The following is a 57,671-nucleotide window of genomic DNA, read 5'->3' on the forward strand; positions in this document are numbered from 1 at the left end:
GTGATGGTCATCGACTGCTCCTTGCCCGTGCCCAGGTCCTTCGCGGACACGTGCACGATGCCGTTGGCGTCGATGTCGAAGGTGACCTCGATCTGCGGCAGCCCGCGCGGGGCCGGCGGCAGGCCGGTCAGCTCGAACATGCCGAGCNNCTTGTTGTAGGCGGCGATCTCGCGCTCGCCCTGGAACACCTGGATCTGCACCGACGGCTGGTTGTCCTCGGCCGTGGTGAAGATCTCCGAACGCTTGGTCGGGATCGTGGTGTTGCGCTCGATCAGCTTGGTCATGATGCCGCCCTTGGTCTCGATACCAAGCGACAGCGGCGTCACGTCCAGCAGCAGGACGTCCTTGACCTCACCCTTGAGCACACCGGCCTGCAGCGCGGCGCCGACGGCGACCACCTCGTCCGGGTTGACGCCCTTGTTCGGCTCCTTGCCATCGGTGAGTTCGCGGACGAGTTCGGTGACGGCCGGCATCCGGGTCGAACCGCCCACCAGCACCACCTGGTCGACATCCGCGATCGAGATGCCGGCGTCCTTGATCGCGGCGTGGAACGGCCCGCGGCAGCGCTCCAGCAGATCGACCGTCAACTGCTGGAACTGGGCGCGGGTGAGCTTTTCGTCCAAGTGCAGCGGGCCCTCCGCCGAAGCGGTGATGTAGGGCAGGTTGATCGAGGTCTCGGTCGCGCTCGACAGTTCCACCTTGGCCTTCTCCGCCGCCTCGCGCAGCCGCTGGAGGGCCATCTTGTCCTTGGACAGGTCCACGCCGTGCGCGTTCTTGAACTGCTTGACCAGGTGGTCCATGACCCGCTGATCCCAGTCGTCGCCGCCCAGATGGGTATCGCCGTGCGTCGCCTTGACCTCCACGACGCCCTCGCCGATCTCCAACAGCGACACGTCGAACGTGCCACCGCCCAGGTCGAACACCAGGATCATCTGATCGCGCACCTTGTCCAGGCCGTATGCCAGCGCCGCCGCCGTGGGCTCGTTGACGATGCGCAGCACCTGGAGTCCGGCGATCTCGCCCGCCTCCTTGGTGGCCTGCCGCTGGGCGTCGTCGAAGTACGCCGGCACCGTGACGACCGCGTCGGTGACCTTCTCGCCCAGGTACGCCTCGGCGTCGCGCTTGAGCTTCTGCAGGACCCGGGCGGCGATCTCCTGCGCCGTGTACCGCTTGCCGTCGATGTCGCCGACGTCGGGAAAGTGCCACGAGTTGTCGCCCATGTGCCGCTTCACCGATCGTGCGGTGCGCTCGACGTTGGTCACCGCCTGGCGCTTGGCCACCTCGCCGACCAGCACCTCACCGTTCTTCGCGAACGCGACCACCGACGGGGTCGTCCGCGCCCCTTCCGCGTTCGCGATGACGGTGGGTTCACCGCCTTCCAGAATCGCGACCACCGAATTGGTCGTGCCCAGATCGATACCGACCGGTCGTGCCATGACGACGCTCCTCGTCGAACGTCGAGCGCATCGGTGGCCGATCCCGCGTCCGCGTCCCGGTACCACCGGCACCGCGACCGCCCCCGAGCCACGGACCCGCCACCGAGCTCTCGTACCTAGCGGCCGTGCGGGTACTACCTCCGGAATATGACCCACATACCCCCATGTCAACCACAACCGTGACAATCACGATCTTCCTCCACCCACGGTGGCCACATCCGCACGGTGAGTTGCCGGCGATGCCCCTCATCCCCGATTCCGCCGCACCGCACCGTCCGGGCCGGCCGCGGATCACCGGGCGTGTTCAGCGGAAGGCGTTTCGGCCAACGAGTGATCACGCCGTCACCATTCGCATGCGCCGGCCGTATGCCCGCGGAGTCGTCGGAGCCGGTCGGTGGTCCGCACGCCGAGCGAAGGGTGGTGGATCGTTCCTCGGATTCGGCTCGGCACAGGGCGCTGGAGACGGTCTGCCGGTGGCTCTCGTGTTCGATCGGTTGTCGGTCCACGACCCACAACTCCCGCGATCACGACGGCGGATGCCCGCGAGCCGACCGCCACCGACCCGGCGTTCGGGCCCGCGGCCAACCTGGTGGTGGACGGCGGCCGGCCTCGACATAATGCAGGGGCAATCTATTGCACGACGGCGACCCGATGCGGGACGCGCCTTCGACCTCGCCGAGCACCACGACGCGGGACCGAAGGCACGCCCCGGGAACGGCTTTCGCGTGGGGCGAAGGCCGCGGGCCGATCGCGTGGGCCGACCCTCGGCTCCCGATCGATCGGGCATCGGTCTCATCGACCGCCGTAGGCAAGGAGCGACACCGTGGTCTTCCCCCTTCCCCGTACGCTCGCGGCCCTGCGCGTTGCCCGAGAGGCCGCCCAGACCATTCGCCGCGCCGGGCGCCCCCGGCGGATCCGGCTCAAGTCCTCCGCTGCGGACCTGGTCACCGCGACCGACCTGCGGGTGGAGAAACTGGTCCGGGCCTGGCTGGGCAGCCATTACCCGCAGGACGCGGTGGTCGGCGAAGAGGGCGGCGGGTTGGCCGAGTTGGATCTGCGCCGGCCGACCTGGTTCGTGGATCCGCTCGACGGCACCACCAACTTCGCCCACGGGCTGCCGCATTACGCGTGCGCGATCGCGTTCTGGGACGGCGAGAAACTCGCGCTGGGCGTGGTCGCCGACGCGACTCGGCGCCGGACCTACTGGGCCGAGGCCGGCCGCGGCGCCTACGAGGGCCGCAAGCGCCTGCACGTGTCCGACACCCGCGCGCTGGGCCGCAGTGTGATCGCCACCGGCTTCCCGCCGTCCCGGGCCACCGATCCGGACAACAACCTGGCCGAGTTCCTGTCCGTGGTCAACGACACCCGCGACGTGCGCCGCCTGGGCTGCGCCGGCATCGATCTGTCCTGGGTGGCGGCCGGTCGCCTGGACGCGTACTGGGAGCAGCGCTGCGGCCCGTGGGACTGGGCGCCCGGCGCGATCCTGGTGCGCGAGGCCGGCGGTCGGGCCACCACCTTCGAGGGGGCCGACTGGAAGCCCGGCGACGGCGAACTGGTGGCTTCCAACGGCGCCATCCACGACCGGCTGCTGCGCTCGTTCGCCCAGGCCAGGGCCGGCGCCGGGCTGCCCTCCCGGCCGATCGCGGCCTGACCGAAGCGTCCTCCCGGCGACACCGCGCGGGCCCGCGGCCGGTCGACGAGCACCGGTCGCGGGCCCGCCGCGCCTCAACCCTTGCGGGCCCGCTCGGCCCGGGCCAGGTCCATGCGCTCGCGCGCCACGGTCACCTCCGGCCGCGCCGACACCTCCGGCACGCCCACCTCCCACCACGCGCCTGCCTCGGTCCAGCGATCGGGCCGGGTACGCACGACCACCACGGCCGGCCCGTGAGCCGCCCGCGCCGCCGCGTACGCCTTCGCCAATGCCTCGACGGTGTCCGCGGTGAACACCTCGGCGCCCAACGCCGCGGCATGCGCGGCGAAGTCGACCCGGTGGTCCGCGGCTGCGCCCGGGCCCCGACAGTCGGTGATCATGTTGTTGAACGGCGCCGCGCCCTGCCCCTCCTGGAGTCGGGCGATCACCGCGTATCCGCCGTTGTCGCAGACCACCGCGACGAACCGGTGTCCGGACAGAACGGCCGAGTACAGCTCGGAGTTGAGCATCAGATAGGAGCCGTCGCCCAGCAGGGTGGTGACCACTCCCGTCGGCCGCGCCATCGCCGCGCCCCACGCGCCCGCGATCTCGTAGCCCATGCAGGAGAACCCGTACTCGACGTCCATCGTCGCCGCGCCGATCGGGCCGCGGGCCCGCCAGCCGCCGACCAGTTCGCCGGGCAGCCCGCCGGCGGCGGTGAGCACGTAGTCGTCGGGCCCGGCGATCGTATTGACCACGCCCACGACCTGCGCGTACGTCGGCGGCGCGGCCGGCTCCCCCACCTCGCGCAGCCGATCGACCACCCCGTCCCAGGCCCGCCGCTCACCTTCGACCCGCGCGGTCCACACCGGGTCCGCTCGCCATTCACCCAGCAGCGGCCCGAGTTCGCGCAGCGCCTCGCGGGCGTCCGCGGTCACCGGTGCGGCGTGCCGCTTGACCGCGTCGAATCGGGCCGCGTTGATCGACACCAGGCGCGCGTCGGCGGCGAACACGCTCCACGACGCGGTGGTGAAGTCCTGGAGGCGGGTGCCGACGGCCAGGATCAGGTCCGCGTCGGCGGCGAGCGCGTTGGCCGAGGCGGAGCCGGTCACCCCGATCGGTCCGGCGTGCAGCGGGTGGTCGTGCGGGAGCAGGGTGCGCCCGGCGACCGTCTCGGCGAACGGGACACCGTGCGCCCGGGCCACCCGCAACACCTCCCCCGCCGCGCCGGAATAGCGCACGCCGCCGCCGACCACCAGCAGCGGCCGCTTCGAGCCGCGCAACAGCGCTGCCGCGTCCGCGAGTTCGTCCAGGTCGGCGCGCGGTCGCAGCGGCCGGTGCAGGCGCGGCGCGAACAGGGCCAGCGGGAAGTCGTACGCCTGGGCCTGGACGTCCTGGGGCAGTGCGAGGGTGACCGGCCCGCAGTCGGCCGGGTCGGTCAGCACCCGGGCCACGTGCGGGAGGGTGGCGATCAGTTGTTCCGGGCGGGTGATCCGGTCCCAGTAGCGGCTGACCGCGCGGAAGGCGTCGTTGACGCTCGCGCTCGGGTCGTGGAAGTGCTCGACCTGTTGCAGCACCGGATCCGGGGCGCGGCTCGCGAAGGTGTCGCCGACCAGCAGGAGCAGCGGCAGCCGGTTGGCGTGCGCGACGCCCGCGGCGGTGACCATGTTCAGCGCGCCGGGCCCGATCGAGGAGGTGGCCGTGAGCACCTGGCGGCGTTGGGTGGCCCGGGCGTAGCCGACGGCGGCCAGTGCCATGCCCTGTTCGTTCTGGCCGCGCCAGACCGGCATCGCCTCGCCGGCCTCGTGCAGCGCGTCGCCCAGGCCGAGCACGTTGCCGTGACCGAAGATGGCGAACACGCCGGGGAACAGTCGTGCTCGCCGGCCGTCGAGGAGTTCGCTCTCCTGGGCCACCAGCCAGCGCACCAGGGCCTGGGCCGTGGTCAGCCGCACGGTGGCACCGGGCGTCGCGGTGGACGCCGGCTTCGGCGTGCTCATCGGGTTCCTCCATCCGGCGTCGGCAGCGGGGTCAGCGGGCACCTGGGGTCGGGTCTCTGATCGGCCCAGCTCTCCCGTACCCAGTGGTGGGCGGGGTCGTCGCAGGCGAGCATCGCCCGCTCGTCGGCGGGGCCGGCCATCACGTTGAGGTAGTAGAGGTGGTGTCCGGGGGTGGCCACGCAGGGGCCGTGGTAGCCGCGCGGGACCAGGAAGACGTCGCCGTCGCGAACGGTCACCGTCTCGTCGATCGTGCCGTCGGTGGTGTAGGTGCGGTGCAGGCCGAAGCCGGTCCGGTCGGGGGTGCGTCCGTCCCGGCCGGCCACCCGGAAGAAGTAGATCTCCTCGTTGACGCTCTCGTGCGCACTGGCCGTGTCGTGCTTGTGCGGCGGGTGGGAGGACCAGTTGCCGTCCGGGGTGAGGATCTCGCAGACGATCAGCTTGTCCGCCTCGAAGGCGTCGGGGGTCATCAGGTTGTTCGCCTGTCGGGTCGCGCGCCCGGCGCCGCGCACCTCGACCGGCACGCCGGCCGCCGGGCCGTACGCCGGGTCCAGCCGCCGGGTCGCCCGCGCCGAGGCGAGCGCGAGCTGACACCCGTGCTCGCTGGACAACCGCAGTTCGGCGTCGCGCGGCACGTACGCGAAGTCCGGCACGGCGGTGAACACACTCTCGCGGCCCGCCAGTTCGAAGCGGCGGCCCTCGGTCTGCACGGTCGCGGACCCGGCCAGCGGGATCACCGCGACCTCGTGGCCCCCGGTCGCCAGATCCCGCCGGCCGCCCGGGGGCAGGTGGATCACCCGCAGGCCGCTGTAGCGCCAGCCGGCGAGTTCGGGGGTGATCAGCAGCGGGTCCTCGGCGCCGGTGGCGGTGCCCCAGGGGTGGAACAGGGTCGGGTCGTTCACGCGATCACCTCGATCGCTCGCGGGTTCGCGGCGCGCAGCACCCGCGCCGCCGCGGCCACCGCGCCGCGCACGTCGCCGTCCGCCGGGTACAGCAGTGCGCGGCCCACCACCAGGCCACGAACGGCCGGTTGGGCCAGGGCCCGCCCCCACGAGGACAGGTCGGCCCGCGGGTCGGCCGAGGGCACGCCGCCCAGTACGACGGTAGGCAGGGTGGTGGCGCCGGCCACCCGGTCCGGCTCGTCGGTCGCGGGCAGCTTGAGCCACGTGTACGCGGAGGTGGTGCCCAGTGCCGAGGCTACGGTCACCGCGCGCACGTTGGCGGCGGTGCCCCGATCGAGGACCAGCCGCCCGGAGGCGTCGCGCCGGTAGGGCAGCGGCTCGATCATCGCCCGGATCCCGTGTTCGGCCAGTTCGCTCACCGCGCGGGCGCAGCCCTCCAGGGTGGGAATCGTGCCCGCGTCCTCGTCGACGATGCGCAGCAGCATCTTGCCGCCGTCGAGCCGGTATCGGCGGATCGCGTCCGCGTCGTAGCCGGTGAAGCGGTCGTCTATCTCCCAGGACGCGCCCGCCAGGCCGCCCCGGTTCATCGAACCGATCACCACCTTGTCCTCCAAGGCGCCCAGGAGCAGCAGTTCCTCGATCACGTCGGGGGTGCCCAGGACCCCGTCCACGTCCGGGTGTTCCAGGGCCTCGACCAGTCGGCCGAGCAGGTCGCGTCGGTCGGCCATGGCGAGCGGGTCGGTGCCCACCCCGAGCGAACCGCGCCCGGGGTGGTCGGCGGCGACCAGGAAGAGGGTGCCGTGCGCGGAGAGCAGACGCGGCCGGCGCCGGCGCTCCGCGTACGCGGCGCGTACCGCGTCGGGGCGGTTCGCCCGGGTCGCCAGCAGGTTGGTCCAGTCGCGGTCGCTGATCACGTTCGGTTCTCCAGCATCGGGTGGTTCATGAGGTTCTCGATTTCCGCATCGGTGGGCATCGCGTCGGCGCACGCGAGTCGGGCGGCGACCAGCGCCCCGGCGGCATTGGCGTATTCGGCGATGCGTACCGGGTCCCAGCCGGCGAGCAGTCCGTGCACGAGGGCCCCGCCGAAGGCGTCGCCGGCGCCGAGTCCGCACACCGGCTCGACGCGGCGGGGGGCGACCGTGGTGCTGCCTTCGGGCGTCGCCACCAGGACGCCTTCACCACCCTTCTTGACCAGGACCAGGCGCACGCCGCGATCGAGCAGTCGGCGCGCCGCCTCGTCCGGATCCGCGGTGCCGACCGCGATCGCGACCTCGGCCCGGTTGCCCACCACGACCGTGGCCTCGTCGACGAGTTCGCCGATGTACCGGGTCGCGGCGGCCGGGTCGGGCCAGAACATCGGGCGGTAGTCGAGGTCGAGCACGGTGTGCGCACGTCGGCCCCGCGTGGCGAGCATCCGCCGGTGGGTGCCGCGTGAGGGCTCGGTGCTCGCCCCGGTGCCGGTCACCCACAACACCGGCACGTCGCGGACCGCTTCCCACGGCACATCCTCGTCGGTGAGCGTGAGGTCGGGGGCCACCGGAAGCCGGTAGAACAGCAGCGGCGGGTCGTCGGGCGGGTCGAGCGCGCAGAAGACCACCGGGGTGAGCAGCCGTTCGTGCGTGGCCACCCAGGTCGGGTCGACGCCGAAGTCGGCCAGGGCGGTGCGTACATACGTGCCGAACGGGTCGGCGCCGACCTTGGTCAGCACCGCGGAGCGGCGGCCCAGCCGGGCGGCGGCCACCGCCACGTTGGTGGCGGTGCCGCCCAGCGACCTGGCGAAGGTCTCGACCCGGTCGAGCGGGACGCCGCTCTGCTGCGGATAGAGATCCACACCGACGCGCCCGACGGTGAGCACGTCGAGGGCCGGCCCCGAGTCCGGGCCGAGGGTGGGTCGAGCACCGTCGGCCCGCTCCGGCACGGGCGCCGTCATGCCTTGGCCTCGGCGTGCAACTCGTGTGCGAGTGCCTCGAGTTCGGCGCCGCCGGCCATCTGTCGGGTGAGTTCGGCCAGGGTGATCTCGGATTTGCCGAAGCAACCCTGGCTGCGGCCTCGGTTGAGCAGCAGGAAGCGGTCGCCCACCGGGTAGGCGTGGTGCGGGTTGTGGGTGATGAACACGACGCCCAGACCCCGGTCGCGGGCCCGCGCGATGTAACGGAGCACGACGCCGGCCTGCTTGACGCCGAGCGCGGCGGTCGGCTCGTCCAGAATCAGCACCTTGGCGCCGAAGTGCACGGCCCGTGCGATCGCCACACACTGGCGCTCGCCGCCGGAGAGTGTGCCCACCGGCTGTTCCACGTCGCGCAGATCGATGCCCATCTCGGACAGGGCCCGGCGCGCGGTGCCGCGCGCCTCGGCGATGTCCAGCCGGGAGAACGGGCCGCGGCCCTTGCGCGGTTCGGAGCCGAGGAAGAAGTTGCGCCACACGCTCATCAGCGGCACCACGGCCAGATCCTGGTAGACCGTGGCGATGCCCCGGTCCAGGGCCTGTCGGGGCGAGGAGAACCGCACCGGCGTGCCCTCGACGAGGTATGCGCCGCTTTCGTTGGTGTGCACGCCCGCCAGGATCTTGATGAAGGTCGACTTGCCCGCGCCGTTGTCGCCCAGGACGCACGTCACCTCGCCGGCGTCGACCGAGGTGGACACGTCGTCGAGGGCGATCACGCTGCCGAACCGTTTGCCGACGCCGCGCAGTTCGAGCAGGTGTGCGCCGGTGCCGGGACCGCTCGCCGGGGCCTTGGTCGCGCCCGTCTCCGCGGCGGCGGCGCTCTCGATGGTGCTCGGTTCCCCGGCCTGCGGCCGAGCTGGTGGATTCGTCATCGACGGGACCTCTCCGCGCGGCGCCGGAAGGAGTTGTTGACCAGGACGGCCGCCAGCAGCATCACGCCGAGGAAGAGCTGGAACCAGTCGCTGTTCCACTTCGCGTAGACGATGCCCTGCCGGGCCATGCCGAAGATCAGCGCGCCCACCGCGGCGCCGATCGCCGAGCCGTAGCCGCCGGTGAGCAGGCAACCGCCGATCACCGCGGCGATGATGTACTGGAACTCCAGGCCGATGCCCTGATTGGCCTGGACCGAGGTGTAGCGCAGGATGTTGATCGACCCGACCAGCCAGCCGGCGCCGGCCGTGGTCATGAACAACACGATCTTGGTCCGGTCCACCGGCACGCCGACGTTGCGCGCGCTGACCGGCGCGCCGCCGACGGCGTAGATCCAGTTGCCGAATCGGGTCCGTGCGAGCAGCCAGGTCGCCAGCGCGGCCAGCACCAGCCACCACAGCACCGAGACCTGGATCTCGGTGCCGGCGATGGCCATGGTCGAGGCGAAGAACCGGCCGGCCGACTCGTAGCCGTCGGTCGAGCGCATCCCGCTGACCTGCACGCTGTTCGTCACATGCCGGGTGACCCCGAGATTGAGGCCCTGGAGTGCCAGGAACGTGCCCAGCGTGATGATGAAGCTGGGCAGTCCGGTACGCACCACGAGCCAGCCGTTGAGCGCGCCGACCGCGAGTGCGAACACCAGCGACACGACGAGTGCGGGCCATACCGACCAACCGGCCCGGGTCGCCAGCATCGCCGTGATCAGCGCGGTCGAGGCGGTCATCACACCGGCGGACAGGTCGAATTCGCCGCCGATCATCAGCAGCGCCACGGCCACCGCCATGATGCCCAGGGTGGCCGAGTCGTCCAGCCAGGTCGCCGCTCCGGAGGCGGTGAAGAAGCCGTCCGCGACTATCGCGAAGAAGCACATGACCAGCACGGCGCCGATCAGCGAGCCCAGTTCCGGGCGGATCAGCAGCCGGTGCGCGAGCCGGGCGGGCGCCACCCGTTCGTCCGGCCCGGGCTCGACGGCAACGGCGCCGGCCGCAGGCGCGGGCGCGGCGCGATCCGCGCCGCCGGCCGCCTCGGTGGGCACCGAGGGCGTCGAGGAACTCGTGCTCATCTGGTCCCCCGCTGCGCGTACTCGGCCACCGCGCCGACGTTGTTCTTGTCGACGAAGCCGGGTCCGGTCAGTACGGGCTTGCCGCCGCCGACCGTGTTGGCGTTGTCCCGGTAGAGCTTGATCATCATCACCGGCAGGTAGCCCTGGAGGTATTGCTGCTGGTCCACCGCGAAGACGATCTTGCCGTTCCTGATCCCGGTGACCACATCCGGATTGAGGTCGAAGGTGGCGATCTGCGCCTTGGAGTTCGCGTCGCCCACGGCGCCCACGGCGACCGCGGCCACCTGCGGGTTGAGCGCGAGCACGGCGTCGATCGAGGAGTCCGACTGGAGCGCGCCACGAATGCGGGCCTGGATGTCGGTGGGGTTGCCGATGTCCACCTGGAGTGTCTGGGTCTGGCCGCCGAAACCGGCCTTGGCGCCGTCGCATCGCTGGTTCAGGCCGATGTTGCCCGCCTCGTGGATGACGCACAACATCTTGGTACGGCCGGCCTGCTTGAGCTTGGCGCCGGCCGCCTCGCCGGCGATCGATTCGTCCTGGCCGACATGCGCGATCGCACCGAACTCGGTGGATTTGGCCTGCCCCGAGTTGATGGTGATCACCGGAATGCCCTTGGCGGTGGCCGCTTTGATCGAATTGGCCAGCGCGTCCGGGTTGGCCATCGAGACCACGATGCCGCCCACACCCTGGGTGACCGCGTTGTCGATCAACCGGGCCTGGCCGGCCGGGTCGCCGTTGCCCTGGTACTGGACGTCCACGCCCAGCTTCTTGCCCGCGTCCTGCGCGCCGTTCTGCACGACGCTCCAGAACGCGTCCCCGGCCGAGCCGTGCGTGATCACGGCCACGGTGTTGTTCCCCTTGGCCGCGGCGGTCGGAGCGCCCTTGGGGGTGTTCTCGGCATCCGGGTCGGAACCGGATGGGCTGCTGCATGCGGCGAGGACGAGCGCGGATACGCCTAGGGCGGCGGCGAATCCCAGGGAACGTCGGGGCATCGAGTACTCCTCGTCAGGACGGTCGGAACGGTCTGGACGAACGGGACGAACGGGTCGGATCGGGAGTCGATCCACAACGGTGCGGATCCCCGTAGACGGGTGGGCGAGGGACGGTGGTACGGGTGAGCGGCGTGCGGCGGTACGGGCTCGCGGCCCGATACCGATGTCGTACCCGGCCGGGCGGCCGGCAAGGGCACCGAACCCACCGGGCGCGCACGGGCGTCGGCGTTCAGATGCCGCGCAGGTGCGCCAGACTGCGGGCGGTGTCGTGGCGGGGCAGGTTCGCGTCGTCCGGGTCGTCGGTCAGCCGGGTGTCCTGTTCCAGCACGTACCAGTCGCGGTAGCCGGCCGCCCGAAGGGTCGCCACTATCTCGGCGACCGGGACGTCGCCCTCGCCGAGCGGGCGGTAGATGCCGCGCCCGACGGCGTCGGCGTAGGTCAGCGCGCCGGATCGCACCAGCGCGGCGGTGTCGGCGTGCACGTCCTTGAGGTGCACGTGCCCGATCCGGTCGGGGTGCCGACGGACCAGGTCCAGCGGGTCGGTCCCGCCGATCAGCAGGTGACCGGTGTCCAGGCACAGCGGCAGGGTGCTGTCGTCGAGGAAACGCTCGACCTCCGTCGAGGTCTCCACGTGCGTGCCCACATGCGGGTGCAGGGTGGTTCGCAGGCCGTATCCCCCGGCGATCCGGGCGACCTCCTCGGCCGCTTCGATCAGGCATCGCCATTGCGCGCCGGAGAGTTCGGGTCGGGCGTCGTAGCCGTCCAGGCCGGTGGCGGCGGCCAGTACGAGCACCTCGCCACCGGCGGCGGCGATCAACGCGGCCGTGCGTTCGGCCGCCGCGGCCGACTGTGCGACCCGGTCCCGCTCGTGCAGCACGAGCGCGGCGAACGAGCCGACCAGGGTCAGGCCGTGCCCCGCCAACACACCCTTGAGCACGGTGGGATCGTCCGGCAGGTAGCCGGGCGGGCCCGATTCGGTGGCGGTCAGGCCGAGCTCGGCCATCTCGCCGAGCACCGTGTCCGTCGGCAGCATCGGGCCCCAACCGGGCACCTCGCACACGCCCCAGGAGATCGGCGCACCGGCGAGCCGCAGGTCCGGCGAGGACGGGACGGCCGATGTCGCGAAAGCGGCCGCGGGCGTCGGGGTGAACGGCGGGTCGGCGGCGGTCGGCGCGGCCGGGGTGCCGGGCGTCGCCCCGGGGACCGGTCCGCTCATCAGGCCACCTCCGTGGCCGGCGCCGCGCTCGCCGCGGCGAGTACGGCCGCGGGCTCGATCGCACGACCCTCGCGGCGCGACCGCTCGCAGGCGTCCGCGAGCACCAGACTGGCCAGCGAGTCGCGGACCGGGGACGGGTTGGCCATCCGCCCGGCGACCACCTCGACGAACACCCGCATCTCGTTGCCGTAGGCGCGGGCGAACCGTTCCGGGAAACCGGGGTAGGCATCGGGGCCGGCCTGCGGGCCGTCCGCCTCCAGCGAGGTCAACGGCGTCCGGGGATCCAGGCCCACCGTGAGCGACTGGGCCGAGCCCAGCACCTCGATCCGGTGGTCGTAACCCGCCGGATCGTGCCGTCCGCCGGTGAGCACCGCGTGTGCCCCGCTCCCGAAGCGCAGCACCACGACCGCGTTGTCCACGTCGTCCGCCTTCGCGAACGCCTCGTCCACCAGCACCGATCCGCTCGCGAACACCTCGACGACCGGTTCGCCGAGCAACCACGGCACCGCGTCCAGGTCGTGGATCAGCAGGTCGCGGAAGATCCCGCCGGACGCGGGCAGGTAGCCGAAGTCCGGCGGCGCGGCGTCCTGGCCGACCGCGCGGACCAGATAGGGCGTACCCATCTCGCCGGCGTCGAGACGGCGCTTCAACTCCGTCACGGCCGGGTCGAATCGGCGTTGGAAGCCGACCAGGACCGGCACGCCGCTCGCCTCCACGTCCGCGATCAGGGCGATCATCCCGGCGATGTCCGAGGCGATCGGCTTCTCGCACAGCGTCGGTACGCCGGCGGCCACGGTCCGCCGCACCATCTGCGGGTGGGTGTCGGTGGGGGTCGCCACCACGACGCCGTCGACCGTGCCGAGCAGGGCCTCCGGGTCGTCGACCGCCTCGGCGCCGAGTTCCTTCGCGAGGGCATCCGCCCGACCCGGTTGCGGGTCGAACAGGACCAGTTCGTCGACCGTCTCCAGGCTCGTGAGATTCCGCGCGTGCATCGCGCCGATCCGCCCCACGCCTGCGACTCCGATACGCATCAGGTTCATGTCTCCAGTGGGCAAGAGGACTACTGGGCTACTGGGTGATTGGGCTACTGGGTGATTGGGTGACGGGCAGGTGGGCAACGAGGCTTCGACGGCCGCCCGTTCGACTGCCGTCGTTCGGAGCGCCTCCGGATTGGAGCGCTCCAATCCGGGAACGCCCCAAGCCTGATACTCGCCATCCGAGCGTGTCAAGGGTCACTCGTAACGTTCGCTTAACGTCGCCGACACACCCGAACCGATGGGCATTACAGCCATTCGTCGGACTGTTCGGGGATCCGCGCCGCTGTGGGTTGGAGCGCTCCATTCGCTGGAGCGCGCCAAGCGTGTAATCTTCGTTCCACGGCCGTCGGCCGTCGGATCGCCGGGGCTCCGGCGTCGCCGGGGGCCGATCGTGCGGCGCGGCGCCGCGGCATCGGGTGGGGTCGGGTGGGGTCGCGGTTGTGCGGGTCGCGGGCTCGCCGGATGGTCGAACGCGTCGAATCGGTGGACGCCGAACCTCGGCGTCGGCAGGTCGTCGATCGCCGGGGCGTCGAGCGTCTCCCCCACGGCCCGACCGTCGGCTCCACGTCGGGACAGGCTCCACACCGGGAGAAAGGTGAGCATCAGTGTCCGGACCCACCCTCGAGGACGTCGCCGCCCGCGCCGGGGTTTCCCGCTCGCTCGTGTCGCTGGTGATGCGCGACTCGCCCAAGGTCAGCGAGGTGCGCCGACAGGCCGTCCTGGCCGCCGCCCGCGAGTTGGGCTACCGCCCCAACCTCAACGCCCGCACCCTGGCCACCGGCAGCAGCAGCACGCTGGGCGTGATGATTTCCGACCTGCACAACCCGTACTTCGCCGAGGTGGTCGACGGCGTCGAGGCCGCCGCGCACGCCTGCGGCATGGACATCATCCTGGGCACCGGCGGACGCCGTCCGGCGCACGAGCGTCGCAGCCTGGAACGCCTGCTCCAGTTCCACCCCGCCGGCCTGGTCCTGCTCGGCCCGGTTGTGGAGACCAGCGCGATCGAGGATGCCGCCGCCCAGGTGCCCACCGTGCTGGTGGCGCGCAGTGTACGGGCGGCCCGGGTGGACACCGTGAACGACGACGGCGCCACCGGATCGGCGCTGGCCGTCGAGCATTTGGCCGCACTCGGCCACCGCGACATCGTGCACGTGGACGGCGGCGCCGGCTCGCAGGCCGCGGTCCGCCGCCGCGGCTACGAACAGGCCATGACCCGCCTGGCGTTGAGCCGGCACCTGTCCGTCGTGCCGAGCGAGTACACCGACACCGGCGGCGCCCGTGCCGCGCGGGCACTGCTGGACCGCGGCACCCTGCCGACGGCCATCGTCGCGGCCAACGACTTCAACGCGGTCGGCATCATCGGCGAACTGTCCGCGTCCGGCGTGCGGGTGCCCGGGGACGTCTCCGTGGTCGGCTACGACAACACCCACCTGGCCGGGCTGCGGCACATCGGGCTGACCACGATCAACCAGCCGCGGGAGGAGATGGGCCGGCTGGCCACCGAAACCCTCCTCCAACGCCTGCGCGGCGAACGCACCAAAGCCGCCCGCCACCTGCTGCATCCGGAACTGGTGATCCGCACCAGCACCGCGCCTCCGAGGAAGTAGGCCACCTGTGGGGCGACCCGACTACGGCTTGCGGGCGATCCCGCCCAGCAACAGCGTGCCGGACACCGGCAGCGGGTCCGGCACCTTATCCTCCGGGCGCCACAACGGCAGGTTCACCAGGCCGGGTTCGACCAGATCCAGGCCGTCGAAGAAGCCCGCGATCTCCTCCCGGGAACGGAACCGTCCGGTGTTGTGCGCGCCGTGCAGCACCTCCTCGATCACCGCGGCCTCGGGCGTGCCATTGGCCCAGAAGTGGGTCAGGAACAGATAACTCCCCGACGGGAGCGCGTCCAGATAGGTCCGGACGATGCCGGCCGGGTCCTCGTCGTCCTCCAGGTGATGCACGATCGCAACCATCAACAGGCCCACCGGCCGGTCGAAGTCGACGAGTTCGCGCACCTCAGGGAGCGCGAGCACCGCCTTCGGGTCGCGCGCGTCGGCGGTGACCACACGGGTCCGCGAGTTCTCCGCCAACAGTGCCCGTCCGTGGGCGAGCACGATCGGGTCGATGTCGACGTAGACCACCGACGCCCCCGGGTCGTGCCGCTGGGCGACCTCGTGCGTGTTCTCCGCCGACGGTAACCCCGAACCCAGGTCGATGAACTGGTCGATCCCCTGCTCGACCAGGAACCGAACCCCCCGCGAGAGAATCGCCCGATTCGCCAACGCGCCGTCCCGCGCCCCGGGCACGGCTTTGATCAACTCCTCGGCCACCGCCCGGTCGACGGCGAAGTTGTCCTTGCCGCCGAGCGCCGCGTCGTAGACGCGCGCGATGCTCGGCACCCGCACGTCCACCCCGCGCTCGACCCACTCCACCCGGTCCTCGCCCCGTTCACGCACAGATCCCCCTCGGTCACCAAGCGGCGTCCCAAATGCCGCGCCGATCCTATCGACGGCAACTCGCAGACATACGGAACTCCTGTGCATGGAAGGGAAATCGGCCGACGCGGCACCCGGTACGACGGCACCGGCCGCCAATCCGTGACGTCCCGGAAAGCGTCCGTGAGCCCGAGAGGTCCGGCAACCACCGTGCATTCCAGGCCACTTCGCACGGCTTGACAGCCGGCACCGCAGGTCCGAAACGCCGTGCCGCGCCCGATGGCCCTACGGCGCGACCAGGGCCATCGCCTCGACCTCCAGGAGGAACTCGGGCCGCGACAGCGCGCGCACCTGTATCGCGACACTGGCCGGTTCGTGCCGAGGGTCGACGAACTCGTCCCAGGCCGCACCGATGCTCGCCAGGTATCCGATGTCGGTGGTGAAGTGGGTGAGTTTCACAACGTCGTCGAACGTCGCCCCCGCCGCCGCCAGGCATCGCCCGAGGTTCGCGAACACCTGCCGCGCCTGGGTGTCCGGGTCCCTCGGGCCGACCGGTTCGCCATGCTCGTCGATCGCCGGCTGCCCGGAGGCCACCACCAGCCGACCGGGACCGGTCACCACTTGACTGTAGCCCTGCGCGGGCACCACACCGACGGGTGAGGACATCCGCACAAGTCGTCGATTCGTCGTCATACGGTGATCCTCGCCCACCCCGAATCCATGGCACCAACGCATGTTGCGCACTGCTCCCATGCCGGCCAGGCATATCCGACGCGACACCCGCCCCGGCGGCCCGCACTCGAACGGCAGCCACCCGGATCACGCCCGAGGGCCCTTGCGGCTCATGGTCTTAATACTATTATCTGCTATTTGCCGACACGAAACCGACGGTCGTCAACCTTCTGGAATCGCCGATCGCGCGCAGAGGGTACCGGCTGCCCGAAAGACTTCCCGGAAAGGCCCGGCCGTCGGCACCAGGAAATCTTCCGGACGCCCTCCGAGGTTTATCGGGGCGCACCCCACATTGTTCGGCCCGCGACAGAATCCGCTCCATCGAAATCCCTGCTCCGGAGCCGGATCGGCAACCTCGAAGGTGAGCGGTCGGCTGCGTCCGGAACTCCTTTGGCCCACCGAAATCACCCGTATAGTCGCCGACCGAACGGCGGCGGGGCAACACATTTACCGGTCCATGGGAAAGCCTGCGCGCCGGCCGCGACACTCGCGAGAAATGCCGCTGTGGCCTGCGGAAACGTAATCGGTCGTTGATATCGACGACACGGGTTGTCTACCGTCTGCGCCAAGTGCAGACCGCACCCCCGGTTTTTCGCCGTGCAGTCACGGACGAACTCGCGACCTCGTCGCGAGGTGGAGGCATCGAAACGCTCGTCACAAGCATCCGGGCGATTCGGATGGCCGGAACGGATTCCTCGCGAATCGCCGCCGGTCGAGCCCCACAGGGGGAATTCCGAAGGGAATCCATGCTTTCTCACAGCACTTCGCACCGTGACGAATCATCCCGAGCCGGCGGCCTGCGCCGCCTGCGCGACTCGGCCGTGGTCGGTGTCGTCGCGACCTCACTCGTGGGCTTCGCCGCCCTGGCCCAGGCCCAGGCCGCGGACGACGCCACCTGGGACCGGGTCGCACGCTGCGAGAGCGGCGGCAACTGGGCTACCGACACCGGCAACGGCTACCACGGAGGACTTCAGTTCAATGAGCGCACGTGGAAGGCTCACGGCGGCAAGGGCCGGGCGCAGGACGCGCCCAAGGCGGAACAGATCCGCGTCGCCGAGAACGTACTGCGATCACAGGGGGCGGGCGCCTGGCCCGTCTGCGGACGCAAGGCCGGCCTGACCGGCGCCGGCCCCGCCCGGCGCGCCGAACGCTCCACGGCCAAACAGCCCGACCGTACCCGGAAGTCCGTCGCGTCCGCCCCGCCCGCCTCCGGCCCCCGGGAGGAGCCCGCATCCTCCACCGAACAGTCCGCGCCGCCCGCGAACACCGACGAGATCGAGGTCCGGCCCGGCGACACCCTGTCCGATATCGCCGCCACGCACCACATCCCGGGCGGCTGGCAGGCCCTCTACGCCAAGAACCTGGCGATGGTGGGCCCCGACCCCGACCTCATCCGCCCCGGCCAACGCCTGTCGCTGCGCTGACCCGGCCGCCGCGAGCGGGGAGGTCGGGACCGGCCCGATCCCCCCGTTGCGCGGCGAGCCCCCGACCTTCCCGGCCGGCTTCGCCGGTCCGGGTGCACCGGTCATGAACAGATTTCATGCCGGCGGTAGAAAACAAGACTTGGACTCATGACGATCTCCGGCGCGAAGGTGGTGACCCGGCCGCAGCGCAGCAGCGCGTTCTCGCGGTCGAACCATCCGATCCCCAGTCGCAAAGGTGTTCCGTCATGTCCGCATCCGCCTCGCTCGCCGACCGCCGCATCGTTGTCGTCGGCGCCGGCTCGCACACCGGCCGCCTCCTCGCCCGCGACGTGTCCGCCGCCGGAGCCCATGTGATCCTGGCCGGCCCCGACCCGCGCAAGCTGGAATGGACCGCCGGCGAACTCGGCGGTCCGGTCGACGTGGTCCCGGTCGACCTCACCGACGAGGACTCGATCGCCGCACTCGCCGCGAAGGTCGGCCGCTTCGACCATCTCGTGTCGACCGCGGCGCGACCCGCCAACGGCCCGCTGGCCGAGTTGGAACTCGCGGCCGTCCAGGACGCGTTCGCGGCCAAGGTGATCGGCCCGCTGCTGCTCGCCAAGCACCTGGCGCCGCAGGTCGAGCCGGACGGCTCGTTCACCTTCTTCTCCGGCGTGGCCGCGTGGCGCCCCGCGCCCGCGCGCACCGTGATGGCCACCACCAACGGCGCCTTGGCGTTCCTGGTCCAGGCCCTGGCGGTGGAGATCGCGCCGGTGCGGGTCAACGCGATCTCGCCCGGCATCGTCGACACCGGTTCGTGGGACGGTCTCGGCGCCGACAAGGACGCGTTCCTGCGCGGCGTCGCACAGCGCAACCCGGCCCGCCGGGTCGGCACGCCCGACGACCTGATCCGAGCGGTGCTGTTCGCCATCGCCAACCCGTACGTCACCGGCACCGTCCTGCACGTCGACGGCGGCGGCCGGCTCGTCTGACCCGGCCACCCGCGAGCCGCCGCCGAGCCGGCGATCGCGCCCGGACCCGCCGCCGGCCCGTCGCGCAGGGGACGCACGACGGGCCGGCGGCGGTGGGACCCACGATCGCGGCGGCGTGTACCGGAGCGCGGGGTTGGGGCCGGGCCGGCGGCGCACCGACGAGCCCGGCACCCGCTACATCGGGGTGACGTACGCCCCCGCGATACCGCCGTCGACCAGGAACTCCGCGGCGTTCACGAACGACGAGTCGTCGCTGGCCAGGAACGCGACCGCGGCCGCGAGTTCCTCGGGCTCGGCGAACCGGCCGACCGGGATGTGCACGAGCCGGCGGGCCGCCCGCTCCGGGTCCTTGGCGAACAGTTCCTTGAGCAGCGGGGTGTTCACCGGCCCCGGGCACAGCGCGTTGACCCGGATGCCCTCGCGGGCGAACTGCACGCCCAACTCCCGCGACATCGCGAGCACGCCGCCCTTGGACGCGGTGTAGGAGATCTGCGAGGTGGCCGCGCCCATCACCGCCACGAACGACGCGGTGTTGATGATCGAGCCCCTGCCCTGCCGCTGCATGTACGGCAACGCGGCCTTGCAGCACAGGAACACCGAGGTGAGGTTGACCTCCTGGACCCGGCGCCACGCGTCCAGGCCGGTGGTCAGGATCGAGTCGTCGTCGGGCGGCGAGATGCCCGCGTTGTTGAACGCGACATCGACCGACCCGTAGGTGTCGAACGCGGTCTTGAACAGGGCCTCGACCTGGTCGGCGTCGGTGACGTCGACTCGCACGAAGATCCCGCCGACCTCCTCGGCGGCGGCCTTGCCGGACGCTTCGTCGATGTCGGCGCACACCACGTTCGCGCCTTCGGAGGCCAGTCGCCGGGCGGAGGCCAGGCCGATACCGCTGCCCGCTCCGGTGACGACGGCCGTACGGCCGACCAGGCGGCGGCACACGGGGGTCTGCTCGCTCACTTAACTCTCCTCGGTGCTCGTGGACTCGGTGGTGACGGACTCGGTACTGATGAACACGTTCTTGATCTCGGTGAAGGCCGCCAGTGCGTCCGGCCCCAGCTCCCGGCCCAGCCCGGACTGGCCGAAGCCGCCGAACGGGGTCGAATAGCGCACGCTGCTGTGCGAGTTGACCGACAGGTTCCCGGCCCGCACCGCTCGCGAGACGCGCAGCGCACGACCCACGTCCCGGGTCCACAGCGACCCGGACAGCCCGTACGCGGTGGCGTTGGCCAGTCGGATCGCATCCGCCTCGTCGTCGAACGGCAGGACCACCGCGACCGGACCGAAGATCTCCTCCACCGCCGTGCGGTCCTCGGCGGACTCGGGTGTGAGGACCGTCGCCGGATACCAGAAGCCCTTGCCGGTGGGCGCCTGTCCGCGGATCGCGGCGGGCGCGTCCTGCGGTACGTAGGAGCGCACCCGCTCGCGATGCGCGGCGGAGATCAGCGGGCCCATCTGCGTGTCGGGATCCCTGGGGTCGCCGACCCTGAAGGCCCGCACCGCCGGTTCGAGCAGGTCCATGAAGCGGTGGTAGACGCCGCGCTGCACCAGGATGCGGGTGCGCGCGCAGCAGTCCTGTCCGGTGTTGTCCAGGAACGCGCCCGGCGCGGCGGCCGCGGCGGCCTCGATGTCGGCGTCGGCGAAGACGATGTTCGCACTCTTGCCGCCCAGTTCGAGGGTGACCCGCTTCACCCCGGCGGCGCACCTGGCCATGATGTCCTTGCCCACGGCGGTGGAGCCGGTGAAGACCACCTTGGCCACGCCCGGGTGTTCCACCAGGGCCCGTCCGGCGACGGGGCCGGCTCCCGGCAGCACCTGGAACAGTCCCTCGGGCAGACCCGCGGCCAGGCCCAGTTCCGCCAGGCGCAGTGCGGTCAGCGGGGTGGTCTCGGCGGGCTTGAGCAGGACCGCGTTGCCGGCCGCGAGTGCGGGCGCCAGGCCCCACGCGGCGATCGGCATCGGAAAGTTCCAGGGCGCGATCACCGCGACCACGCCGAGCGGTTCGTGGAAGGTGATGTCCAGGCCGCCGGCCACCGGGATCTGCCGGCCGCTCAGCCGCTCGACCCCGCCGGCGGCGTAGTCCAGCAGGTCGCGGACGTTGCCCGCCTCCCAGCGGGCGTTGCCGATCGGGTGGCCGGCCTCGCGCACCTCCAGCCGGGCGAGTTCCTCGAGGTGCTCGTCCACGACGACGGCGAAGCGGCGCAGGACGCGGGCCCGGTCGCCGGGGGCGCGCGCCGACCACTGCGCGGCGGCGCGGGTGGCCCGGGCCACCGCCGCGTCGACGTCGTGCGCCGAACTCGCCCGGATGGTGGCGATGATCTCCTCGGTGGCGGGGTCGAGGATGTCGTGCTCGTGCGGCCCGTCCGGGTCGGGTCGGTCGTGTTGTTCGTGCTGCTGGGACAACGCTTTGATCCTCACATGCGCTCGAAGGAGCGGAAGCGCTCCCAGTCGGTGACTGCCGTGTCGTACGCGTCCTGCTCGACCTGCGCCATGTGCAGGTAGTGGGCCACCACCTCGGCGCCGAAGGCGTGCTCGGCGATGGTCGAGGAGGCCCACAGTTCGGCGGCCTCGCGCAGCGTGCCGGGCACGTGCGGCGCGTCGCCGGTGTAGGCGTTGCCGGTGCAGGCGTCGCCGGGTTCGAGCTCGTGCTCGATCCCGTACAGGCCGGCCGCGATCATCCCGGCGACCGCGAGGTAGGGGTTCACGTCCCCGCCGGGGAGGCGGTTCTCGAAGCGGTGCGAGTGGCCGTGTCCGATCACCCGCAGCGCACAGGTGCGGTTGTCCGGCCCCCAGGCCACCGCGGTCGGCGCGAAGGAGCCGGGCCGAAAACGCTTGTACGAGTTGATGTTGGGCGCGTACAGGAGCGTGAACTCGCGCATCGCGGCGAGTTGGCCGGCCAGGAAGTGCCGCATCGTCTCGGACATCCCGTACGGACCGCTGTCGTCGGCCAGCACCGGCCAGCCGTCGCCGTCGCGCAGGGACAGGTGGATGTGGCACGAGTTGCCCTCGCGCTCGTCGTACTTGGCCATGAAGGTGAGCGACATGCCCTCCTGCGCGGCGATCTCCTTGGCTCCGGTCTTGTAGACGGTGTGCTGGTCGCAGGTGGTCAGCGCGTCGTCGTAGCGGAAGGCGATCTCGTGCTGGCCGAGGTTGCACTCGCCCTTGGCCGACTCCACGGTCATCCCGGCCGCACCCATCTCGTTGCGGATCCGGCGCAGCAGCGGTTCGACCCGGCCGGTGCCCAGCACCGAGTAGTCGACGTTGTACTGGTTGGCCGGTGTCATGCCGCGGTAGGCGCGGTCCCAGCCGGCCTCGTAGGTGTCCTTGAACAGGATGAACTCGAGTTCGGTGCCGGCGTGCGCGGTCCAGCCGTGCTCGGCGAGCCGGTCGAGTTGGCGGCGCAGGATCTGTCGGGGCGAGGCCGCGACCGGGGAGCCGTCGTGCCACAGCAGGTCCGCGTTGACCTGCGCGGTGCCCGGATGCCAGGGGGTGCGGCGCAGGGTGGCCAGGTCGGGGCGCATCACGAAGTCACCGTAGCCACGTTCCCAGGACGACATCGCGTAGCCGGCGACCGTGTTCATGTCGGTGTCCACGGCGAGCAGATAGTTGCAGCCCTCGGTGCCGTGGGCGAGCGTGTCGTCCAGGAAGAAGCGGGCGGCGAAGCGTTTGCCCTGCAGCCTGCCCTGCATGTCGGTGAAGGCCAGGACTACCGTGTCGATCTCCCCGGTGTCGACGAGTGCGCGCAGCTCGTCGACGGACAGCGGGGGCGTTCGGTCTGCCAAGGGAATGCCTCCTGTCGGTCCAACCGGAAGCCATAAGGTATGGCCACGAACCATTGATTGGGAAGAGCTGGAGGGGAGGGATCGTGGACGAGCGATCCGGGCCGGAGCCCAAGGACGGGCTGTCGCCGCTGTTGCGGCCGGTGCGTGCGGGCAACGGCTTCGAGGAGGCGTTGGAGCAGATCCTCCAGGTCGTCCGGCTGGGCCTGGTCTCCGACGGCGGCCGGCTGCCCGCCGAACGCGACCTGGCCGAGCGGCTCGGGGTCAGCCGGGTGACCCTGCGCGAGGTACTCAAGGTGCTGGCCGATCAGGGCATCGTGGAGAGCCGCCGGGGCCGTTACGGCGGCACGTTCGTGCGCGAGCGCCCGGGGCCGGTCGGCGACGGCTCGGCCGCCGAGCTGCGCCGCCGGATCGCGAAGGTGGACGTGGAGGACACGCTGCGCTTTCGCGAGGTGCTGGAGGTCGGCGCGGCCGGGCTGTGCGCGGCCCAGGGCTTGGACCAGGCGCAGGCGGCGCGGTTGCGGGCGGCACTGGCGCAGACCAGGGACGCGCCGCTGGCCGAGTACCGGCGCCGGGACACGCTGCTGCATCTGACGTTGGCCCAGTTGTGCGGCTCGCCGACGTTGGCCGGCCAATACGCGGCGGTTCGGGCCACGGTGAACGACCTGCTGGACTGCATTCCGCTGCTGGTGCGCAATCTGGAGCACTCGCAGCACCAGCACACCGCACTGGTCGAGGCGATCCTGGACGGCGATCCGGACGCGGCGGCCGAGGTGATGCGCGAGCACTGCGCCGGAACCGCGGCCCTGCTGCGCGGGTTTCTCGCCTGAGCCACCCGTCACCTCCCGCCCCGGCCGCGCGGAATCTCCGCCCGGCCGGTGCCGTTTTCCCGCCCGGGTCGCCTTGTTTTTCCGCTCGCCTCGGACCACCCGCCCGAAAGACATCCGCGCCGAAGCCTTGCGCGGTGTCGACTCGAAGAGCAAAGGTATGCGCTCGAACCAATAATTCTTCCTCACCTCCCTCCCGTCAGGAGTGGCTCGTGGTCGACGACATCCAAGCGCGCACGAAGCAGAGCGGCGGCGCGTCCGCCGGGGCGGAGGACTACCTGGAGAAGCGGGCGCTGCGCCGGGGCAGCGCGGGCTGGTTGCTGCTGACCGGCCTCGGTGTGGCCTATGTGGTCTCGGGCGACTTCTCCGGCTGGAACTTCGGCCTGGCCGAGGCCGGTTTCGGCGGTCTGGCGATCGCCGCCGCGCTGATGGGCCTGATGTACACGTGCATGGTCTTCTCGCTCGCGGAGTTGTCCTCGATCCTGCCCGCCGCCGGCGGCGGATACGGCTTCGCCCGTCGGGCGCTGGGCACCTGGGGCGGCTTCCTGACCGGCACCGCGATCCTGATCGAATACGTGCTCGCGCCCGCCGCGATCGTCATCTTCATCGGCGACTACGTCGAATCCCTCAACCTGTTCGGCCTGACCTCGTCCTGGCCGGTCTACCTCGCCTGTTTCGTCGTCTTCATCGGCATCCACCTGTGGGGTGTCGGCGAGGCGCTGCGCTTCAGCTTCGTGGTCACCGGGATCGCGGTCGCCGCACTGCTGATCTTCGCGGTCGGCGCGTTCACCGAGTTCGACGCCGGCGGGCTCAACGACATCCCGGTGGACCACGACGCGCTCGGTGCCAACTCCTGGCTCCCGTTCGGTCTGCTCGGCATCTGGTCCGCCTTCCCGTTCGGGATGTGGTTCTTCCTGGGCGTGGAGGGGGTGCCGCTGGCCGCCGAGGAGACCAAGGACCCGGCCCGCACGCTGCCCAAGGCGATGAGCCTGTCGATCGGCGTGCTGCTCCTCCTGGCCGTGCTGACCTTCCTGGCCGCGACCGGCGCGCACGGCTCGAACGCGGTCCAGGAGGCGGGCAACCCGCTGGTGACCGCGCTCCAGGGCGACGGCGAACCGACCCCGCTGAGCCGCTTCGTGAACTACGCCGGCCTGGCCGGACTGGTCGCGTCGTTCTTCTCGCTGATCTACGCCGGATCGCGGCAGTTGTTCGCACTGTCCCGAGCCGGCTACCTGCCCCGCTTCCTGTCCCTGACCAGCCGCCGCAAGGCCCCCTACCTCGGTCTGCTGGTGCCCGGCGCGCTCGGCTTCGCACTGGCCGCGTGGAGCGGCGACGGCGCCCGGATGCTGAACATCGCGGTGTTCGGCGCGACCATCTCCTACGCGCTGATGTCGCTGTCGCACATCGTGCTGCGCCGCCGCGAACCGGACCTGGCCCGGCCGTACCGCACCCCGGGCGGTATCGCCACCTCCTCGGTGGCCTTCGTGTTGGCCTGCTCCGCACTGGCCGCGACGTTCCTGGTGGACAAACAGGCCGCGTTCATCGCTCTGGGCGTGTACGCCGTCGCCCTGGCCTATTTCGCCCTGTACAGCCGGCATCATCTGGTGGCCAACGCGCCCGAGGAGGAATTCGCCGCACTGGCCGCGGCCGAGGCCGAACTCGACCGGGACTGACCACACACCCATCCCATCCATCGCCGCCGCGATCCCGAGCCCGCGATCTCGAGACATCCTGAGGAACCGAGCCACCCTTCATGCCCAAGCCACTGATCGGTATCAGCACCTACCACGAGGAATCCGTGCAGTGGGGGGTGTGGCAGCTGCCCGCCGCGCTGCTGCCCCTCGACTATCCGACCCATATCCAACGCGCCGGCGGGCTGGCGGTGATGTTGCCTCCGGACGCTCCGGAGGCGGCGGCCGAGACCGTGGCCCGGGTGGACGCCGTGGTGATCGCGGGCGGTCCGGACGTACGGCCCGCCCGCTACGGCGCCGAGCCGCACGCCCGGACCGGGCCTCCGAACGAGGCCCGGGACGAGTGGGAGAGTGCGTTGATCGAGGCGGCGCTGGCCTCGAACACGCCGCTCCTGGCGATCTGTCGCGGCATGCAACTGCTGAACGTGGTGTTGGGCGGCACGCTGATCCAGCACGTGCCGGACGTGGTCGGCCACGGCGGGCACACCGGCCCGTCCGGCACACTGGCCGCGCACGTCGTCGCGCCGATCCCCGGCACGCTGTTCGCCTCGCTCGGCGCCGAGCCGTACGAGGTGCCGACCTACCACCACCAGGCGGTGGACCGGCTCGGCCGCGGCCTGGTGCCGAGCGCCCGGGCCGAGGACGGCATCATCGAGGCGGTGGAACTACCCGGCGAGAACTTCGCGCTGGGAGTCCAATGGCATCCCGAAGCCGGGACCGACCGGCGGCTGGCCCACGCCCTGATCGCCGCCGCCCGCCGGCCGCGCCTGGTGCCCGCGCCTTCGGCCTGAGGACCGCGCGCGAGGGCCGCATACGCACGCCGTTGCGGCCGTCGCGCGACGATCCCACGGCACCGCTCAACAGATCCTGGGCAGTTGCTCGCCGATCGGCATGTCCAACACGCGTGTGCCGCCCAGCCCGGTGCGCGCCACCACCATCCCCGGATGCGCCGCGACACACTCCCCGATCACCACCGCCCCCGCGCCCAGCGGATGCGCACGCATCGCCGCGAGCACCGCGTCGGCGTGCTCGCGGGGCACGAACGCGACCAGCTTGCCCTCGTTGGCCACATACAGCGGATCCAGGCCCAGGATCGCGCACGCGTTGGCCACCTGGGGCGGCACCGGAACGTCGCGTTCGGCGATCGTCACGCCGACCCCGGCCGCGGCGGCGATCTCGTTGAGCGCGGCGCCCAGGCCGCCCCGGGTGGGATCCCGCAGCACGTGCAGGTCCGGCGTGACCGCCAGCATGGCCTCGACCAGCCCACCCAGCGCGGCGCAGTCGCTGCGGATCTCCACGTCGAATTCGAGGCCCTCGCGCACGCTCATCACGGCCACGCCGTGCACGCCGATGTCGCCGCTGACGATCACCACGTCGCCCGGGGCGGCGCGCTGCGGTCGGATGTCGACGCCTGCCGGGAGCAAGCCGATCCCGGCGGTGTTGAGATAGATGCCGTCCCCGTGCCCGGCCTCGACCACCTTGGTGTCGCCGGTGGCGATCTCCACGCCGGCGGCTCGGGCCGCGTCGCCGAGCGCCTGGGCGACCCGGGCGACGACCGACATCTCGACGCCCTCCTCCAGGATGAAACCGACGGACAGATATGCCGCCTTGGCGCCGCTCATGGCCAGGTCGTTCACCGTCCCGTTGACCGCGAGGTCGCCGATGCCGCCGCCGGGGAAGAACAGCGGACGGACCACGAACGAGTCGGTGGAAAAGGCCAGTCGGGCCCCGCCGAGGGTGATCACCGCGGAGTCGGCGAGACCGGCCAGCAAGGGTCCCCCGAACGCGGGTGCGAAGACGTGCTCGACGAGTTCGGCGGACAGCGCGCCGCCGCCGCCGTGCCCGGTCACGATCCGCGGATGGTCGCGCAACGGGGCCGGGCAGGTCCACCCGGAGAAGTCGGGCGCGGCGGGCGCGGCGACCGGAGCCAGGTCGATGAGCTCAGACAACGGGGGTCGCCTCCCGGGGCGCGGTGGCGGCGGCGTCGAGCCGGCGGTAGAGGTAGTAGGCGGCGCACGCGCCCTCACTGGAGACCATCGTGGCGCCGAGCGGATTGCGCGGGGTGCAGGTGGTGCCGAACGCCGCGCACTCGTTGGGCTTGAGCAGGCCCTGCAACACCTCGCCGCTGCGGCACTCGGCCGGTTCCAGGGTGGCGATCCCGGTCACGTCGAAGCGGTACTCGGCGTCGTGGTCGCGGTAGCGCGAAGACAACCGCCATCCGCTGTCCGGAATGATCCCGATGCCGCGCCAGGCCCGGTCCGTCACCTCGAACACATCGGCCAGCATGGCCTTGGCGGCGGGATTGCCCTCGACCCGGACCGCCCGCGGGTACGCGTTCTCCACGGTGTGCTCGCCACGCTCCAATTGGTGGATCGTGCGCCGGATGCCCTCCAGGATGTCCAACGGCTCGAACCCGGTGACCACGATCGGCACCCGATGGCGCTCGGCCAGGTCCGGATACTCGTCCATACCCATCACGCTGCACACGTGGCCGGCCGCCAGGAAGCCCTGCACCCGGCAGTCCGGCGACTGCATGATCGCCTCGATCGCCGGCGGCACCCGCACGTGCGACACCAACAGACTGAAGTTGCGGATGCCCAGCCGCCTGGCCTGATACACCGTCATCGCGTTGGGCGGCGCGGTGGTTTCGAAGCCGATACCGAAGAACACCACCTCGCGGTCCGGGTTGTCCCGGGCGATCGCGAGCGCGTCCAACGGCGAGTAGACCACCCGCACGTCGCCACCCTCGCTGCGCACCCGGAACAGGTCGCGGTCGGTGCCGGGCACCCGCAGCATGTCGCCGAACGAGCAGAAGATGACCCCGGGGCGCGCCGCGATCGCCAGCGCCTTGTCGATCACCTCCAGCGGGGTCACGCACACCGGACAGCCCGGCCCGTGAATCAACTCCACCCCGGAAGGCAGCAGTTGGTCGATCCCGTGTCGAATGATGGTGTGCGTCTGCCCGCCGCAGACCTCCATGATCGACCACGGCCGGGTCACCGTGGCCCGGATCTCGTCCAGCAGTCGACGACCGACCTCCGGATTCCGGAACTCCTCCAGGTACTTCACCGCCGGGCCTCCTTCGAAACGCCGTTGTGATTGGGGTCGGGGACGACCACCGGCTCCGGCCGGACGAACTCCCCGGGCGCCGCACCGGCCGCCTCCCAGGGGTCTCCGAACTCCTCCTGGAGCAGCCCCATTTCATCGAACAGAGCAAGCGTGCGCAGGGCCGACTCCTCGTCCAGCCGTTGCAGCGCGAAGCCCACGTGCACGATGGCGTACTCACCGACGCTCAGGTCGGGGACGTACTCCAGGCACACCTCCTTGACCACGCCGCCGAAGTCGACGAGACCCATCCGGGTTCCGTCCCGATCCTCGATGTGCGTCACTTTGCCGGGCACCGCCAGGCACATGGGTCTCTCCTCGTCATCCGGCAACGACCGCGGCACGCGCGTCGTCGACTCGTGGGTCTTCGGGCGAACGTTCACGGGCGGGCCGGATCATCGGGCACGGGTCGACCGGCCCCGACCAGCACCTGGCCCAGCGCCAGCCCACCGTCGTTCGGCGGCACCCGGCGATGGCGCAGCACGGTGAAGTGCCGTTCGCGCAACGCCCGCCCGCAGGCCGAGGACAGGATCGCGTTGGCGAACACGCCGCCGGTGAGCGCGACCGGCGTCGGCCCGAACCGCTCCCGCGCGTGTTCGGCCACCGCGACCACCAGGTCCACGACCGCGTGGTGAAAACGCGCCGCGAGCAGCTCCGGCTCGCTCCCGGCGCGCAGGTCGGCGATCGCCGCCGCGAACACCGGGCCGGGGTCGGCGATCAGCGGATCGTCCTCGCCGTCCCCCGGGAGCAGCCCGAACGTGTACCCCGGGACCGGTCCGGGCCGCCGAACGGCCGCGCCCTCCAACTCGATCGCCGCCTGCGCCTCGTACCCGGCCAGGTGGCAGACGCCGATCAGCGACGCGAACGCGTCGAAGAGCCGACCCATGCTGGAGGTGGGCACGCAGTTCAGGTCGCGTTCGAGCTGGCGCGCCAACACCCGGCGTTCCTCGTCCGATCCGGCTCGCACGCACGGCAGGTCGTCCGCCCACTCGATCCCGGCAGCGTGCAGGTGAGCCAGCGCCATCCGATACGGGCGGGCCACCGCCGCGTCGCCCCCGGCCAGCGGCGCGTAGCGCAGGTGCGCCACCCGCTGGAAGCCGGCGTAGTCGGCGAGCAGGAACTCCCCGCCCCAGATCGCGCCGTCGTCCCCGTAGCCGGTCCCGTCGAAGGCGACGCCCAGCACCGGCGCGGTGCCGTGCGATCCGTGTTCGGCCATCGCGGCGGCGATGTGCGCGTGATGGTGCTGGACCAGACGCACCGGCCGCCGTGCCGCGGCGCGGCGCGCCCAGCCGGTGGACCGATAGCCCGGATGGCGATCGGCGACCAGTACTTCGGGACGCACGCCGGTGACCGCGCCCAGATGCTCCACCGCGTGCTCGAACGCACGCTGCGTGGCCAGGTCGTCCATGTCGCCGACATGCCCGGACAACCACGCCTCGCGCCCCTCGGCCAGCGCGAACGTGTTCTTCAGGTCCCCGCCGACGGCGAGTGTCGCGGGCACTGCCACCGGCAGCCGGATCGACAGCGGAGCCCAGCCCCGGGAACGCCGGACGAACAGCGGTTCGCCGTCCACGACCCGCACCACCGAGTCGTCCAGCGGCACCCGGATCGCCCGGTCGTGGGTGAGCCAGCCGTCGGCGAGTGGTGCGAGCCGGGTCAACGCCTCGGCGTCATCGGTCACGATCGGCTCGCCGGCCGCATTGCCGCTGGTGAGCACGAGCAGGCGCGGCCCGGGCCGATCGTCGAGCAGCCCCAGGAGCAGGTGGTGCAGGGGCGTGTACGGCAACATGAAGCCCAGGTCGGGGCAGCGCGGGGCGATCGCCTCCGGCAGTGCGGACCGGGCCGCCCGGCGGCGCCGGAGCAGCACGATCGGTCGGGCGGCACCGGTGAGCAACTCGCGCTCCGCGTCCCCGATCGCGGCATGCGGCTCGATCTCGGCGAGGCTACGGGCCAGCAGCGCGAAGGGCTTGTCGCCGCGCCCCTTGCGCTCGCGCAGCCGCACTACCGCGTCCTCGTCGGCCGCGTCGCAGGCCAGGTGGTAGCCGCCGATGCCCTTGACCGCCAGGATCGCCCCCTCGGCGAGCATCCGGCGGGCCTCCTCCAGCGTGCCGAAGCCGATCGGCGCCCCGTCCGCGCCGACCAGGGACAGCCGGGGCCCGCAGGCGTGGCACGCGATGGGTTGTGCGTGGAAGCGTCGGTCGCTCGGATCGGTGTACTCCCGGGCGCAGTCCGCGCACATCGGGAACTCGGCCATCGTGGTGTGCGCACGGTCGTAGGGCAGTGCGGTGACGATGGTGAAGCGTGGGCCGCAGTCGGTGCACGTGATGAACGGGTGCAGGTGGCGGCGATCGGTGGGGTCCGCCAGCTCGGCCAGGCAGGGCGCGCACGTGGCGACGTCCGGTGGGATCTGGGTACGCTGCGTGGCGCCCGACTCCGGCGGTGCGGACGCCACGATCGCGAACCCGGTGTCGCCGCCGATCTCGAGTTCCTCGTGGGTGATCGACTCGACCGAGGCCAGCGCGGGCGCGTCGGTGTCGATCCGCCGGCAGAAGGCGGCCACCTCGGCCGACCGGCCCTCGATCTCCACCAGCACGCCCGCACCGGTGTTGGTGACATGGCCGGCCAGGCCCAGCTCGGTGGCCAACGTGTAGACGAACGGCCGGAAACCCACGCCCTGCACGGTGCCCCGCACGGTGATTCGACGACGCTGTGCGACGTCGGCCTGCCCCCCGGCGGTCAAGACGGCTCCCCCGCCGGCGCGGGCCACCGGTCGAACCCGTGGTCGTCCTCGTGTGTGTGAGCGGGGTCCCCGTGCCCCTGCCCGTACTCGTGCTCGTACGGGTGGGCGTGATCATGCCCGTTTCGGTGTCCGTGGTCCGGCGACCCGCCGTGCCCGTGCCCGTCCGCCGCGTGCCGCGCCATGACCGGCGTGTGCACCGCGGCGCCGTCGAGCACCGCGAGTGCACGTGCCAGCAGATCACCCACACCACGGCCGGTCCTGGCCGACGTGAACAGCACCTCGACCCCGGGGTTGACCCGCCGGACATTCGCCAGGAACGCGAGTTCGTCGAACTCGACCGCCTCGGCGAGGTCGGTCTTGGTCAACACCACCAGGTTCGCCAGGCCGAACGCGGACGGATACTTGAGCGGCTTGTCCTCCCCCTCGGTCACCGACGCGAGCGCGACCCGCAAGCTCTCGCCCAGGTCGTAGGAGGCCGGGCAGACCAGGTTGCCGACGTTCTCCACGAACAACAGCCGGGTCCGCGTCGGCAGCCAGCCGGTGAGCTGCCGGCGCAACATCGCGGCCTCCAGGTGGCACAACCCGTCGGTGAGGACCTGCTTGACCGGCGCGCCGGCCCGGGCCAGCCGCGTCGCGTCGTTGTCGGTGGCCAGGTCGGCGGTCAACGCCGCCACCGGAACGCCGCGTTCGCCGGCCAGGCGCAGTTCCGCCTCCAGCAGCGCGGTCTTACCACTGCCGGGGCTGGACAGCAGGTTGATCGCGATCACCCCGCGCGCGGTCAGCTCGGCGCGCAGGTCGCTCGCACCGCGATCGTTGTGGGCGAGTACGGCCTGCCGCAACTCGTCGACTCGGCACATGACGGATCAACCCTCCTGAATGGCCTCGGCGTATCCGACGTCCTCGACCGGGTCGGCCCAGCACACGTCGAGAATCTGCAACTCGCGTCCGCACAGCAGTTCGGCTGTCGCTCCCGCGCACTGGGGACAGCACAGGTCCGGCGGCATGCCCACCGCCCACTCCACGGCGCACGCCGCGCAGCGGGCCCGGCCGGGGACGATCTCGATCACCAACTCGGCATCGCGCAGCACCGTTTCGGCACGCGCGACCTCGAAGGCGAAGGCCAGTGCGTCGGGAACCACACCGGCTAGTTCCCCGACCCGCAGCCGTACGCTCAGCGCGGCGCGGTCGCCGATGCGCGCGGCAGCCGCCTCGACCTGTTCGACGGCGGCCATCGCAATCGACATCTCGTGCATCGGCCCTCCGCTGGTTCGCCGGTCCCGCGCTTCGACCCACCGGCTCGGCCTGCCCGAGCCCGGGGCTCCATTACAGGCGCGGCCGGCGATTTGTCCCGACACCCACGCCGTGGCCGACGCCCGGCGTACACCATTCGCCGCAACCCGGTGGGGCCGGCCGGGTATCGAGCGGGCCGGCCCACGCGGGCCGGCCTACATGGCGCGCATCCGCAGATAGCGCTGGATGTCGGCCCGATTCACGAGCACGCCCAGCCCCAACAGAAGCACTCCGCCGATCAGGACCCTTCGCATACCGGCACCTCTCCGGAATCGGAATCGCAACCGCGCACCGCGTCCACGGCGGCGGGTCGTGCATCGACCGGGTCCGGCGCGTCCGGCGTACCGGCTCGCGCGCGGACCGTTGGTTCGACCGCTCGTTCGGCCGCCTGCCCGGCCGGCCGGTCGGCCTTGCGCTCGGCCGGTTCCCGGTGCCGCAGCACCCGCAGGATCAGCGCGACCGCCTCGTCCACGGCGGCCGCCACAGGCGGGCTGAGCCCCACCCGCTCGTTCAGGTCGGCCGGTTCACAGCCGACCACAAGCACCCGGCGCGGCGGCGTGCCGCCGGTGCCCGCGCTCAGCGTGCCCAGCAGTGCGAGCACCGCGTCGGGCCCCATCCGGTGGCCGTCCAGCAGCGCCGACCCCGCTTCCACCGAGCCCGGTACGGCGGCCTCGATCAGGTACACCGTGCCCGGTTCGCCGCCGCGTGCGGTGGCGTCCACCAGGATCAACGTGTCGTAGCCTTCCAGGAGTTGGTAGGCGAGGTGCACACCGCGCACGCCGAAGTCGACCACCTCGGCGCCGGCCGGCAACTGGTGTGCGGCGATCCTGCCGACGGTCTCCACCCCGAATCCGTCATCACCGAGGAAGATGTTGCCGACCCCGGCGACGAGCACGCGCTCGACGCCGTCGGTCGGCTCGTCGCGGCCGGTCATTCGTCCTCCGGGAGGGTGAGTTCGTCGGGTCGGAAGTACAGGAACCGGCCCTGTGCACGCCGGATGTCCGCGCCTGGGTCGTCCGCCACGGTCACCGCGACGTGCACCGCGCCGTCGACGTCGTGCAGCACCGCCTCGACCACCGCGTCCCGGCCGTGTAGGAACAGGTCCTGGGCGTCGGTACGGCGCGATCCCGGCCGCAACCGCACCCGACTGCCCGCCCCAACCGAACGCCCGTCCAGCAAAACCCGATCCGAACCGGGATCGAACCCGGCGTCGCTCGCCGGATCCCACCAGGGCCGGTCGCCCCCCGACACGAACGGATCCGCCGCGTCGGGTTCGGCCAGGGTCGTCGGCGCACCCGGCCCGCTGCCCTCGCGCAGCGCCCGCACCGCGCCGTGCAGCCGGTCCCACACCTCCGGGGGCAGCGAGTCGACCAGGTCCACGGCGGCGCCCGCTCGGACGTCGGTGCCGCGCGCCTCGCGCTTCTCCCGCTCGGTCAGCGCCGACGTGCGCAGCGCGAGAATCTCGTCGATCTCGGTCGCGTCGTAGAGCGCGCCCAGGCTCTCCGGGGCCACCTGCGGGTGATCCTCCAAGATGATCGGCGAGGACAACACCACGTCGTCCCGCTCCCCGACCAGCACCGGCCAGGTCCGCAGATTGACGCACGTCGCCGCGGCGGCCCGGGCCCACTCCGGCGGATCGGTCATCGACAGGAACGACCCGGCGTCCACCCCGAGCAGCACGTGCGCCGACACCAGCGCGTAGCGCAGCGCCGCGTCCCGGTCGGCACCCGGATCCGGCGTCCAGCCGACGGTGTTCGCCACCTCGACGGTGAGTTTGAGCGTGCGGTACGGGCCGGGGATCTCGGCGGTCCGCAGCCGGATCACTCCCTCCGCCCGGGCCCGCCGGCGGACCATCCGACCGAGCACCCGGCCGTCGAGCTCGACCGCCTCGCTGTCCTCGTGCTCGTCCCGCTCGAACGGCACGACCAGCCCATCACCGGCCAAATTCGCTACTGGCACCACGAGTTCGACCCGCTCCTCGATGCCTTCGTCCCACGGCACGAGCACCCTGTCGGGCAGTTCCAACTCGTCCACCGAGGTGAATCCGCCGTCGGGACCTGCCTGTTGCACCGTGCGTCGTCGCGCATGCAGGAAGCGCAGCTCGACCGAGAGGTTCGCGCCGTCACGCGGTTCGATCAGGCACTCGGTGCGCTGGTCGTGGTGTTCGCCGCTGCCCTGCCCCCAGGCGGGCGGCACCAGGACGCCGAACTGCCAGCGCATCCGGTTCTTGGCGGCCGAGGCCCGGTACGGGTAGAGCACGTAGCCCTCGAACAGGACGGCGTCGGCGATCTGTCGAGCGGCGGCGAACCGCTCCTCGGTGGCGAGCCCGGACGGTGTCATCGCACGATCCCCTCGGTGTCGCCGCTGCGATCCGGCGCGCGGTCGCGGCCGGCCGCGACACCGAGGATGCGCTCGGACGCGGAGTCGGGTTCGGCCGCCGCCAGCAGGGCTCGCATCGTGGCCTCCCAGGAGGGCAGCGCATGCCGGGACCGGTAGGCGAGCAGCGCGTCCATGCCCTCGCGCGGCAGGCGCAGCCAGCCGCAGCCGGGGAAGTGCTGCTCGATCATCTCCTGCCACACGGCCACCGGCATGCGGCATACGGCCTCCTTGTGCCAGGGCACCGGTTCGACCCCGAAGCCGCCGGGGCCGGTGAACGCGGTCCCGGAGAAGAGCATCAGCAGCGGCACCTCGCCCTCGCCCAATGCGTGGAAGTAGCGGGAGGAGGCGATGTCCATGTCGTAGGTGCACGGCACCACCAGGTCCACCTCGGTCTCCCCGGTGAAGCCCGGCGCGGTCAACGCCACCTGGGCGAACCGGATCGGGTGCAGCGTGCTGCCCCAGCGGGATCGTTCGCCGAACAGCACGTCCAGCCGGTCGCCCTCGACCGCGCCGTAGCGGCGCCGGGCCGGCTCGATCCGCAGTTGCACGTGCAGCGCGAGTGCGTGCACCCGGGCCTGCTCGGCGGCGGTGATCCGCAGCCGGAAGACCAGGGTGGGGCCCGCCGCGTAGCCGTCCGCACGCACTCCGACGCAGGAGAAGTCCAACTCGGTCACGGCAGTTCGTCCCTTCCGGGCACCCGAGCCCGCGAGCGCACGTCGGCGAAGAACGCGGCCAGGTCGGCGCGCGCCTCGGCACCGCCGTCGAAGCCCTGCCAATGCAGTCGCATCCGGCCCACCAGCGCGTAGCAGACGTCGACCGGAACCAGGAAGCACTCGCTCGCCCCGTCGGTGCGGCGCAACAGCAGCGCCTCGACGTCGGCGTGCAGCAGTCGGGCGAGCCGACTCTCACCGAGCACCGCCTGCCACAGGTCCGGGTCCAGGTCGCTTTCGGTGGCGCCGGCCGGGCTGGGGTAGAACGCGACCAGCCGGTCCGCCGCGGCGTTGCGCAGGAAGAACGCCATCCCGACCGGAATCTGCAGGGCATCCCACGCGCCGTCGTCCAGGCTGTGGTCGGGGTCGACGAGGTAGCGCTCGGGCACGGCCCGGTGGCGACCGCCGGCCGCGCCGCGCTGCTCGAACAACAGGGCGCAGCCGCGGCACGCGCAGGCCAGGACCCGGGCCTCGGTGTCGACGAGGTGGCGATGTCCCGGGCCGACCTCCTCGGCGCACAACTCGCAGCGTTCCGGCCGCGGTCCGGCCGGGCGGCGGAATCGGCGCAGCCCGGTCGCCGGCCGCGTACTCGTCCGGGGTGGCGCGCTCACCGCGCGGCCCGAGCCGGGTCGATCCCTCGGACGCCGATCTGGAGCAGCGCGGGTTGTGCGGGCGCGGCCGGGGCCTCCTCGATCTCGACGTGCTCGATCTCGGGTGCGTAGCCGCCCAGGACACCCTCGATGGCCTCCCGCGCGCCGTCCGCGCTCGTGTTCGCGCATCCGCAGCCGCCGCTCGCGGCGGTGATCCGCAGTCGCACGCTCCGGGCGAGCTCGTCGTAGTCGAGCAGTTCGGCGCGGTGTTCCGGGTGGGCCGCGAGGCCGCGGGCGATCCGGGTCGGCACGTCGTCCGGATGCAGGTCGTGCAGGACGAGCAGGCCGGTGACCAGTTCGTCGTCGAGCACGGCGCGCCTGTCCGTGTCGGCGTCGCGCAACAGCGCGGCCAGGCGGGTCAGGCCGGCGCCGTAGAAGTCCATCAGGGCGCGTACCAGATCCTCGGCGGCGGCCTTGCCGGCCGGGTCGGCGCTCGCGGCCAGGCGGGTGAGGATCTCCTCGACCCGCAGTCCGGTCTGTTCGGCGTTCATCCGCTCAGCCCGCTCAGGCCGGTGGGCACGTGCAGCTTCTGCAGGGTCTTGCCGTCGCCGAGGTACATGTGCACGCCGCACGGCAGACAGGGATCGAAGCTGCGCACGGCCCGCATGATGTCGATGCCCTTGAAGTTCTCCGGGGAGTTCTCCTCGAAGATCGGCGTGTTCTGCACCGCGTCCTCGTAGGGCCCGGGGGTGCCCAGGGTGTCGCGGACGCTGGCGTTCCACGGAGTGGGCGGGTACGGGTGATAGTTGGCGATCTTCCCGTCCCGGATCACCATGTGGTGCGAGAGCACACCGCGCACGGCCTCGGTGAAGCCGACGCCGACCGCCTGGTCGGGCACTTCGAACTTCTCCCACGTCTTGGTCCGGCCCGAGCGCACCTCTTCGAGTGCCTTCTCGGCGAAGTACACCGCCATGGCGGCCATGTACGCCTGGAAGTAGGTGCGTGCGCGGTTGCGCTCCAGGGCGTTGCTCCACTGCGGGATCTTCCACTCGAAGGTGGTCTCCGGTTTGGTCATCGACCTGGGCAGATTGATCACCACGCTGTGCCCGGTGGCTTTGACGAAGCCGGTGTCGACCAGGCCGTTGAGCGCGGTGGACCACAGCCGGGCGAGCGGGCCGCCGCCGGTGTCCAGGGCCAGGTAGTCGGTGCCGTCGAACCAGCGCGGCGACATCACCCAGCTGTAGTTGTTCTGGAAGTCCCGCTTCTGCGGTGCGGGGATGGTGTGCTGGTTCCACGGGTGGCGCGGGTCGACCGAATTGCCCAGCGGGTCGTGCGTGACGAACTGCTCCTGGCCCTCCCAATCCTGGTAGTAGGAGCTGCCGAGCAGGATCCGGATGCCCAGGTTGATCTCGGTCAGGTCGTTGGTGATCAATTCGCCGTCCACCACGATGCCGGGGCTGACGTACATCCGCCGGCCCCAGTCGGTCATGTTGCGGTAGGTGAAGTCGCAGTGGTCGGGGTCGTTGAGCGCGCCCCAACAGCCGAGCAACACCCGCCGCCGGCCGACCTCCTCGTAGCCGGGCAGGGCCGTGTAGAAGAAGTCGAAGAGGTCGTCGTGCAGCGGCACCACACGCTTCATGAACTCGACGTAGCGCATCAGTCGGGACAGGTAGTCGGTGAACAACTGGACCGAGGCGACCGTGCCCACACCGCCCGGGTAGAGCGTGGAGGGGTGCACGTGCCGGCCCTCCATCAGGCAGAACATCTCCCGGGTGTAGCGGCTGACCGCCAGCGCCTCACGGTAGAACTCACCCTCGATCGGGTTGAGCGAGCGCATGATGTCGGCGATGGTGCGGTAGCCGTGTTCCGCGGCGTGCGGGGCCTCGGTGCGTTCGGCCAGTTCCAGCACACCGGGGTTGGTCTCGCGGACCATGCGCTCGCAGTAGTCCACCCCGACCAGGTTCTCCTGGAAGATGTTGTGGTCGAACATGTACTCGGCGGCTTCACCGAGGTTGATGATCCACTCGGCCAGGTGTGGCGGCTTGACGCCGTAGGCCATGTTCTGCGCGTAGACCGAGCAGGTGGCGTGGTTGTCGCCGCAGATACCGCAGATCCGGCTGGTGATGAAGTGCGCGTCGCGGGGGTCCTTGCCGCGCATGAACACGCTGTAGCCGCGGAAGACCGACGAGGTGCTGTAGCACTCGGCGACCCGCTTCTGCTTGAAGTCGATCTTGGTGTGGATGCCCAGACTGCCCACGATCCGGGTGATCGGATCCCAGGACATCTCGGTGAGGCCGCTGCCGTCGCCGGCCACTTTGGTCGAGGGTGCCATCGTGTGTAGTGCCCTTCTGCGGTGTGGGACGGCGGCACGCTCGGGGCCGGCCGCGAAGTCGAGGACTGGGTGCAGGCGATCCGCTCACCAGGGCGGGCGGTAGCCGGTGGTCAGCTCGCGACGCGAGTGACGCCACTTGGGTTCCTTGTCCACGGTCTGCGCGGTGATCGAGCGCAGTTTGCGGATCAGCAGGCCGTACGCGCCGCTGGCGGTCGCGGAGACCTTGCTGCCGGGCGGTTCGTCCATGAAGGGCATGAACTTGTCCGGGAAGCCGGGCATCGTGCACGCGATGCAGATCCCGCCGACGTTCGGGCAACCGCCGACGCCGTTGATCCAACCGCGCTTGGGCACGTTGCACTTGACCACCGGACCCCAGCAGCCCAGCTTCACCAGGCACAGCGGCGAGCCGTACTCGTCGGCGAACTGCCCCTGTTCGTAGTAGCCGCCGCGGTCGCAGCCCTCGTGCACGGTGGCGCCGAACAGCCAGGTCGGACGCAGTTTGTCGTCCAGCGGGATCATCGGCGCGGACCCGGCGAGTTGGTAGAGCAGGTAGGTCAGCGTCTCGGCGAAGTTGTCCGGCTGGATGGGGCACCCGGGCACGCACACGATCGGCAGGCCCGCCTTGGAGGTCCAATCCCAGCCCAGGTAGTCGGGCACGCCCATCGCGCCGGTCGGGTTGCCGGCCATCGCGTGGATGCCGCCGTAGGTGGCGCACGTGCCGATCGCCACCACGCCGGTGGCCTTGGGCGCGAGCCGGTCCAGCCATTCGCTCGTGGTGATCGGTTGGCCGGTGGCGGGGTCGTCGCCGAATCCGCACCAGTAACCCTCGGCCTTGATCGACTCGTTCGGGATGGATCCCTCGACCACCAGGACGAACGGGTCGAGTTCGCCCCGTTCGGCCTTGAAGAACCATTCGATGAAGGTGTCCGCGCCCTGGACCGGGCCGCATTCGTAATCGATCAGCGGCCAGTGCACGGCGATCGGCGGCAGTCCGGGCAGCGCGCCGGTGACGATCTCCTCGATCGACGGCTGCATCGCGGCGGTCAGGGCGACGGAGTCGCCGTCGCAGCTCAGACCGGCATTGATCCACAGGATATGGATCGGGGACGGTGGTTCGGCCGGCGTGCCGGCGCTCGGACTCTCGGCGGTGTTCTCGGGCGTGGCGCGCATGATGACGCCTCCTCGAAAGGTTACGAGTCAGACATAACGGACTCTTCGAACCTTCCTATCAGCCCACCGCGTGACGCGCCTCACATCCGGGCCATCCGGGCGAGTCTCGCCACCCCCGGTTCCGCGGCGGCGCATGGGGCCGACCCGCCGCCGCGTCACCGATCCGCGTCAGGACACCGGCGGTACGGGCGTGTCCGGGGTGGCGGTCCCGTCGGCCGACGGGCGGTAACGGGCCAGGAACATGTCCACGCCGCCGGTGATCAGCCGCTGGGTCAGATCGGCGTCGGGCACCGCGCCCGAGGAGCCGTAGGAGATGTGCGGCATCAGGACCAGGCCGGAGAGTTGGATCGCGGCCAACTGCACGTCGTCGATCTCGAGTTCGCCGCGCCCGACGAGTTCCGCGAGCGCCGTGCGGACGATCACGTGGAAGCGGTCCGGTCCCAGTTCGCGCCAGGTGCGGCCCAGATCGGGCAGCCGCGACATCGAGCCCATCACCACGTTGTGCAGGGTGAGCACCTCCGGCGTGGCATGACCCGCCACCCATGCCTCGCAGATCGCCACCAGATCGGCCCGGACGTCCGTCGAGGAGCCCAGCCGCTCCTCGATCAGGCGGGTGGACTCCGCGAGCGCCCGGTCCAGGATCTCGCCGACGATCGCCGTGAACAGGGCCTCCTTGCTGCCGAAGTGGTTGTAGACGGTCACCTTCGCGACGCCCGCCTCGGCGGCGATGGTGTCCATGCCCACCTGGTAGCCCTCGCGCAGGAAGGCTTGCGTGGCCGCCTCCAGGATCGCCTTGCGCTTGCGCGCCGCCCGGTCACCGGAAGGGATGCGCTTGGGGGTCTGCTCCGCTGCCCACACAGTCGTGTCTCCGTTCGTCGAGCGCAGTTTAACCAATTGAACCGAACCGGTTAGTTCAGCTGAACCGTGCTGTTGGGTTTCGGTCGCGCACCGCCGCACTGTTGCGTGTGCTAACTGAACTGCACTGTTGAGTTCAACTGAACTCCACTGTATGGTTCAGTTCTCGAACAAGCCACTTCCCGGAAGGGGATCAGCGCATGAAGCACGAGCAGACGAGCGAGCGGTCGGCGCGAACGGGGGCGGCATTCGCGCTGCTCGCCGCGGTGCAGGCGATCCTCAACACGTCGGTCACCATCACCTCGGCCGCCGGGCCCGACATCGCCGCCGACCTGGACCTCGGCGCGTCGGGTCTGGTCTGGGCCGGCGCCGCGTACACCCTGGCGTTCAGCGGCCTGCTGCTGCTCGGCGGCCGGGTGGCCGACCTGCGCGGGCGGCGGGCCGGCTTCCGGATCGGCACCGCGGTGTTCGCCGCCGCGTCCCTGGCCGGCGCCCTCGTACCGGGCGGGGGGTGGCTGATCGCGGCCCGACTGGCTCAGGGCGCCGGCGCCGCGCTCGCCGCACCGGCCGCCATGGCGCTGGTCGCGGACGTCTTCCCCGGCGACGCGGCCCGCCGGCGGGCGATGGCCGCGTGGGGCGGGTTGTCCGGGGTCGGCGCGGCACTGGGCATGCAACTCGGCGGCGCGACCGCGACCTGGGCGTCCTGGCGCTGGGCGTTCGTGGCGCTCGCGCTGATCGGTCTCGCCGTCGCCGTGCTCGCCGGCCGGTATCTGCCGACCGGCCCGGCCCGGGTCCCGGGCCGCGTGGACGTGCTCGGCGCAGCCCTGGTCACCGGCGGCGTCGCGGTACTGAGCCTGGGGCTGGTGGCGGTGGGCACGCACGGCTGGCTCGCCCCGGCGGTACTGCTGCCGCTGGCCGTCGGAGCGGCATTGCTGGCGGCCTTCGGCGTGGCCGAGAACCGGGTCGCGGCGCCGCTCGTACCGCTGTCCTTCCTCGCCTCCCGCCGACGCGTGGCCGCGCTCGCCACCGGAATGCTCGCGCCGATCGCCGGGTCGACGGCCGCGTTCTTGATGTCCTTGTACTTCCAGCGGGTGCTGGGGTGGTCCGCGCTGCGCTCGGCGATGGGTTTCGGCCCGTACACGCTGATGCTGATCGCGGTCAGCGCCGGCAGTGTGCCGATCGTGGCCCGGTTGGGCGTGCGGTGGACGGCCGCACTGGGTCTGGCCACGATGGCGGGCGCCTTCGTGCTGTTCTCCCGGATCAGCCCGGACGCGGCCTACCTCGGAGCACCGCTTGCCGGCATGCTCACCCTGCCCATCGGCATCGGTCTGACCGCCGCGGCGGCCGTGGTCGCCGCCACCCGCGGCGTGCCGCACACCCAGGCCGCCCTCGCCGGCGGCGCGTTCAACACCACGATGCTGCTGGGCCCCACCGTCGGCATGGCCTTGTTCGCCTCGCTCGCCGACGCGCACACCGGTGCCGGCTCCTCCCCCGAACAGGCCGCCACCGACGGCTACGCGTTCGCCTTCCGGGCTGCGGCGGCGCTGTTCGCCCTCGCCGCGCTCGCCTCGGTGAGCCTGCGGGCCCGCCGCACCCCCAGCCCCCGGCCCGTCCGGGTCTGAGCACCACCGAACCACCACCCCCACCCAGCAGAGGAGTTCACCGATCATGACCACGACGACCTGGGTCGCGGGCTTTCGCTCCGCCGTGCTCGACCCGAACGAGAGCATCCTGATCCAGCCCTCACGGGGTTTCCGCGACCAGACGGTGCGGCAGATCCTGCACCTGGACGGCGGCGGTACCGCGCTGCGGGTGCTGCTCAGCAACGAATACGGCAAGGAACCGCTCGTCATCGGCGCCGCCCGGGTGGCCGTGGGCACCGGCGACGGCACGGTCGACCGCGACACGGACACGGTGCTGCGCTTCGGCGGCGCGGCCGAGGTGACCATCCCCGTCGGCGGATTCCGCCGAAGCGACCCGGTGGAGTTGGCCGTGCCCGCCGGGACCGACCTGGCGCTGACCCTGTACCTGCCCGGGGACACCGGCCTCGCCACCTACTCCGCCACCCCGTCGCAACTCGCCTACGTGCTACCGGGCAATGCCGTCTCGGCGAACTTCGTGGGCGCGGAGGAGGCGGACAACCGCTACTTCGTCGCCGGCGTGGACGTACTGGCTCCCGAAGGCACCACGATCGCCGTGGCCTTCGGCGACTCCTGGTTCGAGGGCGGGGGCACCTCAACCGGTGCCAACCTGCGCTTCCCCAACCAGCTGAACCGACGACTGGACCGGGGTTGGGTGGTCAACCAGGGCATCGGCGGCAACCGGCTGCTGACCGACGAGGTCGGCCTGCGCGGCCTCGCCCGCTTCGACCGCGACGTGCTCACCGTGCCCGGGGCCACCCACGTGCTCTTCCACTTCGGCCTCAACGACCTGGGCCTGCCGGGCATGACCGGCGAACCCCCGGCCACGGCTGAGGATTTGATCGCCGGATTCACCACGCTGGCCGCTCGGGCCCGGGCGGCGGGGCTGATCGGCATCGGGATGACCATGGGCCCCTACGCCGGCACCATCTATCCCGGCGTCGACAGCATGCAGGGGCGGGTGATCCGCCGTCGGGTCAACGACTGGATCCGCACGGCTGCGGTCTTCGACGCGGTCGTGGACGTCGCGGCGGCGGTGCGGAATCCCGATGCGCCGGACCACATCCGGCCCGACCTGGACAGCGGCGACCACCTGCACCTGAACGACGCGGGCGCACGGGCGATGGCCGGGGCCGTGGACCTGTCGTACCTGCGACTGTGACGGCACCACCGGGCCCGGACACACTCCCAGGCACCCGACGGGCGCCCGGCCTCGCGTCCCGCGACGCGGCGGCGGGCGCCCGTCGCGTGTTTCACGGCGGCGAACACCGGGCGTGCGGCGTGCCGTTCAACACGGATACGGCGACGCCGGGCGCACCACGGCCCGGCCCGCCGGGTCCAGTGACATCGCCGCCTCCAGGAGCGCCTCCAGGTCGGGATCCGGCCACGGGCGCACCACGGCCAGCGGGGGCCGATGCCGGCCGGTGGCGATGTCCTCCAGGATGTCGGCGGCACCGATTCGCCCTCCGATCGCCCGATCGGTGGCCGGCGCGCGGCCGGTCCACGCCGCCCGGAACGAGGCGCCCAGGCTGTACACCTCCGCGGCGTCGGTGAGGCACACGTGGTGTCCGGGCCCGGTGTCCAGGAGTTGCCGGGCGATCTCGGGGGCCGTGGTCAGGTCCATTCCGCCCCGATAGGGAACCGGCAGCGGAAGCAGATCCGGGTGCTGGGTCAGATCGTGGTCGATGAACTCGATGCCGCCGCCCGGGGTGACCAGGATGTTCATCGGCTGGATGTCCCCGTGGTGCCAACCCACCGCGTGCAGCCGCGCCAGCGCCGCGAACGCCCGCCGGGCCAACGCGGGCAACCGGTCCGCGAGAGAGGGACCGGTGCGGCGTACCGACTCGCACCAGCGCCACAGGGTCTTCCCCGGACGCCATTCGACCGCCGTCCACACGCCGTCGCCGACGTGCCCGTGTGCGCCGCCGACCGGATACAGGCCCTGTTCGCGCAGGATGGTCAACGCGCGGGCCTCGTGGTGCAGCGAGGCGACCTCGGCCGGCCTCTCGGCGGTCTTGATCCGCCACCCTCCGGCCCGCCAGGCGTGGGTGTGATGCGAGGTCAGCGGGCGGGGCCGGTCGGCGATGCCGAGGGTCTCCAACGCGGCGGCGAGCAGCGGATCCATTCTCACATTCTGGCGGACGCGCAGGACACGACGGCCCTGCGCCGGGCCGGGCCCTCGGACAGGACCCGGGCGAGCCGCGCCGAGATCGGCAGGCCGGTCGCACTCTCGATCCAGCCGAACTCGCCCACGCAGTTGGTCTCCAGGTAGGTCCAGCCGGCCGAGGTGACCACGAAGTCCAGCGCGGCGTAGACCAACCCGAGGTCGCGCACGTGCTCGACGCACGCCCTCGCGATCTCCGCCGGCGGGTCGATCGCCCGGTACTCGGCCGTCTCCTGCGGAACGGCCCGCCAGTCGAGCGCACCGTCCGTCCTGATCGCGGCGGCGAACACCCGATCGTCCACGACGGTCACCCGCGCGTCGAACAGTCGGTCCTCGACCAGGGCTTGCAGGTAGTGCAGGGTGCCGGCGATGCCCGTCAGGTCGTCCGAGAGGTGGATGCGCGTGGTCGGGATGAAGGTGGTGTGCCGCTGGGTGAGCGCCTTGACCACGGCCTTGTCCCGGTGTGCGGCGATGAACGCGCGGGCCGCATGCGGATCGCTGGTGAACAGCGTGTCGGGCACCGCGAAACCGTTGCGCGCGGCGGCCGCCAATTGGGTGGGTTTGTGCAGCGAGGCGGCCACGACGGTGGGGTCGTCGATCCACACCTTCAGCGGGTGCGCGCGCAACAGGCCCAGCAGGGCTGTGGTGTTCTCGTCCGCACGCCAGCGTTCCTCGGCGGCGGCCAGTGCGTCCGGCCGGGTGGGCTTGCGCCAGTAGACCGCACAGCGCTCGTCCAGGGTCACCGTCGCCCGCCCCGAGGTCAGTACGGTGTGCCAGCGCCCACCGGCGAACCGGCCGGTGACCAGCGGGCGTTCGCGCAGTCGGCCCGGGTCCAGCCGAAGCAGGGCCACGGGGCCGCCGAGGAGGTGCGCCGCCACCATGTCGGCGGTCAGGTCCTCCTCGGTGGCCACGATCACGACGCTCGCGTCGTGATCAGTCATCCTTCTTGTATCCCCTGGGCTCCTGCGTTCCGGTGTAGGTGCCCGAGTCGACCGCGTGGATCAGCAGCTTGCCGCCCGGGGTGACATTGACGCACAGATCGGGATCGTAGTGATGGCGGGGCAGTGCGGGCGCGCCTCGGGTGGGGACGGGGGCCCTGCGGCCGAGAATCAAGGGACCGGGCATGACCTCTCCTGACTGTGGGTGTCCGACGAACCCGAAACGGTGCGTCATCTTCATCAACGCCCGGATGGTGCCCATCAGTTGCACCTGCTTGGCAAAAAGAGCCGACGACCGCGTCCGGGCGGCCCCGAGGCACTGTCCGACAGGATGGCCGGAATGCGGCCCTTGCGGTGTGGCGCCACACCTTCGGCTGCCCTCCGCGCCGGCCGGCATCGTTCGCCGAACGCATCGGGACGCTCGTGCTCCGGGCCGGGCAACGCCGGGGTCGCAGGCCGCGCGTTCAGTGCGGTCCCGCTCCGCCGCGGGCAGCGGGTATGCCGCCGCTCAGGCGTTCCTCCAGGCGTTTGCCCTCGATGTCCGGGTCGGGGACGTACTTGGCGAACCACTGGGGGTGGTACCACAGCTTGGCCCGAACGATCGCCATCGTCGCCGGAACCAGGGTCAACCGGACCACGAAGGCGTCCAGGAAGACACCGACCGCGAAACCGAACCCGATCGCCTTGATGGTCGGGTCGTCGGTGAACATGAACGCCACGAAGATCGCGAACATGATCAGCGCCGCCGCCGTCACCACGCGCGCGGACAGCCCGGTGCCGCGCGCGACCGCACCGCGCGCATCGCCGGTATCGGTGAAGTCCTCCTTGATCCGGGAGACGACGAACACCTCGTAGTCGCTGGACAGTCCGAAGATGATCGCGAGCATCAGGATCGGCAGAAAGCTGATCGTCTCGGTCGGGGTGATGTCGAAGATGTCCTCGCCCCAGCCCCATTGGAACATCGCGACCTCGGCCCCGAACGCCGCCGCGATCGACAGCAGGAAACCGATGATCGACTTGATCGGCACCAGGATGGTTCGGAAAGCGAAGGTGAGCAGCACGAACGCCAACCCCACCACCACGAGCAGGAACTCAGGAAGCGCGGCTAAGAGTTTGGCGGACACGTCGATGTTGGACGCGGTGCTGCCGCCGACCAGGATCGGCGCGCCTACGCCCGCCTCGATCGCCGCACGGTTGTCGCGGATCTGGTGCACCAGGTCGGCCGTGGTTTCGGAGTTCGGCCCGGTCGTGGGAATCACCCGGACCACGGCCACCTGATCGTTCACGGCGAGCGGACCCGCCGCCGCCACGTCCGGCTGCTGCTTCAGCGCGGCCACCAGGTTCTGCAAGCCGGTCTGGTTCACCGGCCCGTCGGCGACCACCAGGAGGGGTCCGTTGAACCCGGGCCCGAAACTCGCGGCGGTCAGGTCGTACGCCTTGCGTTGGGTGGAGGACTCGGGCTGGGAGGCACTGCTGGGCAGGCCCAGTTCCATGCTCGTCGCCGGGATCGCCAGCACGAGCAACAGGCCGACGCCGAGGATCAGTGCCGGGATCCGAAAGCGCACCACGAAACGCGCCCAGGCCGCGCCGAAGGTCCGGGCCGGTTCGATCGCGACGATCCGGGCGACCTCCTCGTGGTGCCCGGGCCGCAGCCGCGTGTCGATGAACGAGGCGACTTTGGTACCGGCGAAGCCCAGGATCGCGGGCAACAGGGTGAGCGCGATCAACAACGCGACCGCCACCGCCGCCGCGGCGCACAGCCCCATCAGGGTCAGGAAGGGGATGCCCACGACGGCCAGCCCGCACAGGGCGATGATCACGGTGAGCCCGGCGAAGACCACCGAGCTGCCGGCGGTGCCCAGGGCCAGGGCCACGGACTCCTCCACGGCCATGCCAGCGATCAGATTGTTGCGGTGCCTGAACAGGATGAAGAGCCCGTAGTCGATGCCGCAGGACAACCCGAGCATGAGCGCCACCGTCGTGGACGCCGACGCGATGTTCACCACCGACGCGAGCGCGGTCACGCCCATCAGGGCGATCACCACGCCGATGATCGCGTTGACGATCGGCACACCGGCGGCCACGATCGCACCGAACGTGATCAGCAGGATGATCAGCGCGATCGCCAGGCCGATCACCTCCGGCAGCTCGGAGGGAGTGATCCGCCAGCCCGGGTACACACTGCCCGAGTACTCGACCTGGACCCCGGCCTGCCGGGCCGGCACCACCGCGTCCGCGAGCTTGTCCAAGGTGGCGTCCTCGACGTCCGCCGGCTGCGCGGTGTACTGCACCCAGCCGAGCGCCACGTGCCCGTCGGGCGACACGCCCTGATCGGTGAACGGGTCGGATACGGAGGCCACTTGCGGCACGGCACGCAACTGCGCGATGGCCGCCTCGATACCGGCCCGAGGACCCTGGTCGGTGACCTTGACCGTGCCCTTCCCGGCGAACACCACCTGCGTCTGACCGCCGCCGAGCGCGGGCAGCTTGTCGTTCAGCAGGTCCGTCGTACGCTGCGCCTCGGTCCCGGGAATCGTGAAGGTGTCATTGGTCTTGCCCCCACTCACCATGGCAAGGACGACAGCTCCCGCCGCGACGGCAAGCCAAACCGCCAACACGAGGCGCCGATGCCGAAATGCCCAGCGCCCCAGCCGGAACAAATAGGTGGACAAGCCGCCTCCCTCCACACCGACCGACGGACCACGGCCCCTTCACCGCTCGCCACACGACGCCCACAGCTGCACTAAATCACCACAATCCAGCCAATTTTGCCCGCCCTGTCGCACAAACCTCGCAACGACGCGCCGACGAACCCGAAAGCCCCCGGGCCGACCGAAAGGAGCCCGCTTTCCGGGCTGCGATCGCGCCCCACAACGCCCGCCCACCGCGGCTGCCGGAAAGGCCGGGGACCGTTCGGTGTCGGGCGGGCAAGGACCCGCCCGCATCGGGGCAGGCCCGGGTCGGGTGCGGTTGGCGTGATCTTCGTGGTTGTATCGGGACGAACGTCTGCCTCCCGATGGGAAGACCCTTGCGCGTGCCCAGCCCGGAGTCGACACGACGAGCCCTCGGTGCGGTCCGCGACTGGATGATCTCCGCCCCCGGTACCTACATCTGGCTGCTGATCCTTTATGTGACCACAGCCGACCTGTACGTGCGCCTGACGGCCGACGAGCGCATCGCCTTCCTCCGTCGACAGAGCACGAATCTGCACAATCTCGACACCGCGCCGCTGCGGGTGTTCGTGGCCAGCGCCGTCTGGGACCAGGGTCTGCACCTGCTCAAGTTCACGGTGATGTTCACCGTGCTGTGCGCGGTCGCCGAGCGGTGGATCGGGACTCGGCGGTGGCTGGCCGTCGCCGCGCTCGGGCACGTGGGCGCGACCTGCGTCAGCCAGGCGATCGTCCTGGCGCAGGTCCACGATGGCACTTTGGCGCGGAGTGCGCGCTTTCAGTTGGACGTCGGCCCCAGCTACGGGTACATGGCCGTCGCGGGCGTGCTCTGCTACCGGATCGCCGGCCCGGGGCGATGGCCTTATCTCGCGGGCCTGGCGCTGTACGTCGGCCTGCCGATGTTCGTGCATCGGGACTTCACCGCGACCGGACATCTCAGCGCGGTGCTGATCGGACTGTGCTGCCGCCGGTTGACGCGTGGGCGGCCGAAGTGGGACTCGGGCGCGTGGTGGCGCACGATACGTCCGCGGCTCGGGCCGCCCGGTCCCGCGCCGCAGCCGGCACAAAGCCCCCGCCCCGCCGCCGGCTCGGGAGAAGCGGCATCCACCCCGGAGGCGTCCGGCAGTTCACCGAACGGGCGATGACCCGCTCGACACGCACCCGGTGACCTCCGCACGCCCGTCACCGATCACGAGCGCCGGCCTCGCCGGAGCCCGCCCGGCCGCCTCACCGCTCCCGCACACGCCGTACGAGATCGGCGGCGGCCTCCGGCCGGCGGGCGTGCTCGAACTCGAAGCCCGCCGCGAGCAGCTCGCGCAGATTGGCCTGCGTGTAACGGCAACTGACGCTGCGACCCGCGAGGTTGATCACCACATCGCTGCCGTCGACGGCCTTCACCCGGCCCCCGCGGTCGTCCCGTCCCAGCAAAGCAATCCCGGCCGCTCCGGTCGCCTGGTCAGGATCACCACCTCGTGGCCGGCCGCCCGCAGCGCGGTCGACAATCGTGCCCACCTGCCCGGTCCCCCCGGGTATCACAACCTTCATCGAACCCCCTCGGTCCCGGGAACTACCCCAACCCAAAGAATTGAACGCGTTCAAAAATGCCGCTTCGAACGCGCACCCCGCGACCGAAGTCGCGACGAGACACGAGAGCGCCGCGCGTCGAGGGTCGAATTTGCGCCCGATATGACCGGTTAGTGTCACCTCATGCAGGCATGGAATGGCAGGTCCTATCCCCTCGGCGCCACCTTCGACGGCTCGGGCACCAACTTCGCGGTGTTCTCCGAAGTCGCCGAACGCGTCGAGGTCGCGCTGATCGGCGACGACGGCACCGAACGGCGGGTGCCGCTGCCCGAGGTGGACGGTTTCGTGTGGCACGGCTACCTGCCCGGCGTCGGACCGGGCACGCGCTACGGGTACCGCGTACACGGACCCCACGATCCCGACCGGGGACACCGCTGCAATCCCGCGAAGATCCTGATCGACCCCTACGCAAAGGCGATCGACGGCGACACCGACGGCGACCTGTCGTTGCTCGACTACCGCCCCGAGGCGCGGGACGAGCAGAACACGACGGACAACCTGGGCCACACCATGTTGTCGGTGGTGACCGACTCGACCTTCGACTGGGGCGACGACCGCAGCCCGAACCGGCCCTACCACGAGACGGTGATCTACGAGGCGCACGTCAAGGGCATGACCCGCACCCATCCCGACGTTCCCGAACACCAGCGCGGCACCTACGCCGGTCTGGCCCATCCCGCCGTGATCGAGCACCTGACCGCACTCGGCGTCACCGCGATCGAGCTGATGCCGGTGCACCAGTTCGTCCACGACGGATCGCTGCTCGACCGAGGGTTGTCGAACTACTGGGGCTACAACACCATCGGCTTCCTCGCCCCGCACAACGCCTACTGCTCCTCCGGAACCCGCGGCGAACAGGTGACCGAGTTCAAGGCGATGGTCAAGGCCCTGCACGCGGCCGGGATCGAGGTCATCCTCGACGTCGTCTACAACCACACCGCCGAGGGCAACGAGTTGGGCCCCACGCTCTCCTTCCGCGGCATCGACAACGCCTCGTACTACCGCCTGGTGGACGACGATCCGGCGCACTACTACGACACCACCGGCACCGGGAACAGCCTGCTGATGCGGCACCCCAACGTGCTCCAGCTGATCATGGACTCGCTGCGCCACTGGGTCACCGACATGCACGTCGACGGCTTCCGTTTCGATCTGGCGGCCACCCTGGCCCGGCAGTTCGAGGAGGTGGATCGGCTCTCCGCGTTCTTCGACCTGGTCCAGCAGGATCCGGTGGTCAGCCGGGTCAAGCTGATCGCCGAGCCGTGGGACCTGGGCGAGGGCGGCTACCAGGTGGGCAACTTCCCGCCCCTGTGGAGCGAGTGGAACGGCAAATTCCGGGACGGGGTTCGCGACTTCTGGCGCGGCACGGACGGCGTGCTGCCGGAGTTCGCGGCCCGCCTGACCGGTTCCTCCGACCTGTACGCGAGCGAGCACCGCAGGCCGCTGGCGGGCGTCAATTTCGTCACCGCACACGACGGCTTCACCCTGCGCGACCTGGTGTCGTACAACGACAAGCACAACGTGGCCAACGGCGAGGCGAACCGCGACGGCGCCAACGACAACCGTTCGTGGAACTCCGGCGCCGAGGGCGAGACCGACGACCCGCGCGTGCGCGCGCTGCGCGAGCGCCGACAGCGCAACCTGCTCACGACCCTGTTCGTCGCGCAAGGCGTGCCGATGCTCTCGCACGGCGACGAATTCGGCCGCACCCAGCACGGCAACAACAACGTGTACTGCCAGGACAACGAGATCGCCTGGATGGACTGGGCCCGGGCCGCCGCCGACCCGACCCGACGGGACCTCCTGGAGTTCACCCGCGGCCTGGTCCGACTCCGCGCCGAACACCCCGTGCTGCGCCGCCGGCGCTTCTTCCGCGGCGATGGCGGGGACGGCCCGGCCGACCTGCTGTGGTTCCGCCCGGACGGCGCGAGGATGACCGGCAGGGACTGGGACCGCGCCGAAGCCCGCTCCGTGGTGGTCTTCCTCAACGGGGACGCCATCTCCGAACGGGACTCCCGAGGAGGCCCGATCGTCGACGACTCGTTCCTGTTCGTGCTCAACGCCCACTACGACGGCATCGACGTACGCATCCCGGTCCTGCGTGACGACGGCGACATCTGGCACGTCGCGGTGGACACCGCCGACCCGGACGACGCCGACGAGGTCGAGATCAAGGCGGGCAGCATCCGTGCGGTCCGGGCACACAGCGCCCTGGTGCTGATCCGGCGCCGCCCGGAGTGAGCATCCGGCTCGCGGCGCCTCGCCGCCCGCGCTTTCGGGGACGAGGCACCGCGAATCGTTCGTCGATCAGTCCCGGTTCGAGGGGTGGACCGTACCGGCGTAGCGGCGGGTGAACCCGTTCGCCGCCGCGACCGTGATGTCGTAGCGGCCGTGCGCGTCGGTCGGCCACGTCACGGTATCCCGGTCCCGGGCACCGACCCACTGCTCGCGGGCCGTTCCGCCGAAGTCGTTCGGCGTGACGGTGAAGCGCGCGTCGGTGTCGCCGTCGTTGCCCAACCGCAACTCCACCCGGGCCGCGTCGGGCCGGCGCCCGCTCAGCGTGGCCCGGACCGAGGGTATGGCGACGTCACGCTGCGGGTCGCGAACCACGGTGCCGGCGAAGCGCCCGACGAAGCCGTCCGCGCCGTGCACGCTGAAGTCGTAGGCGCCGTCGGTGCCGGCGGCGTCCCACACATAGGTCGCGTGCTTGCCCGGAGCCACGGTGAACGGGGTACCCGCGAACGGGAGCGCGATGTTGGGGAACACGGTGAAGTGATAGGTCACCGTGCCCTCGTTGGCCAGCGTGCACTCCACCCGGCCGGTCCTGCGGTCGACGGTGACATCCGCCCAGGGGCGGTACGGCAGCGGCCGGTGCGGTCGGTAGCCGGGTTCCTGGGTGGGCACCTGCTGGGCGCCGGCCGCCGGGAGCTTGACGCCGGGCAGCGCCTTGGCCGCATCCGCCTTGGCGATCAGCGGGTTGGTGTCGGGCAGGACCGGGATGGTGTAGTCGGGCCGGGTGAAGTCGAAGCAGGAGGTGAGGTCACCGCAGACCGCGCGACGCCACGCGGAGATGTTGGGTTCGTTCACCCCGGTCACCGTCTCCAGGAAGCGCAGTACCGAAGTGTGATCGGCCACCTGGGAGTTGACATGCCCGCCGCGGCTCCAGGGCGAGGCGATCCACAGCGGTACGCGCGAGCCGAGGCCGATCGGCCGTCCTCCGACGAACTCCTCGGGGGTGCCCGGCTCGGGCATCGGCGGCACCACGTGGTCGAAGTAGCCGTCGTTCTCGTCGTACATCAGCAGGAACACGGTGTGCTTCCACACCTCGGGGTTGGCGAACATCGATTGCAGCGCTGTGTTCACCCAGTGCGCACCGTAGTTGGGCCCGGCGTCCGGGTGCTCGCAGAACAGATAGGGCGCGACCAGCCAGGAGACGGTGGGCAGCGTGCCGTCCTTGCAGTGCGCGTCGAACGCGGTCAGGTCCCACTTGGTCATCGCGTTGATGTAACGCGGGTCGTCCTTGGGGAAGTTGTGGAACTGCTTGAAGTAGGACAGACCGTTGTCGTCGTAGTCGCCGTAGCGGTCGTCCTTGCTCGGGTTGTGGTAGACGCGCCAGCTCACCCCGGCGGCGGACAGCCGCTCGGCGTAGGTGGTCCAGTCGGCGACCGGATTGTCGGTGACGGGGGTGTTGTCGATCCACGGACCGGTGGTGCCGTCCCGGCCGGGTCCGGCGGTGCCCGACCACAGGTAGAGCCGGTTCGGGTCGGTGGGGCCGTTGAGTGAGGTGAAGTAGGCGTCGCACACGGTGAACGCGTCGGCGAGGGCGTACTGGTACGGGATGTCCTCGCGGGTGAAGTAGCCCATCGAGCGTTCACCCTTGGCCGCGACCCAGCGGTTCTGCGCGCCGTTGTTGACCGCGGTGTGGCCGGTGCTCCAGTCGTGCGGGAGGCCGCCGGCGTTCTGCGCGTTGTACTTGGTGGAGTCCATCCGATACGGCAACAGGTAGCCGCCGTCGGTGCGGCCGGGGTGCGGCTGGCGGAACACGTCGTCGCCGCCCGGCAGCACCAGGCCCTGGCGATCGGCGAAGCCGCGCACACCCGCGAGGGTGCCGAAGTAGTGGTCGAAGCTGCGGTTCTCCTGCATCAGGATCACCACGTGCCGAACGTCCTTGACGCTGCCGGGGTTCGGCCGGCGTGCGGCGTCCGCGGCGGGGTCCGGTGTCGGGTCCGCGTGGGCGGGGGTCGCGGTGAGGCCCACCGCGCCGGCCGCGCCGACGGCGGCGGAGGCGCCCACGAAGGAGCGGCGGCTGAACTCGGTCATGACGAACCGACCTTTCGAGGAGGGGAGGTGACGGGCAGTCAGGCGCGCAGCGTGAAGGTGGCGACGGCGGCGGCGTGGTCGCTGGGCCAGCCGTTCCCGGCGGTGCCCGGGATCGGCTTGGGCCAGCCGGTGACCAGGCTGTGCGCCTCCTCGGCGGACAGCGGGCCGGCGGTGTGCAGCGCGTCGATGCGGTCCTGCGGCTGGGAGGGGTCCACCGGCGACCAGGTGTTGCCGGGCTCACGGGCCGGGTCGTGGTGCCGGTCGCGGAACACGTCGGCCAGTCGGGCCTGTTCGAGCAGTTGGGTGACTGGCCAGCGCACCGGTCCGGACGTCCCGTGGGCGCCGGCGGTGCGGGCGGTCCAGTCCAGGTGCGAAGGCGAGGCGAGGGCGCCCGCGAGCAGCACCGGGGTGTCCCGAGCCGCGCGCAGGTCCGGCTCCATCGCCGCGACCAGCGTCCGAGCCTGGCCGTAGCGCAGGCTCGCCCGTTCGGCCGCCTCGGCCTGCGCGGGCGTACGGCCTCGGCGAATCCCGGTCGGCCCGTAGTCCCCCTCGTCCAGGCGCGCGGTCCACACTCGGACGGCGCGCACCCCGGGAGCCCGCACGGTGGCCGCGACCGCAGGCAGCTCGGCGCTCGCGGGGCGCGGATCGGTGAGCGGATGCCGGCTGATCAGCGCGAGCCCGGCCGGGTCCTCGTACACCGCCCAACCCAGCGCCTCGGCCACCGACTTGCCCAGGACACCGCCGGTGTCCTGCAACGCCAGCACATCCAGATCCTGGGACAGCGCGAGCCGCAACAACTTGGTCACCGCGCCGTCCACGTGCTTGCCCGCGTCCCAGGCGTCGAGGCCGGCGACCTTGAGTTTGGCGCTTCGCGCGTTGCGCCGGACCGGTACCTGCACCGTGAGCTGCGAGGTGGCACCGGTCGCGCCGTCTCGGCCCTCGACCACGAGTACGCCCGGTCGGCGCGCGCCGCCGCGCGGGGCCTTGGCGGTGACGACGCCGTCGGCACCGACGCCGAGCCAACCGTCACCGCCTCGGGCACGGAAGGTGACGCCCTGGCCGGACTGTTGCCCGTTCGACGCGGTCCACAGGCCGGCCAGGCGCACGATCGAGGTCTCCCCCGGGGCGACGGCCGCGCCGGTGACGGTGTCCACCGCGAAACGGGGCCGGGGCGGCACCGGCCGCACCGCGAAAGTGAACGGCGCGGTCTGCGCGAGGATCGCGTAACCGTCCTTGGCCAACAGGTAGGCGGTGTAGGGCCCATCCGTGAGCCCCTGCGTCTCGATGGTCACCTCACCCTCGGCGGCGGTGACGTACTTCCAGGCCAACGACCCCCCGTCACCCGGCTGCCGAGCCCCGTCGTACACCCCCACCCAGTTCTTCGCATGCGGCACATCGGTGGCGAACCGAAAGGTCAGCTGATCACCTTCCTTGGGCACGGTGGGACGCAGAAGAGTGAGCGAACTCCCCGACATATGGTCGATTCCTTTCCGAAACGGGGGCGGCATCGCAGGTATCGGCGATGCCGCGGACAGGGGTATGCGGCCCCCGAGGCGGGAGCCGAGTCGCAAAGCCTGCGACTGCGAGGTGAGTCAGCCGGCGCACGTCGCGGTCGCCGGGCTCGCGCTTCCGACGCACGGGCGCGGGCGCGCGGGGGCATCGGAACGTGTGCGTGAGCGCGCGGTCGTGGCCGTGTGGATGCGTGGGCGTGAGCGGTTGGCCGCGTGGGCTTGGGCACTTGAGCGGTCGGCCGGGTCGGTTCGGGCGCTTGGCCGCGCGGGCGCCCGGACTCGTGGCAGCGTGGCGGCGAGCGGGGTGTGGCCGAGGTGTTCGGCACCCGCGAGGGCCGCGCCCGGCTGCTCGACGTGGAGGCGGACTCGGGACCTGGGGTCATGACCGGCGGCGGGGCCGACGGCGATCGGGGTGCTGCGGCCACGGGAGGTGGGCACGGAAATGCTCCAGGCGGAAGTCGAGTTGTCTGTACAACTCGGCTCAGTAGGCCGGCATCCGATGTCCGGAGCGTGAACACACGCGCACCGCCGGGCAAGCTTCACGGGAAGAGCCGGCGCATCCGACAGCGGCCAGGCCACTCACCATCACCCTCGACGGCGAGACCACGGCCGAGGGCCTGACAATGACGAACCCGACGACCCGAGCGAGCAGTCGACGCCCGCGTTGCCGACCGGCCACGACGGACATACGCGAGGCAACCCGGACCGATATCCGGGATCCGGGTGGCCGACAACCGTCGGACCGCCGCCCCGGAACGGTCGGCGGGCCGAGCCCGGAAGGCCAACGTGCACCGCTCCCGCCGACGGCGCCGCCGAAAGCCTCGCCACCCGGGTGCGAGGCCGGCCCCCGCCCGCCACGCGGAAGTCGCGAACCGGCACACAGGGCGACGAACCCAACCCATACGGCCACATCACCCAAGGCGCCTCCACCCACCGACGAAGCCACCACTTCGAGAATGCGCGGCACCGGCCGGCCTGTGCCGACGGCCGGGCGCCGGCCGGCGAGGCCGCTCCCGAGACGCGTCGAGGTCCCGCGCAAGGTGGTCGAGCGCAACCTTTTTCGCGCCACGGCCTCTCGAGCCACCGCGACACCTTCGGCGTGGGCGTCTTCCGGTCGGGCCTGCCCCACCCGAGCCTCGGCTTGTCAAGTCTCCTACGGAGAGTTATAAGGTTGGGAGCACCTCTTGCGCACGGGCCCGCTCCGTGGCCCCGGAAAAATGGCGCGCGGCTCGAAGAAAACGCGCGGCAGCGGAGCGCGACGGGCCTTTGCCGGCGCAAAGGTCGATGCGGCCGGCCACACCGGCGTTCCGAGGCTGCCCGTCCCGGTCGTCGAACCGGTACGCCGCCCGCCCTCCGATCGAGGCCGTCCCGCCCGAGCCCGCCCCGATCGCCTTCAACGCAAGACGGAAGAAGGGCCGATACAGATGCCGATGCGATGGGAATCCTTCCTCGCGGCAGTCCAGGAGCGGGGCGAATACTCCTCCCCCGAGGAGGCGGAACGAGCCGTCAGGGTCGTCCTGGCCCTCCTGGGCGCACACCTGGTCGGAGGCGAAAGCGCCGAACTGGCCGCCCGGCTCCCCGACACCTGCGCCCTCGTGCTGCTCAACCCGCTCCCCGCGCACGAACCGCTCAGCGCCGACCGATTCGTCCGTGCCACCGGCGCGTGGATCGAGGGAGCCACCGACGAGACCGCGAAATGGGACGTCGGGGCGGTACTCAGCGTCGTGGCCGACGCCACCGACGAAAACCTGATGAACCGCCTGCTCCTACAACTGCCACCGGGCTACGACCTCCTTTTCGGCCGCCCAACGACGTTGACCCGCCGAGAGCGGAGAACGGCGACGTAACCGAAAGACGACCCCGGCCGCCGCCGCCTTCGCCCCGACCCGCCTGCTCCCGGCGATCACCGGACGGATCACGGACGGGCAATGGCGAGCCGCCGTCACCGCCGACCTCGCCGCCGGCCGCGGGTCGACGGCACGCGCGAGTGCCGCCGTGGCCGCTTGGTCCGACATCCGGCCGACCGTCGACCGGGGCGTCGTCGCCCTGCTCCACCGGGTTCGCGCGGTCGCCGCCGTGGCCCCGGTCTCCACCGCGACCACCAGACTGGAGTGGGATCTCGCCCGACAGGGTCCGGCCGACCTCGCCGACTCGATCGTGAACACCGCGCGCATCGGCGTCGCCGAACCGGATGCTCGGGTTTATCGCATCGCCGCTGCGAGCGTCGGCGCCGCACCGCACCGCTGCCGTTCGTGGACGACACGGAGGCCAACGTCACGGCAGCTCGCGAGGTCGGGATGGCCGCCGTGCACTACCGACGCCTCGAAGACCTCCGTAGGGCACTCGCCCCGCTCCTGCGGCCGTCGGAAGACGAACGCACCACCCCGCCCGGCCGCCCACTCCGACAGGACGCCATCGAATCGCCCTGATCCCGGCGTGACGCCCACGCGTCGCTCCCGCCGAGACATCCGAGCACACCACGACGAGTCACCACCCGTCGGTCCCCGCAGGCCACGCACGCACCCGAGTTCCACCGGCAGCAGCCGAGCCGCCGCTACCAAGCCCCTCGGCCCCGAACCCCGAGGTCGGCCCGACCCCCGTATTCACTCCGGGAGTTCCACCCCGTCCGCCGATCCCGGCTTGTGCGCCAAGAAGACGGCATTGCGCCGCTTCACCCCG

Annotated in this window: 48 protein-coding genes and 1 pseudogene (1 of these 49 running past the window's edge); 12 read left to right on the forward strand and 37 right to left on the reverse strand. The window is 71.3% G+C overall.

What is annotated here, in order from left to right; all coding sequences use genetic code 11:
• Window positions 1-1,436, reverse strand: a 1,436-nt coding sequence (gene dnaK, locus A3IC_RS0135220) for a molecular chaperone DnaK (RefSeq protein ID WP_020554785.1), incomplete at its 3' end; no start/stop codon positions are given.
• Between the two features lie 823 nt (window positions 1,437-2,259).
• On the opposite strand from dnaK, the gene A3IC_RS0135225 reads away from it, so the two are divergent.
• Window positions 2,260-3,087: an inositol monophosphatase family protein gene (locus tag A3IC_RS0135225; protein ID WP_020554786.1), complete on the forward strand. Its 828-nt coding sequence runs from the start codon at window positions 2,260-2,262 to the stop codon at window positions 3,085-3,087.
• A gap of 74 nt (window positions 3,088-3,161) precedes the next feature.
• Here A3IC_RS0135225 and iolD read toward each other — a convergent pair whose 3' ends face one another.
• The 9 genes from iolD to A3IC_RS0135270 form a co-directional block, all read right to left on the reverse strand.
• Window positions 3,162-5,063: a 3D-(3,5/4)-trihydroxycyclohexane-1,2-dione acylhydrolase (decyclizing) gene (iolD, locus tag A3IC_RS0135230; RefSeq protein WP_020554787.1), complete on the reverse strand. Its 1,902-nt coding sequence runs from the start codon at window positions 5,061-5,063 to the stop codon at window positions 3,162-3,164.
• Entirely contained in the window at window positions 5,060-5,962 is a 903-nt protein-coding gene (iolB, locus tag A3IC_RS0135235; RefSeq protein WP_020554788.1) for a 5-deoxy-glucuronate isomerase, read from the reverse strand. Before iolB ends, iolD begins: the two co-directional genes overlap by 4 nt.
• The gene (locus A3IC_RS0135240) at window positions 5,959-6,876 is read right to left on the reverse strand and encodes a Cgl0159 family (beta/alpha)8-fold protein (protein ID WP_020554789.1); all 918 of its coding nucleotides are present in this window, start codon (window positions 6,874-6,876) and stop codon (window positions 5,959-5,961) included. Before A3IC_RS0135240 ends, iolB begins: the two co-directional genes overlap by 4 nt.
• Window positions 6,873-7,892: a 5-dehydro-2-deoxygluconokinase gene (gene iolC, locus A3IC_RS0135245; RefSeq protein WP_020554790.1), complete on the reverse strand. Its 1,020-nt coding sequence runs from the start codon at window positions 7,890-7,892 to the stop codon at window positions 6,873-6,875. Before iolC ends, A3IC_RS0135240 begins: the two co-directional genes overlap by 4 nt.
• On the reverse strand, window positions 7,889-8,779 hold the full coding sequence (locus A3IC_RS0135250) for an ATP-binding cassette domain-containing protein (protein ID WP_020554791.1): 891 nt from the start codon (window positions 8,777-8,779) through the stop codon (window positions 7,889-7,891). Before A3IC_RS0135250 ends, iolC begins: the two co-directional genes overlap by 4 nt.
• A complete protein-coding gene (locus tag A3IC_RS0135255) occupies window positions 8,776-9,900 on the reverse strand; it encodes an ABC transporter permease (RefSeq protein ID WP_020554792.1) in 1,125 nt (374 codons plus the stop codon). The genes A3IC_RS0135250 and A3IC_RS0135255 overlap by 4 nt, the downstream gene beginning before the upstream one ends.
• Window positions 9,897-10,892 (reverse strand): sugar ABC transporter substrate-binding protein, encoded by a 996-nt coding sequence (locus A3IC_RS0135260; protein WP_020554793.1) that lies wholly within the window; start codon window positions 10,890-10,892, stop codon window positions 9,897-9,899. Before A3IC_RS0135260 ends, A3IC_RS0135255 begins: the two co-directional genes overlap by 4 nt.
• Before the next feature lie 229 nt (window positions 10,893-11,121).
• A complete protein-coding gene (locus tag A3IC_RS0135265) occupies window positions 11,122-12,108 on the reverse strand; it encodes a TIM barrel protein (RefSeq protein ID WP_020554794.1) in 987 nt (328 codons plus the stop codon).
• Entirely contained in the window at window positions 12,108-13,148 is a 1,041-nt protein-coding gene (locus tag A3IC_RS0135270) for a Gfo/Idh/MocA family protein (protein ID WP_211232326.1), read from the reverse strand. The genes A3IC_RS0135265 and A3IC_RS0135270 overlap by 1 nt, the downstream gene beginning before the upstream one ends.
• Before the next feature lie 602 nt (window positions 13,149-13,750).
• Here A3IC_RS0135270 and A3IC_RS0135275 point away from each other — a divergent pair.
• Window positions 13,751-14,752: a LacI family DNA-binding transcriptional regulator gene (locus A3IC_RS0135275; protein ID WP_020554796.1), complete on the forward strand. Its 1,002-nt coding sequence runs from the start codon at window positions 13,751-13,753 to the stop codon at window positions 14,750-14,752.
• 21 nt (window positions 14,753-14,773) lie between these two features.
• On the opposite strand, the gene A3IC_RS0135280 is transcribed toward A3IC_RS0135275, so the two are convergent.
• Together A3IC_RS0135280 and A3IC_RS0135285 are read right to left on the reverse strand one after the other, a co-directional pair.
• Window positions 14,774-15,592, reverse strand: a complete 819-nt coding sequence (locus A3IC_RS0135280) for an SAM-dependent methyltransferase (protein WP_020554797.1) — start codon at window positions 15,590-15,592, stop codon at window positions 14,774-14,776.
• A gap of 264 nt (window positions 15,593-15,856) precedes the next feature.
• Complete coding sequence (locus tag A3IC_RS0135285) at window positions 15,857-16,264, reverse strand: RidA family protein (protein ID WP_040877687.1); 408 nt, start codon at window positions 16,262-16,264, stop codon at window positions 15,857-15,859.
• 785 nt (window positions 16,265-17,049) lie between these two features.
• On the opposite strand from A3IC_RS0135285, the gene A3IC_RS72705 reads away from it, so the two are divergent.
• Together A3IC_RS72705 and A3IC_RS0135295 are read left to right on the forward strand one after the other, a co-directional pair.
• Window positions 17,050-17,727 (forward strand): LysM peptidoglycan-binding domain-containing protein, encoded by a 678-nt coding sequence (locus A3IC_RS72705; protein ID WP_020554799.1) that lies wholly within the window; start codon window positions 17,050-17,052, stop codon window positions 17,725-17,727.
• 245 nt (window positions 17,728-17,972) lie between these two features.
• Entirely contained in the window at window positions 17,973-18,698 is a 726-nt protein-coding gene (locus A3IC_RS0135295; protein ID WP_020554800.1) for an SDR family oxidoreductase, read from the forward strand.
• A 174-nt stretch (window positions 18,699-18,872) separates the two neighbouring features.
• Here the strand turns inward: A3IC_RS0135295 and A3IC_RS0135300 are convergent, their stop codons facing one another.
• From A3IC_RS0135300 to A3IC_RS0135310, 3 genes are read right to left on the reverse strand one after another with little or no spacing between them, the layout of a single operon-like run.
• Window positions 18,873-19,658 (reverse strand): 3-oxoacyl-ACP reductase, encoded by a 786-nt coding sequence (locus tag A3IC_RS0135300; protein ID WP_020554801.1) that lies wholly within the window; start codon window positions 19,656-19,658, stop codon window positions 18,873-18,875.
• A complete protein-coding gene (locus tag A3IC_RS0135305; protein ID WP_052173960.1) occupies window positions 19,659-21,101 on the reverse strand; it encodes an aldehyde dehydrogenase family protein in 1,443 nt (480 codons plus the stop codon).
• A gap of 11 nt (window positions 21,102-21,112) precedes the next feature.
• Window positions 21,113-22,480, reverse strand: a complete 1,368-nt coding sequence (locus tag A3IC_RS0135310) for a glutamine synthetase family protein (protein WP_020554803.1) — start codon at window positions 22,478-22,480, stop codon at window positions 21,113-21,115.
• Window positions 22,481-22,563: 83 nt separating this feature from the next.
• On the opposite strand from A3IC_RS0135310, the gene A3IC_RS0135315 reads away from it, so the two are divergent.
• The 3 genes from A3IC_RS0135315 (at window position 22,564) to A3IC_RS0135325 (ending at window position 25,786) form a co-directional block, all read left to right on the forward strand.
• Window positions 22,564-23,307 carry a FadR/GntR family transcriptional regulator gene (locus A3IC_RS0135315; RefSeq protein ID WP_020554804.1) on the forward strand — a complete coding sequence of 248 codons (744 nt, stop codon included), beginning with the start codon at window positions 22,564-22,566 and terminating at the stop codon, window positions 23,305-23,307.
• 209 nt (window positions 23,308-23,516) lie between these two features.
• Window positions 23,517-24,977, forward strand: coding sequence for an ethanolamine permease (gene eat, locus A3IC_RS0135320; protein WP_020554805.1), 1,461 nt, complete (start codon window positions 23,517-23,519; stop codon window positions 24,975-24,977).
• A gap of 80 nt (window positions 24,978-25,057) precedes the next feature.
• The gene (locus tag A3IC_RS0135325) at window positions 25,058-25,786 is read left to right on the forward strand and encodes a gamma-glutamyl-gamma-aminobutyrate hydrolase family protein (RefSeq protein ID WP_020554806.1); all 729 of its coding nucleotides are present in this window, start codon (window positions 25,058-25,060) and stop codon (window positions 25,784-25,786) included.
• A 66-nt stretch (window positions 25,787-25,852) separates the two neighbouring features.
• Here A3IC_RS0135325 and hypE read toward each other — a convergent pair whose 3' ends face one another.
• The 14 genes from hypE to A3IC_RS58385 form a co-directional block, all read right to left on the reverse strand.
• A complete protein-coding gene (hypE, locus tag A3IC_RS0135330; protein ID WP_020554807.1) occupies window positions 25,853-26,944 on the reverse strand; it encodes a hydrogenase expression/formation protein HypE in 1,092 nt (363 codons plus the stop codon).
• Window positions 26,937-28,064 (reverse strand): hydrogenase formation protein HypD, encoded by a 1,128-nt coding sequence (gene hypD / locus A3IC_RS0135335; protein WP_020554808.1) that lies wholly within the window; start codon window positions 28,062-28,064, stop codon window positions 26,937-26,939. Before hypD ends, hypE begins: the two co-directional genes overlap by 8 nt.
• Complete coding sequence (locus tag A3IC_RS58370) at window positions 28,061-28,408, reverse strand: HypC/HybG/HupF family hydrogenase formation chaperone (protein ID WP_052173961.1); 348 nt, start codon at window positions 28,406-28,408, stop codon at window positions 28,061-28,063. Before A3IC_RS58370 ends, hypD begins: the two co-directional genes overlap by 4 nt.
• 71 nt (window positions 28,409-28,479) lie before the next feature.
• Window positions 28,480-30,840, reverse strand: coding sequence for a carbamoyltransferase HypF (gene hypF, locus A3IC_RS0135345; RefSeq protein WP_026219115.1), 2,361 nt, complete (start codon window positions 30,838-30,840; stop codon window positions 28,480-28,482).
• The gene (gene hypB / locus A3IC_RS58375) at window positions 30,837-31,697 is read right to left on the reverse strand and encodes a hydrogenase nickel incorporation protein HypB (RefSeq protein WP_020554811.1); all 861 of its coding nucleotides are present in this window, start codon (window positions 31,695-31,697) and stop codon (window positions 30,837-30,839) included. The genes hypF and hypB overlap by 4 nt, the downstream gene beginning before the upstream one ends.
• A 6-nt stretch (window positions 31,698-31,703) precedes the next feature.
• On the reverse strand, window positions 31,704-32,093 hold the full coding sequence (locus A3IC_RS0135355; RefSeq protein ID WP_020554812.1) for a hydrogenase maturation nickel metallochaperone HypA/HybF: 390 nt from the start codon (window positions 32,091-32,093) through the stop codon (window positions 31,704-31,706).
• A 275-nt stretch (window positions 32,094-32,368) separates the two neighbouring features.
• The gene (locus A3IC_RS58380) at window positions 32,369-33,064 is read right to left on the reverse strand and encodes a hydrogenase maturation protease (protein WP_020554814.1); all 696 of its coding nucleotides are present in this window, start codon (window positions 33,062-33,064) and stop codon (window positions 32,369-32,371) included.
• Window positions 33,061-34,470, reverse strand: coding sequence for a hypothetical protein (locus tag A3IC_RS0135370; protein WP_020554815.1), 1,410 nt, complete (start codon window positions 34,468-34,470; stop codon window positions 33,061-33,063). The genes A3IC_RS58380 and A3IC_RS0135370 overlap by 4 nt, the downstream gene beginning before the upstream one ends.
• Window positions 34,467-35,183, reverse strand: a complete 717-nt coding sequence (locus A3IC_RS0135375) for a DUF6084 family protein (RefSeq protein WP_020554816.1) — start codon at window positions 35,181-35,183, stop codon at window positions 34,467-34,469. Before A3IC_RS0135375 ends, A3IC_RS0135370 begins: the two co-directional genes overlap by 4 nt.
• On the reverse strand, window positions 35,180-35,830 hold the full coding sequence (locus A3IC_RS0135380) for a DUF5947 family protein (RefSeq protein ID WP_020554817.1): 651 nt from the start codon (window positions 35,828-35,830) through the stop codon (window positions 35,180-35,182). Before A3IC_RS0135380 ends, A3IC_RS0135375 begins: the two co-directional genes overlap by 4 nt.
• Window positions 35,827-36,360 carry a hypothetical protein gene (locus tag A3IC_RS0135385; RefSeq protein WP_020554818.1) on the reverse strand — a complete coding sequence of 178 codons (534 nt, stop codon included), beginning with the start codon at window positions 36,358-36,360 and terminating at the stop codon, window positions 35,827-35,829. The genes A3IC_RS0135380 and A3IC_RS0135385 overlap by 4 nt, the downstream gene beginning before the upstream one ends.
• Window positions 36,357-38,141 carry a nickel-dependent hydrogenase large subunit gene (locus A3IC_RS0135390; RefSeq protein ID WP_026219116.1) on the reverse strand — a complete coding sequence of 595 codons (1,785 nt, stop codon included), beginning with the start codon at window positions 38,139-38,141 and terminating at the stop codon, window positions 36,357-36,359. Before A3IC_RS0135390 ends, A3IC_RS0135385 begins: the two co-directional genes overlap by 4 nt.
• Before the next feature lie 84 nt (window positions 38,142-38,225).
• Entirely contained in the window at window positions 38,226-39,314 is a 1,089-nt protein-coding gene (locus tag A3IC_RS0135395) for an NADH-quinone oxidoreductase subunit B family protein (RefSeq protein ID WP_245599762.1), read from the reverse strand.
• A gap of 165 nt (window positions 39,315-39,479) precedes the next feature.
• Window positions 39,480-40,169, reverse strand: coding sequence for a TetR/AcrR family transcriptional regulator (locus A3IC_RS58385; RefSeq protein WP_020554821.1), 690 nt, complete (start codon window positions 40,167-40,169; stop codon window positions 39,480-39,482).
• A 197-nt stretch (window positions 40,170-40,366) separates the two neighbouring features.
• Here A3IC_RS58385 and A3IC_RS58390 point away from each other — a divergent pair, with 197 nt between their 5' ends.
• Complete coding sequence (locus tag A3IC_RS58390) at window positions 40,367-41,788, forward strand: MFS transporter (protein ID WP_020554822.1); 1,422 nt, start codon at window positions 40,367-40,369, stop codon at window positions 41,786-41,788.
• Window positions 41,789-41,834: 46 nt separating this feature from the next.
• A complete protein-coding gene (locus A3IC_RS0135410) occupies window positions 41,835-42,968 on the forward strand; it encodes a GDSL-type esterase/lipase family protein (RefSeq protein ID WP_020554823.1) in 1,134 nt (377 codons plus the stop codon).
• 126 nt (window positions 42,969-43,094) lie between these two features.
• Here the strand turns inward: A3IC_RS0135410 and A3IC_RS63090 are convergent, their stop codons facing one another.
• From A3IC_RS63090 to A3IC_RS0135430, 4 genes are all read right to left on the reverse strand, one after another.
• Window positions 43,095-43,931 (reverse strand): phosphotransferase, encoded by an 837-nt coding sequence (locus A3IC_RS63090; RefSeq protein ID WP_020554824.1) that lies wholly within the window; start codon window positions 43,929-43,931, stop codon window positions 43,095-43,097.
• A gap of 2 nt (window positions 43,932-43,933) precedes the next feature.
• A complete protein-coding gene (locus A3IC_RS0135420) occupies window positions 43,934-44,911 on the reverse strand; it encodes an MvdC/MvdD family ATP grasp protein (RefSeq protein WP_020554825.1) in 978 nt (325 codons plus the stop codon).
• Window positions 44,904-45,095 carry a hypothetical protein gene (locus tag A3IC_RS0135425; protein ID WP_079026884.1) on the reverse strand — a complete coding sequence of 64 codons (192 nt, stop codon included), beginning with the start codon at window positions 45,093-45,095 and terminating at the stop codon, window positions 44,904-44,906. Before A3IC_RS0135425 ends, A3IC_RS0135420 begins: the two co-directional genes overlap by 8 nt.
• A gap of 277 nt (window positions 45,096-45,372) precedes the next feature.
• The gene (locus A3IC_RS0135430) at window positions 45,373-47,580 is read right to left on the reverse strand and encodes an MMPL family transporter (protein WP_040877689.1); all 2,208 of its coding nucleotides are present in this window, start codon (window positions 47,578-47,580) and stop codon (window positions 45,373-45,375) included.
• A 344-nt stretch (window positions 47,581-47,924) separates the two neighbouring features.
• Here A3IC_RS0135430 and A3IC_RS58400 point away from each other — a divergent pair, with 344 nt between their 5' ends.
• On the forward strand, window positions 47,925-48,722 hold the full coding sequence (locus tag A3IC_RS58400; protein ID WP_191864181.1) for a rhomboid-like protein: 798 nt from the start codon (window positions 47,925-47,927) through the stop codon (window positions 48,720-48,722).
• Window positions 48,723-48,882: 160 nt separating this feature from the next.
• On the opposite strand, the pseudogene A3IC_RS65625 reads toward A3IC_RS58400, so the two are convergent.
• Window positions 48,883-49,122: pseudogene (locus A3IC_RS65625) on the reverse strand (NAD-dependent epimerase/dehydratase family protein); the annotation flags it as partial.
• A 162-nt stretch (window positions 49,123-49,284) separates the two neighbouring features.
• On the opposite strand from A3IC_RS65625, the gene glgX reads away from it, so the two are divergent.
• Window positions 49,285-51,402, forward strand: coding sequence for a glycogen debranching protein GlgX (glgX, locus tag A3IC_RS0135445; RefSeq protein ID WP_020554829.1), 2,118 nt, complete (start codon window positions 49,285-49,287; stop codon window positions 51,400-51,402).
• Window positions 51,403-51,468: 66 nt separating this feature from the next.
• On the opposite strand, the gene A3IC_RS0135450 is transcribed toward glgX, so the two are convergent.
• Together A3IC_RS0135450 and A3IC_RS0135455 are read right to left on the reverse strand one after the other, a co-directional pair.
• Complete coding sequence (locus A3IC_RS0135450; RefSeq protein ID WP_020554830.1) at window positions 51,469-53,481, reverse strand: phosphocholine-specific phospholipase C; 2,013 nt, start codon at window positions 53,479-53,481, stop codon at window positions 51,469-51,471.
• A gap of 38 nt (window positions 53,482-53,519) precedes the next feature.
• Window positions 53,520-54,956 carry an endonuclease/exonuclease/phosphatase family protein gene (locus A3IC_RS0135455; protein ID WP_020554831.1) on the reverse strand — a complete coding sequence of 479 codons (1,437 nt, stop codon included), beginning with the start codon at window positions 54,954-54,956 and terminating at the stop codon, window positions 53,520-53,522.
• A 1,460-nt stretch (window positions 54,957-56,416) separates the two neighbouring features.
• Between A3IC_RS0135455 and A3IC_RS0135460 the strand changes: the two genes are divergently transcribed.
• Window positions 56,417-56,839, forward strand: a complete 423-nt coding sequence (locus tag A3IC_RS0135460; protein ID WP_020554832.1) for a DUF2267 domain-containing protein — start codon at window positions 56,417-56,419, stop codon at window positions 56,837-56,839.
• Window positions 56,840-57,595: 756 nt separating this feature from the next.
• On the opposite strand, the gene A3IC_RS0135470 is transcribed toward A3IC_RS0135460, so the two are convergent.
• A protein-coding gene (locus A3IC_RS0135470; protein WP_020554834.1) for a class I SAM-dependent methyltransferase crosses the window boundary here: on the reverse strand, window positions 57,596-57,671 show its end. It continues 605 nt past the right edge of the window; 76 of the gene's 681 nt are visible here — the last part of the coding sequence; its start codon lies beyond the right edge, outside the window; its stop codon occupies window positions 57,596-57,598.

The sequence above is a fragment of the Embleya scabrispora DSM 41855 genome, from assembly GCF_000372745.1.
Classification (GTDB): Bacteria; Actinomycetota; Actinomycetes; order Streptomycetales; family Streptomycetaceae; genus Embleya; species Embleya scabrispora.

Bases quoted from the DNA above. Each gene is read 5' to 3' on its own strand.
- A3IC_RS0135425 (WP_079026884.1), bottom strand. From the start codon at position 45,095: ATGCCCGGTCCCTTGATTCTCGGCCGCAGGGCCCCCGTCCCCACCCGA.
- A3IC_RS0135260 (WP_020554793.1), bottom strand. From the start codon at position 10,892: ATGCCCCGACGTTCCCTGGGATTCGCCGCCGCCCTAGGCGTATCCGCG.
- A3IC_RS58400 (WP_191864181.1), top strand. From the start codon at position 47,925: ATGGGAAGACCCTTGCGCGTGCCCAGCCCGGAGTCGACACGACGAGCC.
- A3IC_RS0135460 (WP_020554832.1), top strand. From the start codon at position 56,417: ATGCCGATGCGATGGGAATCCTTCCTCGCGGCAGTCCAGGAGCGGGGC.
- A3IC_RS0135420 (WP_020554825.1), bottom strand. From the start codon at position 44,911: ATGACTGATCACGACGCGAGCGTCGTGATCGTGGCCACCGAGGAGGAC.
- glgX (WP_020554829.1), top strand. From the start codon at position 49,285: ATGCAGGCATGGAATGGCAGGTCCTATCCCCTCGGCGCCACCTTCGAC.
- A3IC_RS0135385 (WP_020554818.1), bottom strand. From the start codon at position 36,360: ATGAACGCCGAACAGACCGGACTGCGGGTCGAGGAGATCCTCACCCGC.
- A3IC_RS58370 (WP_052173961.1), bottom strand. From the start codon at position 28,408: ATGTGCCTGGCGGTGCCCGGCAAAGTGACGCACATCGAGGATCGGGAC.
- A3IC_RS0135370 (WP_020554815.1), bottom strand. From the start codon at position 34,470: ATGACACCGTCCGGGCTCGCCACCGAGGAGCGGTTCGCCGCCGCTCGA.
- A3IC_RS0135390 (WP_026219116.1), bottom strand. From the start codon at position 38,141: ATGGCACCCTCGACCAAAGTGGCCGGCGACGGCAGCGGCCTCACCGAG.
- A3IC_RS0135455 (WP_020554831.1), bottom strand. From the start codon at position 54,956: ATGTCGGGGAGTTCGCTCACTCTTCTGCGTCCCACCGTGCCCAAGGAA.
- A3IC_RS0135270 (WP_211232326.1), bottom strand. From the start codon at position 13,148: ATGAACCTGATGCGTATCGGAGTCGCAGGCGTGGGGCGGATCGGCGCG.
- iolD (WP_020554787.1), bottom strand. From the start codon at position 5,063: ATGAGCACGCCGAAGCCGGCGTCCACCGCGACGCCCGGTGCCACCGTG.
- A3IC_RS58390 (WP_020554822.1), top strand. From the start codon at position 40,367: ATGAAGCACGAGCAGACGAGCGAGCGGTCGGCGCGAACGGGGGCGGCA.
- hypB (WP_020554811.1), bottom strand. From the start codon at position 31,697: ATGTGCCGAGTCGACGAGTTGCGGCAGGCCGTACTCGCCCACAACGAT.
- A3IC_RS0135295 (WP_020554800.1), top strand. From the start codon at position 17,973: ATGTCCGCATCCGCCTCGCTCGCCGACCGCCGCATCGTTGTCGTCGGC.
- A3IC_RS0135265 (WP_020554794.1), bottom strand. From the start codon at position 12,108: ATGAGCGGACCGGTCCCCGGGGCGACGCCCGGCACCCCGGCCGCGCCG.
- A3IC_RS0135250 (WP_020554791.1), bottom strand. From the start codon at position 8,779: ATGACGAATCCACCAGCTCGGCCGCAGGCCGGGGAACCGAGCACCATC.
- A3IC_RS0135450 (WP_020554830.1), bottom strand. From the start codon at position 53,481: ATGACCGAGTTCAGCCGCCGCTCCTTCGTGGGCGCCTCCGCCGCCGTC.
- A3IC_RS58380 (WP_020554814.1), bottom strand. From the start codon at position 33,064: ATGACCGGCCGCGACGAGCCGACCGACGGCGTCGAGCGCGTGCTCGTC.
- A3IC_RS0135285 (WP_040877687.1), bottom strand. From the start codon at position 16,264: ATGACGACGAATCGACGACTTGTGCGGATGTCCTCACCCGTCGGTGTG.
- A3IC_RS0135255 (WP_020554792.1), bottom strand. From the start codon at position 9,900: ATGAGCACGAGTTCCTCGACGCCCTCGGTGCCCACCGAGGCGGCCGGC.
- A3IC_RS72705 (WP_020554799.1), top strand. From the start codon at position 17,050: ATGCTTTCTCACAGCACTTCGCACCGTGACGAATCATCCCGAGCCGGC.
- A3IC_RS0135355 (WP_020554812.1), bottom strand. From the start codon at position 32,093: ATGCACGAGATGTCGATTGCGATGGCCGCCGTCGAACAGGTCGAGGCG.
- iolC (WP_020554790.1), bottom strand. From the start codon at position 7,892: ATGACGGCGCCCGTGCCGGAGCGGGCCGACGGTGCTCGACCCACCCTC.
- A3IC_RS0135325 (WP_020554806.1), top strand. From the start codon at position 25,058: ATGCCCAAGCCACTGATCGGTATCAGCACCTACCACGAGGAATCCGTG.
- A3IC_RS63090 (WP_020554824.1), bottom strand. From the start codon at position 43,931: ATGGATCCGCTGCTCGCCGCCGCGTTGGAGACCCTCGGCATCGCCGAC.
- A3IC_RS0135410 (WP_020554823.1), top strand. From the start codon at position 41,835: ATGACCACGACGACCTGGGTCGCGGGCTTTCGCTCCGCCGTGCTCGAC.